Raw genomic sequence first — 41,753 nt, 5'->3', positions numbered from 1 at the left:
CGAAGCTGAGGCAAACTATTACAAGCAGTTGAGCAGTCAGGCTATCCCGGCCTGACTCACACTAACCGGCCTCCACGAAAGCCGGGGCGGTTCAAACTGTATCTACCAACCCTCTTGCTCGTTGAATCCTCTACTGAAGGGCTGAACAATCCCCGGCACTCTCGATAACAAAGTCTCGCGTGTACGAAATATCCGATCTTCATTCACGGTCTGTACTTTCGAGTTGGGCAAAGGCCGAAACGTCGGCTTCTGCCCCCAAAGCGGACGCTGCCACTATCAATAAGTTGCCACAGATGATATATCGCGCGAAGCCATTGCGCCAGTAACGGCGGATCGTGTCAGCGCGAAGAAAGGGGCTCCGCCTCGGGTGGGCGTACCCTCCTCTCCGGCTCCATGCACTGCGCCCGCCGCATGAGCTTCCATCACGCGTTACATTGCAGGCGACATGGTCACCTGGCTGGATAAGACGCGATCGAAGGAGCGCTTGCTCGGCACTGGCAAAGGCGCTGTGCCCATTGATGACCCCGAATGCGATGCGCAGCAATTGCTCCACAGATGGTACCCGCCGCCATCGAGCGCCCAATGCCAGCCCAGGTAGTTGGGTAGCCGGCGCGACGCCACGCCATGGAATCGCGCCAGCCATTCCTTAAAGACTTCATGGTGTCTCGGCAGGCGACGTGTATCGAAATGCCATCTTTAGAGAAACTTGACAAAATTCCATCGTGGCATAAACACGACGCAAGCAATTTCCATAAGGAACTTTTACGCAGTCACTCGTGTACACTCGTCTCCCACGGCATTGACCGGCACGGCAGACTCTGGCTTCGGTCACCTTTCCTTTTGCCCGCTCAATTCTTCCAGCAATCGACTATCAACACCGGCATCTGTCTCCTGCCAGGGGTGCCGACGTAGGAATTCACATGAACCGGTCATCTTTGTATCTCGCCAGTAGCTATCGACAAGCAGACCGCCTTATGCTGGGCATCGTATGGGCGTTGTTTGTCATGAGTCTAGCCCTGTCGGGCATCCACGATACCTTGCGCTGGTCCCTCACGGTGGGTCTACCTGCAGCTGTCATACCGAGCCTCCTGGTTGTGCTGATGCCTGGGGCGCTCCAAACCCGATTGGCCATGGCAGTATCCCTGATGGTCTTTACCGCTTTGCACATTCATCAAGCAGACGGAGCATCTGAAACGCATTTCGGCGTTTTCGTGCTCCTGGCATTCTTGCTTTGCTATCGCGACTATATGGTGATCTTGGCCGCCGCAGCGGTGATTGCCTTGCATCACTTTAGCTTCAATTACTTGCAGGAGCTTGGGTACGGTGTTCGTTGCCTCACGCAGCCAAATGTACTTACTATTTTTGTCCATGCCGGCTATGTGGTTGCCGAGTCTGCCGTGCTATGTTACCTGTGCAGGATTTTGCGCACTGAAGCATTGCGGGGGTTTGAGTTGCAGGCCACGGTTGACACGCTGGCTGATCCGACTACCGGCAAGTTCGATCTGCGTCCTTCCAAGGTCTCGGTACATAGCGCGACCGGGCAGGCTTTGCAACGGGCCATCGGTACGATGCACACAACCATTGGTAACGTTGCGCAAGGTATTGTCACGGTCGAGACAGCGGCGTCCGAGATTGCAGCAGGCAATGGCGATCTGTTAACGCGCTCGGCAGAACAGGCCGACGTATTATTTGACACCGTCGAGGCAATGAACAATCTGGCATTGACGGTCAAGCAGAATACCGATCATGCCCGTCGTGCGAATGAGATGGCCATCGCCGCATCCCAGGTAGCGGTGCACGGAGGCGAAGTTGTTGCAGGAGTCGTCGAAACGATGGACTCCATCAACGATTCTTCTAAAAAAGTTTCTGACATTATCGGTGTGATCGACAGCATCGCATTCCAGACCAATATCCTTGCGCTGAACGCAGCCGTCGAAGCAGCGCGTGCGGGCGAACAAGGACGAGGATTCGCAGTCGTTGCTGCCGAAGTGCGCGGTCTTGCGCAACGCTCGGCAACCGCCGCCCAGGAAATCAAGAAGCTCATTGGCGATTCTGTCGCACGGGTCAGCGTCGGAACGGTTCAGGTTAGCAAGGCCGGCGAGACAATGAAGCAGATTGTTGCAAGCGTCGAGCAGGTGGCCACAATTATTTCGGAGATCAGTAGCTCGAGCGCGGGCCAGGAAGACCACATCGCGAAAACCTTGGTGGCGCTAACCGGCATGGCTGACGTCACCGAGCAGAATGCTGCGTTGGTACACCAGATCAGCACGGCGTCGCATACACTGCGCGACCAAGCAGACAACCTGGGGCTGGCAATTGCTACGTTCACGCTCGACACTGCCGGCAACGGGCGGCCTGCCAATCCATCATCGATGTCTTCCAAACCGAACCGCTCCATGCCGCGCTTGGCGTGAGCGGGAGCAAGCGTTGGTGATTTCTGCCGCTCGGTCGCGTGCCACAACAGCGCCGCATTATTTCTTATAAGGTCCACATAATGGAAACATCGCCCGTCGTAAAGCGCTACAACTTGGCGCTGCCGACCGAACACGATTTATTGGTGTCCCTGAGCCGGTTCATGGGTCCAGAAGAATCTCGGCAGTTATGGGTGGAGGTTTGCCGTACCGTCGGGGTAACGTCGCCGTTGTCGCTCGATCAGTTTGAGCGCGCCTTGCTAAAACTGAGAGAAGACAAAGGGATACCCTCGATAACGGCCAGTTCGATGCTCGTGCGCCTCAAGTCCTACCGTACGCTCTCTCTAATAAATCTTAAGTAACCAAGGATTCTCCATGATCGATCCTCACGCCCCAAGTCCAGAACATGACCCGGTGCTCGACATTGCCAGACTTAAAGAAATCTCCGAACTGGACTTGTTCGCGCCAGAAGTGAGCGACATCTTGTCCGACTTGACGCGTGAAGCGAGCATCCAGCTCGAGATCCCCGTTGGCATGGTCAATATTGTGCTCGATGAAGCGCAATATATCGCGGCGCATCACGGCCTTGAGGGGTGGATTGCTAGCGCTCAAGGCACACCTGTAGAATGGGCGTTTTGTCGGTTCCCGGTGCGCGATCGCGCGGAGTTCGTAGTGCAGGACACACATACCCACGAACGTGTCAAAAACAATCCGCTCGTCACCGAAGACGGCTTGCGTTGCTATGCCGGTGTGCCACTGATGACGTCGCGCGGCCACGTCTTGGGAGCCTTTTGCGTTCTTGGTACAGAGCCGCGTAGCTTCACTGAGAATGATATGCAAACTTTACGCACTCTGGCCACCGAGGCAGTGCGCCGCATCGAAAGTAGACGGGTGACGACCGACTGAGAACCTGAGCATGGAGTTCTTCAAGCGTCCGCCTCCGACCTGCGGAAGCAGTCTCAATAGCTCGAAAGTGCCACGCTAACATCGCGCACATCGTCTCCAACAGCAGGGACTGCCTTTTCCAGCCCTTCCAAAGACGCATTGATCGGATCGTTGATCACCTTGAATCCGTGGCCGATCAGGATCGTTGCCGATGCCGCGGTAAAGAACCGCCATGGTTGGACGTGGGACTTCGCGTTGCCGGCAACGTATGGCGTCAGCGAAAAGCAAACGACAATCGACATCACGCCAAAGAACTGGCCAAAGAACGTTGGCATACTCTCAGCTGTGAATGAGATAGCTAATCGCGCGCGGTGCGCCACACCTGCTGTTTGGGCGGCTCTTCGTCGCTGGGGCAGCTGGTAAAGCGCTGCCGGCCGTGCATCTCGATCATCTCGACATTGGTGGTCGGCGCCCGGTTGGTGATGCAATAGGTGCGCCTGCCGGTGATCACGCGCGTGCGGCGCGCGCCGTCGCCGGTGTTGTTCACCAGTTCCTCGACCTTGGGCGCTTCCCACAGGCGCGGCGCCGCCATGGCGCGCGCGTGTTCCATCCCTTCGCGCATGCGGATCTGCGGGCTATCCGGCGGCAAGACGATCAGGGGCTTGTTTTCCTTGCGCAGGGCGCGGTCGATCTCGCCGACGCTGCGCCGCGCATTGGCGAGGATGTCCGCGGCGCCTGGCGGGGCGGCGGGCCGCTCATCCACCACCATCGGCGCTGGCGCGGCCGCTGGCGCGGCCTGCAGCGGCGAGGCCGGCGCTGGAGTGGCACGAGCTGCCGGCGCTGGAGCCGCAACCGATGCGGGCCGCGTTTCCTTCACCGGCCCGGACGCAGCCGGCTCAGCGCGCGGCGCCGGCGTGGGCAGCGTCAGCCACTGCATCGCCTCCTCGCTCCCTTCCTGCGGCGTCAAAGGCAGCTTGCCCGCCATCTGCCAGGCCAGGATCAGGGCCAGGTGGAACACCAGCGTGACGCCAATGCCGGCAAGACGATCATTGCGCGTGCCGGCGGCTGGCGGGAACGATAAGTAAGTGCTGGTCATCGACCAGCAGTATAGCGAGCGAGCCAGTGGGCAAGCTCACCAATTCTATCGGGCGCCGGCGATGACCTGCACCGCGGCCAGGTGCACGGGAACCGACATCACCTCGAACAGCAGTTCGCGCAGGCCGTCCCAGACGATCTGCACGCCGAGGCACAGCAGGATGAAGGCTGTCAGGCGCAGGAACACCGCGGTGCCGGCCTCGCCGATCAGCCGCAGCAAATGTTCGCCGTAGCGGAACGCGAGATACAGCAGCACGCCGATGACCCCCAGCGCCACCAAGGCGCCGCCCATGCGCGCCAGCGAAAACACGATCTGCACGTCGTGCAGCGTCACGCCCACCGTGATCGCCACCGCAATCGACGCCGGGCCGCAGCTGATCGGAAAGGTCAACGGATAAAAGGCCTGGCGGTGCGCGTGGTCCGGGGTGTAGGCGTCGGCCAGCGCGGTGCGGCTGTCCAGCGAGGAAGGCGTCGCTCCCAGCAGGCGCCAGGCCACCGAAGCGAGGATCAACCCGCCGCCGACCCGCACGATGGGAAGCGAGATGCCGAAGAAGTCGAGCACATACGAGCCGATCAGCATCGACCCCGTCATCAGCCAGAACATATTGCGCGCGATGCGGCGCGCCAGCAGCGCGCGGGTCGCGGGCGACGCGCCCTCGGTCATGCTCAGGAAAATCGGTGCGGTGGCGGCCGGATTCAGGATTGGCAGCATCGTCACCAGGACGAACAGAAAACTCCTGGCCGCGGCCAGTATCAACTCGATGGTCATGAAATAGCGTGTTCAAGCCCGGCCGGCAGTCGAAAAATGCCGCAGGCGGGCCGGGCCCCGGGCCCGGACCGCCACTGTACAGCATGCCATGGCGTCGCGGACACACCTTTGGCGCCACTTCCCGGCGGTGAACCGGGCCGGCGATCAACGCTGGACGCCGTCCGCCCACCCCAGCCGCATCGGATTGAAGTACAGGCCCTTGACGCACTGGGTCGGCGCTACCCGCACGAAGCCGAACGCCTCGTACGCCGGCACCGCGTAATTCGACGAATTGACCGTGAAGTTGCCGTCGCCGCCGCGCGCGATGGCCGCCGCCCGCGCCATGTTCCACAAGCGCCGCGCCAGTCCCCGCCCCTGCCAGCGCTTGCCGACGAACAGGTGGAACAAGTGGTTGTTGTCGCGGATCGCGATGAAGCCCGCGAGCTGTCCATCGTCCAGCGCCACGTGGTACACATGGCCCAGCGCCAGGAATGTGCGCACGCCCATTTCGTCGTTCTCGGCCAGGAAGGTCGCGGCGCCCTCGCGCGTCGATTCGTGCACGATGAATTCCAGCGCCAGCTCGCGCAACTGGGCTGCGATCGCCGGCACGAGCAACGCGATATCGGTGTCAACCAGCGGCTTGACGTCCATGGCGTGTCTTGACAGTGTTGCGTTGAACGTAAACATAACACAGCATTGATTTTCTCTAATGCAATTGTATTGACGAGCAGACCGGGCGCGTCCTACCATGGTTCGACCATGCCGAAAGCCAGCTTCCTCGCCTTGTTCTCTCCCGCCGCCGGCACGGCCCCCAGGCGTCGCAAGGTGCCGCTGACGCAGCCGCTGCGCCACGCCCGCTACCGCCGCATCTGGCTCGCCAACCTGGTGTCGAACCTCGGCACCTGGATCCAGACCTTCGCCGCGGCATGGCTGGTGGCCTCGCTGTCGCAGTCGGCCTCGATCACGTCGCTGGTGCAGACCGCCACCTACGTGCCGGTATTCCTGTTCGCGCTGCTGGCCGGGGTGCTGGCCGACGCCGTGCACCGGCCCAAGTTCCTGTTCTTCTGCAATCTGTTCAATGCCGTGTGCGCGGGCGCGATGGCCCTGCTGGTCTGGCGCGGCAATGTATCCAGCGGCCCGGTGCTGGTGATTACCTTTTGCCTGGGCATCGGCACCGCCTTCATCTGGCCGGCCTGGCAGGCGGCGCTGTCCAGTCTGGTCGAGCCCGACGAGGTCGAAGCCGCGGCCACACTCAACAACCTGTCCTATAACCTGTCCGCCATCCTCGGCCCGGCGCTGGGCGGCCTGCTGTTCGGCTGGATCGGGCCGGGCGCCCTGTTCCTGGCCAACGCCGTGTCGTTCATCGGCCTGCTGGCGGTCTACTGGCACTGGTGGCGCGAGGGCGCACCCCAGCCAGCCGCGCGCGAAGGGTTCGGCGCGCGCCTGCGCCTGGGCTTCGCCACGGCCTTCGGCTGCCCGCGCTATCGCCGCATCCTGGGCAATGTGTGTTCGGTCTTCTTCGCTACCATCGCCTTCGCCAGCCTGCTGCCGGTCTTCGTGCGCGACGTGCTGCACATGCGCGCCGGCATGTATGGCACCCTGATGGGCTGCCTGGGCGGCGGCGCCGTGGCCGCGGCCTTCTTCCTGCCGCAGGTGCGGGCCCGGGTCGACCGCACGGGCCTGCTGGCCGGCGCGCTGCTGGTCTACGGCGCCATGCTGCTGATCATGCCGCACACCCGCTCGCTGGCCCTGCTGGCGCCCCTGATCGTGTGCGGCGGCATGGCGTGGTCCACTACCGTTTCCACGCTCAACGCGGCGGCCCAGCTGTCCTTTCCGGCCGAGGTGCGGGCGCGCACCCTGTCGATCTACCTGTTCGTGATGTCCGGCGGCTATGCGGCCGGCAGCGTGGTGTGGGGACTGGTCGCCGACGCCTGGGGCGTGCGCGCCGCGTTCGCCGCCGCCGGCGCCTGCGTGGTGCTCAACGCCCTGGTTCTGCTAACGGGCGGCAAGAAACACCCGATCTAATCGTGTCCTTCATCGCTCCCGCAAACGTGTAAAGTGACGGTTCCATCTCGACCATTGCGCCAATGCCCGTCACGCTCGCCGATTTCCGTTTCGCTCCCTGCTTCGACGTCGCGGTCGCGAGCCGGGTCGGTTGCGGCCCGTCGACCCGCGCCGAAAACCAGGACAATTTCGTCGTGATCGATTTCGACGGCCGCGCCTGCCGCCTGCAAGACCAGCAGCCCTGCCGTCTTACCGTGGATGGCTGGCCGGCCGGGCATGGCCGGCTGGCGGTGCTGGACGGCATGGGCGGCCATGGCCATGGCCGCGAGGCGGCCGAGGCGCTGGCGGCGGCCCTGCTGGCGATGCCGGCCTGCGCTACGCCGCAAGAACTGGGCGACCGGCTGGACGCCATCCACGCCAGCCTGCAGGCGCGCTTTGCGCAGGGCGCCAGCGGCGCCGGGCGGCCCGGCACCACGCTCACCCTGCTCGAACTGCGCGCGGGCGGCGCGCCGCTGCTGTACCACGTGGGCGACTCGCGCCTGTACGAACTCGATGCGATGCTCGCCACGCCCCTCACCGTCGACCACGTGCCGGCCACCGCGGCCGCCCTCGCCGGCCGCCTCGGCGAAGCCGACTGGTGGCGCCAGGTGCATGGCCGCCACGCGCCGCAGATCGCCCAGGCTGTCATCCTCGGCAATGCCTTCGCCGACCCGACGCGCCTGTCCGATCCATTGTTCGCGCTGACCCCGGATAACCTGCCCTGCTGGCTCGCCCACCTGGCCGACCGCCGCGCGCTGCCGCTGCGGCCCGGCGCCGCCTACCTGCTGGCCACCGACGGGTTCTGGTCGTGCGCGCAGCCGGACGGTTTCGTCGCCGGCTGGACCGGCTTGATGCATGGTGAGCCGGATGCGGTGACCCTGGTCGAGCGCCTGTTCGGCATGCTGGAAAACGATCCGCCGGCCGGACTGCAGCCCGACAACCTGACCGCGCTGGTCGTGCGGCCGCTGGCCCGCCATGCGGACGAAACCGTCTTGCCGGTGGACGCGGATCGCACTTGACATTCGCGCAATCTGAACCCGACAGTTGAAATAATGCTTCTAGAAAATAACGCTTCTAGAAAATAATGCTATTAGTCAATGAGCTCGGTGCGCCATGCGGTTCAAAAACAGCGTAAGCTTGCAATATTGATTTCGACCATTTAACTTGTCGCCCTGACATGAACCGCTGCCGCAATCCCGCGCATCCGCACTGCACCGTCTGGGTCCTGCCCGGCGACGCCACGTGTGCGCACGGGCATGCACAGCCCGAGGTCGAAGCACAGCCCGCCCCCGTGCCGGCAACCGTTGCGCCAGCGGCCGGCCTGCCGTCCAGTTTCGACGCCATCACCGCCCTGCGTAGCCGTGGGCCTGGCGACATCGGGTCGGCGCCGACGCCGCGCCGGACCGATCTGCAACGCCCGCAGCTGCACATCAGCGGTTTCGACCCGCGCGCCGCCGGCGGCCGCCAGGCGATCCGCCTCGAGCTGCGCGGCATGCCGATGGATTGCGCGCCCGAGGTGCGCATGCTGGTGCGCTCGGCCCTGCGCCTGCACGGCGGCGCAAGCGATGCGTTCCAGCGCACGTCGCGCGGCGACTGGCGCCCCCTGTTCCTCGAATTTTCCTCGCGCGGCCTGGAGCACGGCCAGTACCGCATCGAGATCGAGCTGCACAGCCATCATCGCCAGGCGCCGGAATCGAATCGCACCTGGACCTGCTCGCCCGTCATCCTGGTGCCGCGCCAGGACGCCAGCCTGGGCGAGATCCACCAGACCTTCCTCGCCACCCACAAGAACGTGCGCGTGACCGCCGACGACGCCGGCATCGCCCGCGTGCATGCGCCGGGCGGCGGACGGATCGACATCGACGTCAGCGCGCGCAATGCCTCGATCGCCCAGCTCAGCCTGGACGGCGGCGGCGGCAAGATCGACCTCGGCATGTCGACCATCGCCTGGGACGAAGACCTGATCGAGATCGACATGCCGCTCGAGGCGGCGCTGCATCCCTGCCCCGGCGCCAGGGCCTGCCTGGTGCACGCCGAAGCCGACTCGGCCACTCAGCGCCACGTGCGCCTGTTCGCGCTCGACGAGTGCGTGCTGGGCCGCTTCGAGCGCAGCGATCCCGAGGCAGACCTGCTGCTGGCCCACCACGGCGACACCGCTGCGCAACTTGACGGCCTGACGCGCCGCCTGTCGGGACGGCACGCCGTCATCCGCCGCAGCCGCCATGGCTTCGAGATCGAGGACGTGTCGCGCTACGGCCTGCTGCTGGACGGCGTCTGGCCCGGCAAGCACATGCCGGTGCAACTGCGGCCCGGCATGCGGATCGAACTGACGGCCAGCATCAAGGGCATCGTCACGCTCGAGGTGACGGCCCTGATGGCGCACGCGGTGGTGCTGCACCGGCTGGACCTTGGTGCACGCGCCGAATGCTTTTACCTGATGGCGCCGGACTGCCTGCCGCTGTCGAGCCAGGGTCAGGGAGCGGCCAGCATGCCGCGCGCCGCCGCGCTGCCGCTGCTGTTCCACCGCGATGGCGGCTTCTGGCAGCGCGACCGCGACAGCGGCCGCGACACCCCGCTGACGGCGCTGGCGCGGCTGGGCCGCCCCCAGGGGACCGGCCCGGGTGTCGCGGCGCGCTTCGTGGCGCAGGCCTATCCCGAGACGCACGGCGCCCAGCGCGGCGGCGACGAACGTCGCAGCCACGCGCTCGCCGCCGCACTCGGCGTCTGAACCGGCCCTCGCGGGCGCGGGCTCAACCGTGCGGCGGTATCAGGATCAGGAAGACCAGCGCCGTGCCGGCCAGCAGCGCCGCCTGCAGGGCGAACACGATCGCCGGCGCCCGCAGGTGTTCGGGTATCTTCATGGCGTCACCTCCACAACAAGCCCACGTCGATGACGCCAGCTTACGCCTGCCCGCGGCGCTCCCGCGCGCGTTTGCGGCGCAGGCGCCGCGCGCGAGGTCAGTCGCGGCGCCAGGCCGGCGGCAGCGGCGGCAGCGGTATGCGTTCCGTTTCTCCCGGCACCGCCACGAAGCGCCCCGCCTCCCAGTCGTGCGCCGCCTGCTCGATGCGCTCGCGGCTGGTCGAGACGAAATTCCAGAAGATGAAGCGCTTGCCGTCGAGCGGCGCGCCGCCGATCACGACGAAGCGCGCGCCCTCGGCCGAGCTCACCCGCACCGCCGCGCCCGGCTCGAGCATGGCCATCGCGTCGGCGACCACCGGTTGGCCGTCGACCTCGATCACGCCGAACGGAGCGTACAGCGCGGCTTCGTCCGGCAGCCGGTCGAGCTCGATGGCGGCGCCCGCCTCGAGGTGCACGTCGAGGTAGAGCGTGTCGGCGAAGGTCGGCACCGGCGAGGTCTGGCCGAGCGCCGTGCCGACCAGTATCCGCACCCTGACCCCGTTCAGTTGGACCTCGGGGATCCGGTCGGCCGGCGTATGGCTGAAGGCGGCCGGCGCTTCCTCGTGCTCGCGCGGCAGCGCGGCCCAGAGTTGCAGGCCGTGCGTGCGGCGCTTGCGTTCGAGCAGGTCTTCGGGCGTGCGCTCGGAGTGCACGATGCCGCTGCCGGCCGTCATCCAGTTGATCGCGCCCGGCTCGATGCGCTGCTCGGTGCCCAGGCTGTCGCGGTGCATGATCGCGCCCTCGAACAGATAGGTCACCGTGGCCAGGCCAATGTGCGGATGCGGGCGCACGTCATGGCGCGTGCCGGGCTCGGCCTCCACCGGCCCCATGTGGTCGAAGAACAGGAACGGCCCCACCGACTGCCGCGCCGCGGCCGGCAGGATGCGGCGCACGGTGAAGCCGCCGCCCAGGTCCTTGTCGTGCGATTTGAAGAGGTGTGCGATGCTCATGGCGGACTCCCGGTCGAGAAGGCGATGCTCGACTGTACACCCAGGCTACAATTCGCGCACCACCCGCAAACCCACGATATCGTTCGACAGCACGGCCGAAAAACCGTTGCGCAGCGCCGAGCGCAGGTAGCGCGGGTTATACAGCCAGGAACCGCCGCGCAGGATGCGCCGCACCTGGTCGCCGCCCAGTTCCCAGGCGCTGCCGTCGACCGGGGCGCCTTCGTAGCTGTCGTGCACCACGTCCTGCACCCACTCCCAGACGTTGCCGTGCATGTCGTGCAGGCCCCAGGCGTTCGGCGCGAACAGGTCCGCCGGCGTGGTGCCGTGCCGGAACTCGCCGCGCGGGCCGCCGTTGTAGGTGAAGCTGCCGTCGAAATTGGCTTGCAGGGTCGAGATCGTGTCGCCGACGTTGAACGCGGTCTTGGTGCCGGCGCGGCAGGCGTACTCCCACTCGGCTTCGCTCGGCAGGCGGTAGCGCTTGCCGGTGGCTTCGCTCAGCCAGGCCACGTACTGCTGCGCGTCGAACCAGGTGACGCCGACCACCGGATGCATGTCGGTTTGCGCGAAACCGGGCGATTCCCAGTTCACCTCGCCGTGCTGCGCCCAGCCGCTGGCGCGCACGAAGGCGCGCCACTCGCCGACGGTGACCGGATAGCGGCCCATGGCGAACGGGCGCTCGATGCCGACCCAGTGCTGCGGCGTCTCGCGCGCGATCCAGTTCTTTTGCGAGCCGGCCGCCATCGCGATGCGGCGTTCGTGCTCGGGCGAGCCCATTTCGAAACGGCCGGCCTCGATCAGGACCATGGCCGGGCCGTTGCCGCCGCTGCCGTCAATGAACGGGTCGCGCAGGATGGCGCCAGTGTCCAGCGCCGGCATCGATGGCGCCGGCGCGACCGGGACGCCCGCCTGGCCAACACCTGCCTGCCCTGCGGCGCGCGCCGATTCTTCCTCGCGCGCTTTGTTCTGCTGCGCGATATTGACGGCGGCGGCCCTGGCCTGGGCCGCCTTGCGGGCGGCTTCTTCCCTGGCCGCCTGCGCCTTCGCCACTTCTTCGTCGCGCCTGGCCAGCAACTGCTGGCGCAGCGATTCCTTGCGCGCCAGGCGCGCCTCTTCGGCCGCCGCCCGATCGCGCCGCTGCTGCTCGCGTAGCTCCATGCGGCGCTGCTCGTCCAGCCGGGCCTGGGCCACCGCCGCGGCTTCGGCCTCTGCCTTGCGGAGCGCCGCCAGTGCGCGCGTTTCCTTCTCTTGTTCGGCCCGGCGCGCCGCCTCCTGCGCCGCCAGCTCCTCGGCCGACGGACCGGCCGCGGCGCGGATCGCGTCCAGCAGCGCATGCACGGTGGCGGGACGCTGCGCCGGGTCGGCGGCAAAGCCCGCGCGCAGCACCTCCCACTGGCGCGCGCCGAGCGTCTCGGGCACCTGTCCGCCCGGCGCGCCGGGCAGTACGCCGGTCAGGAGCTGGTGGATCATCACCGCCACCGCGTACACGTCGAGCGTCTGCTCCGGCGCCCGGCCCTCGAGCGCCGCCTCGGGCGCGCGGTAGCCGGCGGTGCCGGACGTCGCCGGCGCATCGAGCGGCGACATGGCGCCGCTGGCGCGCGCGCGCGCGGCGATGCCGAAGTCGAGCAGCTTCACCTCGCCCTTGCGCGTGACGAACACATTGCCCGGCTTGATGTCGCGGTGGACCAGGCGGTGCTTGTCCCAGGCATGGTCGAGGGCGTCGGCCACGGGGCCCAGCAGCGCCAGCACATGGTCGAGCGGGAGGCGCCGCCCTTGCTGCGCCTCGCGCGCCAGCACGGCGTCCAGGTCCTCGCCCTCCAGGTATTCCATGATGATGAAGTAACTGGAGGTGGCCGGGTCCTGCGCCCATTCGTAGACGCGCACGATGTGCTCGTGCGCCAGGCGCCGCGCGCGCGTGGCTTCCTGGATCAGGAGCTTGGCGTGGCTCGCGGCCTGGGTCAGGTGCGGGGGCAGGATCTTGAGCGCGACCTGGGCGCTGTGGCCCAGTTCGGCGTGGGTGGCGAGGTCGGTCGCCTGCCACACCTGGCCCATGCCGCCCTGGGCGATCAGGCGTTCGAGCCGGTAGCGGCGGGTTTGCGGGCCGATTTCCTGGCCCGCCATCAGGCCGATCTCGGTGCCGGGGCGCGCTGGCGGCGCGTCGGGTTCCGGCCCGGGCTGCGTGGCCGGCTTCTGCCTGCCGGCGGGCCGGGCGGCGCGTTCGGCCGGAGTGTGGGCCGGAGTGTGGGCCGGGATATGGACCGGGGTATGGGGCGGGGTATAGGCCGCATCAAGAATCGCGTTCTTGCGCAGGTCGAACTCGTGACGGCTCAACAGGCCGTCTTCGTGCAGCGCGCGTAGTTCGCGGATCTTGTCGATGGCAGTCTGCATTGCTATTGCATCACGCGGGTAGCGTCGCTCCGCAAGCGGCGCAGAAGCGGTCGTCACGCCCGGCCGGATGGCCGTGCACGCACTGGCGCACCGCCGCCGCCTGGGCCGCCATGCCGGAGGCGAGCGTTGCCTGGGCGGCCAGCGCCGCCTTGTTCACGTCGTTCTGCATGGCCAGCAGGTCGAGCTGGTGGCGCCGGTCCTTGTCGACCTCGAGCTCGCGCCGCGCCTGTTCGGCCGCCACCCGGGCGTCGGCCAGCGCCGCGTCGACCTTGCCGGCGCCGGCCACGCCGGCCAGCGCCGTCAGCTGCTCGCCCTCCATCGACGCATGCACGCGCGTCTTGAGGTAGTCGGCCAGTACGGTCGCATTCGGCGCCTCGGCCAGGGCCAGCTTGGCGGTATCGTCCATCGCGCCCAGCGCTTCGGCCCGCGCCATCGACAGCCGCGCCAGTGCGAGCTCGTGGGTGCGGTCCGCCGCGCGCGCGTTTTCCACGATGCCGGCGCGCCGTTCGTCGGCCTCCAGGGTGACGTCCTGCATCCGGCGCGCGTGGGTGGCGTCGGCCTCGATCGTGCGCAGCAGCTTGTCGTGCTGGGCCTGGGCGTCGGCCCGGCCGGCGCCGCGGCGCACGCTCCCGATGCGCTGGCGCGCCTGTTCGTCTTCCCATTCCTGCGCCCGTTCGGCCTCGCGCCGGCGCGCCTCGTTGGCCAGCTTCAAAGACTGGAAGGCGGCTTCGTGCCCGGCCTCGTCGATGTCGCGCAGGCGCCGCGCGGCGTCCTGTTCGCTCTCGCGCAGCCGCACCAGCTCGGCGCGCTGGCGCGCGGCATCCTCGATCTGGCGCGCCTGCTCGATCTTGTTGCGGATCTGCTGCTGCAGCAGTTGCTGGGAAAAGCGCTGCTGGGCCAGCTGGCGCGCCTGGGTGGCCTCTTGCTGGGCGCCCGCGATCTCGGCGCGCATGCGCACGCCGGCCAGCGCCCGCAGGTGCCGCCATTCGGCCGCCTCGTCGGCGCGCTGGGCGTGCTTGTGCGCCATCTCGTGGTCGAGTTCGGCCAACACCTCGGCCGCGCCATTGGCCAGCGCCTGCTGGCGCGACTCTGCTTCGAGGATGCGGCCATACAGCTCGATCTGGCGCGCCCGCACGCCATGCGCGCGGTCGGCGCCCTGCAGGGAGAGTTCGGCGCGCGCGATGGCGTCATCCTGGCGCAGCTCGGCGCGCCGCAGCCGCAGCCGCCCTTCTTCTTCGCTGCGCTTGATGCGCTGCCATTCCTCGGCCGTGTACAGCTCGTTTAGGTGGCGGCTGTGCGCCAGCTGCACGTGTCGTTCGTCGGCCGCCAGCCACAGGCTGCCGATGCGGGCCCGGTTGGCGTCGTACTTGTCGTGGCGCAGCTCGAAGGTCTCGACCGCCGTCACCGCCAGCCCGTAGCCGGCCAGGAGCGTCGCAAGGCCGCCCTGCAGGCGCTGGTCGAGCTGTTCGCGCAGTTGCCCGTTGGCCGCCAGCTCGCGAATCGAGCGCGCACCGATGAATTCGAGCGCGAGCTGGCGCACCGGATGCGCCAGCAGTTCACGCAATTCGCCGGCGCCGATCGTGCCCGGCATGGTCATGAAGTGGCGGGCGAAGGCCGGCACGTTCTCGATCCTGACGCTGACCGAAAAACGCAGGGCGACGTCGAGATGTTCGCAGGTCGGGATGGCGTCGAACTCGAACGGCACCGCCAGCGCGCCGGTGCGGGTGACGAGGATCTCGGCGTGCTGGTCGCGCAGCAGGTGGTTCAGGCGGGTGAAGAAGCCTTCGATCTCGTATTCGCCCTGCGGCACTTCGGTGGCCTTATCGCCTTGCAGGATGAAGCCGCGCGCCGTGGCCGGCACGCGCAGCGTCTTGACGAACAGGCCCGACAGCTCGCGCACGCCGAAGAACACGGCCAGTTCGTCGGGACCGGGGGTCCAGCGGTTCTCGAGCAGCACCGGCTTGTTGCGCGGCGCGCCCAGGATCACGCCGCAGCCGGCGCAATAGCGCGCGTCCGGCGCGTTTTTGCACTCGCAGCGCGGGCAAGCGGCGCTTTTTACTGCGAACATCTGCAACATATCCGACTCCGTTCTGTCCTGTACCTGTCGTCACTGCCAACCACGAACCTGCCGTTAAGCCACTGGATTCTAGCAGGGCCAAGCCTGCGGCACGGGTCGCTCCCGTACGCAGGGCGCGATCCGGTCAAATCACTCTCTTGCCCCTTCGTTGCCTTTTCAGATGATGCCGATTCGCTCGACGCAGGCCAGGCTGGCGCCGCGCGCACGCAAGGCGTCGCGCAACCCCTGCGGGAGCGCCGCCTCCCACTCCTTCGGCAGCAGGATGCGGTCGCCCGGGCCGGCTTCGCGCGCGATCAGCGCGCATTTCGGCGCCAGCGCCTCGACCGCCTCGACCCGTCCCGCATGCCAGGCGCTCGAACTGCCCGTCGCGATCACCCGGCCACGCGCCAGGAATTCACGGCCGCGCGCCATGCGGTCGGCCATCACCAGCGCCAGCTGGTAAGAGTCGCCCGAGAAGCGCGGCTCGCCGAAACGCACCGTGGTGCGCCACTGGCCCTGGCCGCGGCCATCGAAGTGGCGCGACCCGGCCAGCACCGCCGCCACCTGCGCCTGGCGCACCGCATCCACGTCCGGCACGCTGACAGGATCGTCTTCTTCGCGGCCGGCCATGGCCAGCGGCCGCACGCTGACCTCGACCCAGCCCAGGCCATCGTGTTCGCCGCCGCTGTGCATCGGGAACCAGGCGCGCGCGCTCGAGATCCCGGCGGCGGGGTCGGGCTGGCCGTTCAGGGCGCCCAGGTGCGCCAGGGCGTCAGCGCCGCCCAGCAGCACGCCTTCCGGGGCGCCGGCCAGCCGGCGGCCGTCGATCCGGCCCAGGTGCCAGGCGTCGGACCAGCCGTTGGCCACCACCTCGCGCCTCGGGGCAAAGACCCCGCGCACGATGCGGTCGGCCAGCACCGCCGCCAGTTCCCAGTCGCGGTCCCCTTCATCCGGCGCCCGGTCCAGGCTCAGCACCACCTGGTCGCGGTCGTCGAAGCGCGGCTCGGTGTGGCGCGCCAGGCGCACCACCTGCTGCATGCGTCCGGCCACCTCCGGCGCGCCCGGCACGCCGCACTTGACGTCGGCGCGCCCGACGCGCGGGCGGCGCGTGGCGGTGATCGTCAGCATGGCGCCGCCGGCGGCGACGCTGCGGCACTGGATCGTGCTGGTGCCGGCGTTCGCGCCCGCGTTCGTGTCGTTCGTTGTGCCCTTGCCGTCTGTGCCGATGCTCATGCCTCCTCCAGCTCCGCTTCGCGCGCCGTGAGCGCGCGCCGCGCGCCGGCCTCGGTCTCGAGATTGGCCACGATGCGGTCGGCTTCGTCGAACAAGGCGTCGAGCGGGCCCTCGCCGGCCACCTTCAGGCGCGCCAGCAGCGCCCATGCCTCGTCCAGCGCGGCGGCGGCGCGGCGGCTGTGGCGCGCGCGCCGCAGCTGCTCTTCCTGCGCCAGCGGCTGGCCGGGGGCCGCCAGTGCGAGCGCCGGCATGGTGCCGACCGACAGGCTGACCAGGTCGAGCCGGCGCAGCAATTCCTGGTGCTGGCGGAAGCGTCCCTGGTCGGCCGGCATCACCGCCATGCGCACCGCGCACATCAGGCAGGGCAGCTCGAGGAACAGGCGGCGCAGCGCGCGCGCATCCTCGCAGGCGGGAACGAAGGCTTCCTGCGGCGCCACAGGGGCCGACGCCTCGTCCCGGGCCGCGGCGGACGGATGGACGGCATCGAGCCGCGCGGCCAGGCGCGCGTCGAGCGTGGCCGCGTAGTCACTGGCGGCACGCACCGCGCCCAGGTCGACCGGCACGCAATCGTCGACCGTCACGCCGAAACGCGTATACATCAATTGGTTGAAACCGCTGCGGAAGGCGTTCCACTCTTCCAGGGTCGTGCACGGAGGCAGCTCCAGGTTGCCCTGGGCCAGCTCGCGCTGCAGCGCGTTCTGCGCCAGCGCGACGAATCCGCTCAGCTCGACCATGGAGCCGGCCTCGCTGGCCAGGAACAGGTCGAAGCGCTGGTGCGTGGCGCGCGGGTCGCTGGCGTCGATCGCGAAGTGCACCCGCAGGCCGATCTCGGGCGCGCCCGCGAACGGCGTCAGCTCGCACGTGTATGGCCCGGAATGGACGCACCATGCGATTTCGCCGTCGATGGCGGCGATGCGGCTGCCGGCCGCCTGGCGCCGGCTGCGCCCGCCCCGGTCGACCAGCACCGCGGCGCAGCCCGGCGGGACGGTGAGGCCATTCGGCGCCGGCAGCGCGATCGCCACGCTGCCCAGGCGCGTCGCGTCGAATTCAGGTTGCCGCAGCGGCCGCAGCGTGTTCTGCAATGTACTCTTGAACAGCGAACCTAGCATCATCGTCCTTCCGGGTGTGTCGGAACACCACTACGTGATCGGCGTCGCCCGAGGAATGACCTCGAAGCGCGCTCCATGTTGCTGAAAATGCGCCGCGGGCGCAACCGCGAACGGCCACGGCCCTTCGCACTCGCCGTCGGCATCGAGTTGTCCTTCCAGTACCAGCGCGCCGCTGCCATCGCGCACCTGGATCGCCGGCCGCGCCGCCATGATCCCGGCCGCATCCGGCGCTTCCGGGTCGAGCTGGACGACCACGGCCAGCCTGCCTGCGGCGTCGACGAAGTGCAGGCGCCACATGCCGTCGTCGGTGCGCAGCAGGTCCAGGCCATCGCCGCTGTCGGCGGCGCGCAACAGGCCCTCGCTGCCGCGCCAGCCGCCGCGCGACGCCTGCACCTGCGCGCGCCGGCTCTGCGCCAGGTGGCGCAGGCGGCGCAAGGTCAGCGGCGAGGCCTGCAGCGCGGCGCGTTCGCCCGCCGTCAAGGGACGGCTGCCATCGAGCGCCTGCGCCAGCACCGCGTCGGCCAGCACCAGGCGGTCGCCCTCGACCCGGCGCGCCAGCCATGCGCCGGCCTGCAGCTTGCGATCCAGTTCCGTCATGCCCATCGTCTTTCCTCCTCCATTCCCGCCATCTCGTTCAGGCGCGCAATCGCGGCGTCGCGCCGCTTGCGCAGGGTCGGCAGCGAGATCCCGTCCAGTCCGGCCAGCTGCTGCATCGTCGGCAGCTCGCCGCTGTGCGGATCCAGCCATTCGGACGGATAGCTGTCGTCGAATGGGCCGAGCAGCTTGAGATACACCGCCAGCCGCACCGGCAGCGTGTCCTGCGCCATCCGGCGCGCCGCCCAGCTGGCGCGGTCCTCGGCCAGCGCCGCCAGTACAAGATAGTTGGGGGGGAGTGAAACCTGCTCGGCGACCAGGGCCAGGCGCGCGGTCTCCTGCGCCTCGACCGGGTCGTCATCGATTGCCGCCTCGGGTTCGGCGCCGTCGATGACGTCCAGCGCGTCCTGGCGCGCTTCGAGGATCAGGTCGGGACCGGGCGTGGCGCCCTGTTCCGATTCATCCAGCACGCGCCAGTAGTCGTCCAGCCAGGCGTCGGCCTCGCGCGCGTCGTGCAGCCAGTCCTGGTCGCGGTTGGCTGACAGCAGTTCGTATTCGCCGATCTCGCGCAGCATGGCGCCGATCTTCCCGGGATTGTTCTTGAGGGCGGCGAAGCGCTTGGACCTGGTGTGCAGCGGGCCCGGCGCGCCAGTATGCAGCTCCAGGCTTTCGCTCCAGCGCATGATCCATTCGGGCTTGCAGTCGCCGCCCGTGCGCAGCTGGCGCGCCTCGATCGGCATCGCCGCCACCTCGCGGCCCAGGATGGCGCCGACTTGCGGCGCATGCTCGCGCCAGGCCGCGAACAGGCGCGCGACCTCATGCCAGGCGGTGTCCAACATGCGGTAGGCGTACATGCGGTTGGGACTGCACGGGCGGCCGCACGCGATCTGGTAGTTGTCGCTGTCGACCTTGTCGCGCAAGACCGCGTACAGGTCGTTGAATTTCTTGCGTAACTGCGCCTCGCCGCCGGCCAGGTTCCAGAACGCGCCGCTACGCGCATGCTCGGCGGCCACCGCCGTGCACAGGGTCACCCAGTCCGACGGGCGCGCCTGCAGTTCGTAGACCAGGATCAGCGCGAGTTCGCCGCAGGTGTCGCCATAGCTGTTGCCATCGCTGTTGCCGTACATGTCGGCGCGCGCGCCGGCCGCATGGAGGGCGCTGGCGACCGCGTCGACATAGGCGGCAAGCGACTGTTCCGGATCGGGGTCAAGCAAGGAGGCCGGCCCCGAGCCGGGCGCACGCCTGCAGGGAACAATGTCCCAGCAGCTTGCGGACCTGCTCCCAACCGTGTTCCTGATACCGGGTTCCCGGCAAACGCATACCTTGCCCATCCTCTGTTTCACCCCGCAATTGTTGCGGATTGAAATAGATGATGCCATACAACCACGGTCTTGAGGCGCGCAGGAGAGCCTTATTTGTACCTCTTTTCCAACGACTGCCCTGTCACCGACGCTTGCATCGATTGCAACAAGGCTGCCACGACCGGGGCCGCGTGGCCGCCGCCGGTGGCCGCCGAATGGCTCACGAAAGCGGCGAAGGCGAGCCGCCCGGTCTGGCCCGGCAGGCTGCCCGGCTCGAGCCAGCCCATGAACCAGACCGTCGCCAGGCCGTCCTGCCCGGCCGGCGCCGTGCCGGTCTTGCCATACAGGCCGGGACGGAGCAGGTCGAGGCCGGCGGCGCGAAACGCCCCGGCCGCGGTGCCGCCGTCGATCACACCCTTCATCCCGGCGCGCACGCGGTCCAGGCGTACGCCCAGCGGCTCGCCCGGCGCCACCCGCGCCGCGCGGCCGTCGAGCGACATCAGCAGGCGCGGCGCCACCGTGCGGCCCTCCCCGACCGCCGCCGCCACCAGCGCCATCTGCAGCGGCGTGGTCTGCATGCGCAGCCCGATCGCCATCTGGCGCAGTTCATGGCGGCTCTGGACCGGGTCGAGGCGGGAGGCGCTGGCCTGCAGCGCATCCCACTCGCTCCAGCGGTAGTCCAGCGGCAACAGGCCGCCGTCGAGCCGCAGCGGCCGGCCGAAGCCGAGCCGCGCCGCCATCGCCGCCACCGGCCGCACCGCATCCAGCGCGCCCGGCTCCAGCTCGCGCGCCCCCGGCATGCCGCCGTCTGGCTGTCCCATCAGCGTGCGGTCGCTCAGTTCGGCGCCCCAGGCGAACCAGGTATTGACGCTGTGCGCCATCGCCTGCGCCAGGCCCAGGCGACCGTCCTGGGCGCGCGTGCTGGTGACCTGGTCGCGGAAATTGGTGATGCGGGCGCGGTTGCCATCGAACGGGTAGCTGGGCGCCTGGGTGCGAAAGCCGTAGCCGCCCTCGTGCGCCAGCCGGTCCACCTCCGCCAGGGGCAAGCCCTGCAGCAAGCCGTCCAGGCGGGCGTCGCCGCGCGCCGCATCCTCCAGGCCGAGGGCGGTGATCACCTTGAAGGTCGAGCCGGGCGCGCGGTGCGCGCCGCCGTCGTGCTGGAAGGCGGCACTGCGCAGCGGACTGCGCGCCGGATCGGCGCGGTCGAAGTCGCGCAGCTCGCCCCAGCGGCCGGGATCGGCCTGGCCGGCGCCGCTGGAGGCCGCGGCCAGGATGTCGCCGCTGCCGGCGTCCAGCAGGACCAGGCCGGCGCGCCGTTCCGGCTGGGCGTCAATGCCGCCGACGCAGGCTTGGCCGTCCCAGCGGCCACCGCGCTGGCCGATGCAGTCGAGGAGCTGCTGGGCCCTGGCCTGCAGACCCAGGTCGAGGCTCAGCTGCGCCTCGTGGCTGGCGCCGCCAAGGCGCGCCAGCATGCCGGCCACGCTGCCGTCGTGCTGGCGGTGCACGCCCAAGAGCGGCGCCAGGCCGGCCTGCAGCGCCGCTTCGGACGGCGCGCCGTCGGCCCACAACGATTCGCCATGGCGGTCGCGCAGGCGTACCGGCACGGCGGCAGGCCGTGCGCCCCCGGCGCTGCCGCCGGCCGGCAGCGCCTGCCAGGCCAGGCGGCCATCGACCATGGCCAGGTGCCGATAGGCGGCGTCGGCGCCGCCCGACATCGCCGCCAGGTCGAGCGGCTCGACCCGCACCGCGATCGCGGCCGCCCCGGCCAGCGGCGCCAGCACCAGATGCTGCACCGCCTCGCGATCAGGGCAGGCACGCCCGTCGCAGGCCCCCTGGACCAGCACCCGCGCGCCGGTCACGCTGCGCACCCGGCCCGCCACCAGCAGCTCGACCGGCTGGCCGGCGGCCGGCGTGTGCAAGGTCACCAGCGCTCCCTCATGGCCACCCTCACGGCCGCCCTCACGGCCGCCCTCCCAGCCGCCGACCCGTTGCCACGGCTCCCAGCCTTCCGGCAGGCGCGCGAACAGGCGCATCGCGGCCACCGGCAGGCCGGCCACGCGCGGCGCCGGCGCGCCGCCGACCAGCGCATGCCAGACCGCGTCGGCGCCCGGACGGGTGCGCCAGGCCACCAGCCGCCGCTCGCTGTTAAAGATGCGCACCTGTTCGCGCACGTAGGCGCCGTCGGCGCGGTGGTGCAGGCGCTCCAGCAGGCGCCCGTCGCCGGCGTCCAGCACCTGCCCTTCCCAACCCGGCAACGGCGCGCGCGCCTCCTGGCCGGCCTCGCGCCAGGCCGCCAGGTCGCGCGGCGCCAGCTCGACCAGGCCGTCGGCCCCCACGCGCAGCAGGCCGCGCGCGCGCAGCGCCTCGAACAGCGCCTGGTCTTCCATGCCGGGCCCGGGGCGCAGCGGCACCTGCCACGCGCCCGGCGCCAGGCGCAGCTGCACGGGCGCACCCTGGGCCGGGAAGGCCTGGACCAGGGCCGCGCCGCCGGTGGCGCCTTGCTGGTAATGATGCAGCACCAGCTCGCCCGCCTGCGGGCAGGCGGCGCTGGCTTGGCGCGTGAAGCGCAGCGCCTCGCTTTCCGGCCCGGCGCCCCACAGCAGCCAGCCGCTCGTTCCCAGCAAGGCCTCGCCCTGGCGCGCGCGCGTGACGTTGCCGCCGCTGGCGTCGCCGGTCCAGGCCGCCGTGGCGGTGGCGGCGTTCCAGGCGACCGCCAGCCCGGCGCCGGCGGCGCCGGCATTGCCCGTCACGTCGATGCGCGGCATGCCGGAACCGGGCCGCGCCAGCAGCACGCTGCGCGGCGGCGCGCTGCCGGCGCTCGCGATTTGCGCCGCCTCGTCGAAGGGGTAGCCGATGCGCAGCGGCAGCATGCGCGGCCGCCCCGGGTCGAGCATCTGCGTGCACAGGTCGACCCGCAGCGCCGGGCCGGCGCGCATGCCGCTCGCCACCAGCAGGGCCAGGCCGCCGTGCTGGGTGAGCGAGACGCCGCTCGCGCGCGGGACCACGAAGTCGAGCCCCGGCGCGATCGGCTGCAGGGCGCCCAGCGCCACCGCGCCGGGCGTCTCGGCCGCGCCGTCCGGCAGCGCGCGCGCATGCAGCGCCAGCGCCACGGCCCCGCCAAGGACGACGAACAGCACCGCCCACAGCCAGGCCGGGCCGAACGAAAGGGACCAGCCGCCGCTGGCGCTGGAGGCACGTGCGCCGGCGCGCAGGTTGCGGGAGCGGCGCCGCGCCGTGCGCGCGGCCGCCAGCTGGCCGATGAGCGAAATGAACATGCCTGTCATCCGGTGGTTGCGGCGCCCCTGCGCCCCTCGCGCTGTGCTAGCTGGGGGAGCATGAAAACGCCGGGCGGCGGCAACGTTCATGCGCGCTCGAACGCAGCTCACGCCCCGTTTCTTGCGGCTCGTCGCATCCCGCTGGAGACGGCGCGGCGCCTGGCCTACAGTGGACACATCGACACACCAACCACCCTCGAAGGAGCCGCAAAATGAACGTCCTCAAGCACATGGAAGCCATCTTCATCGCCGCCGCCCTGGTCGCCGTCCCGGCGGGCTACCTGGCCAAGGTTCCCGATGCCCATGCCAACGGCTACAGCATCGGCGACGCCGCCATCGCCAGCGGCGACAAGATGGCGGTCGTCACGGTCAGCGCAAAGCGCCTGGACGCCGTCGAGAAAGCGCAACTGCTGGCCGCGGACACCGTCACCGTCGGGAGCCGCATGTGATCCGTCTGCGTCGCCGGCGTGCCGCCATGACGCGGCGCGCGGCGACCGGGCGCCGCTTGTCGCGCATTTTTTTCCGTGCGCTTTCGGCCGATCTGTTTCAGTTGTAAGAACTTGCTTCAAACGCCACGTTTCGTTTTCCGGATTGCTATATTCCATCGCATCCGCTCAAGGATCTGGAGACGAACATGAAATCCCCTCTGTTGATTGCAGCCCTGATCGCCATCGGCGCCGCAGCCTTCACCCCATTGGCCTCGCACGCCCAGCCCCATATCTCGATCGTGATCGGCTCCGCGCCGCCCGCGCCCATCTATGAAGTCGTTCCCGCCCCGCGCCGCGGCTACGTCTGGGCGCCCGGCTTCTGGGAATGGCGATCGCATCGCCACCACTGGGTGCCGGGCCACTACATTTCGGCGCGTCCCGGCTATGTGTACGCTCCACCGAGCTGGCACCATCGGAGCGGACGCTGGGTGATGGAGCCGTCGCGCTGGGACCGCGGCCCCTCGCGCCATTACGGTCCACCGAAACACCATGTGCGCGGCCATGACCGCTGGGACCGCGACCACGACCGCCACTACCACAAGCATGAGCGCCGCCACGGACGCGACCGCGATCGCGACGGCATCCGCGACCGCCATGACCGCGACCGCGATGGCGACGGGGTGCGCAACCGCCACGATCGCCGCCCGAACGATCCTTACCGCTACTGAACCGCGGCGCGGCCGGGATAGCACTCAGGACTCAGGACTTCAGGTGCTTGTCCAGGAAGGCGAGGATCTTCGCGTTCGCCACGGCTGCATTCTTTTTCTTGGAGAAGCCGTGGCCCTCGTCGTCGAACACGACGTACTCGACTTCCACCTGGTTCTTGCGCACCGCCTCGACGATTTCGTCGCTCTCGGCCTTGATCACACGCGGATCGTTGGCGCCCTGGATCACCATCAGCGGCTTGCGGATGTGATGGGCGTGAAATAGCGGCGAGGTCGCGACCAGGAACGCCTTGTCCTTGACCGGGTCGCCGATCTCGTCGTACAGCGCCTTGCGCTGCGCTTCCCAGTACGGCGGAATGCTTTCCAGCGTGCGCACCCAGTTGCTGACGCCGAAGATGTCGATGCCGACCTTGAACGCCTCGGGCCGGAAGGCCAGCGCCGCCAGGGTCATGTAGCCGCCGTAGCTGCCGCCCATGATGCCGATGCGCTCCGGATCGATATCGCCCTGGCTGGCCAGCCAGGTCTTGGCCTCGACGCAGTCCCACAGCGGCTCCATGCCGTGCTTGCGGTCGTCGGCGCGGAAGAAGGTCTTGCCGTAGCCCGAGCTGCCGCGGTTGTTGATGCCCAGGACCGCATAGCCGTGGTTGACCAGGTACTGGATCTGGGCGCTGTAGCCGCGCATGGTCTGGCCGCCCGGCCCGCCGTGCACGAGCACCACTGCCGGCACTTTCGCGCCCGGCGACGCGCCCTTCGGCCGGTAGTAGATCGACGGGATCACCATGCCGTCGAAGGACTTGAAGCGCACCACCCGGGCCTCGACCAGGTCGTTCGGGTCGATTTCCGGGTTCAGGCTGCGCGTCAGCTGTGACGTCTTGCCGTTCCTGAAATCGTGCACGTACAGGTTGCTGGGCGAGCGGTCGCCGTTGAGGTAGAACGCCATCAGGTTGCCGCTGTCGGAAAAGGTCACCTGGCGCATCTCGCCGCCCGGCAGCCTGGGCAAGACCACCGGGTTGCCTGCATCGTCGTACAGGCGCACTTCGATGCTGCCGTCGCGGTTGACCATGCTCACGCGGTGGCGGCCGTTGCGCGAATAGCCGGTGCCCAGCAGATCCCAGTCGGCTTTCTCGACATCGCTTGTCGCGCCGCTGGCCAGGTCATAGGCCTTGATGCGCGCGAACTCGCCCTGGGCATTGGTGGTGAACAGCAGGCGCTTCGATGCCGGGTCGAAGGTCTCGGCCGCGTGACTGGCCGGCTCCGTGTGCGGCGTGACGTGCTTCATCGCGCGCGTCTGCAGGTTGTAAACGTAGACATCGCTGTCGGACGTGGTGGCGGGCTTGTTGAACGCCAGCCAGTTGCCGTCGCGGCTGATGCTTGACACGTTCATGCCACTGTCGTTCTTGTACACCATCGTGCGCGCATAGGTGGCGGCGTCATACAGGTACAGATCGAAGAACTTCGGATCGCGCTCGTTGGTGACCACATAAAAGCCGCTGCCGTCCGGCTTCCAGCCGGCGAACGATGCTTTCAGCTTGTCGCCGGGCGTGAGGTCGCGCTCTTTGCCGTCGAGTTCGCGCACGTACAGGTGGTTCTGCTCGTCGCCGCCGCCGTCGCGCGTGAACAGGATGCGGTCGTCGTTGTAGAAGTAGCCGACCGCGTAGGTGGTGTCGGTCTTCGACGCGGTCAGCGCGCGCGGCTTGCCGCCGCCGACCGGCACCGTGTAGGCGTTGAAGATGCCGGATTCGTTACTGCTGAACAGGATCTGCTTCTCGTCCTTGCTGAACGAGGCGCCGGTGAGCGAGGTGGTCGCCATGAACTGCTCGATCGTGTAGCGTTTGACACCCTGAGCGCGCTTGGCGGATGCCTTGTCGACGCCCGCGGCCCGGGTGGCTTGAGTGGCTTGCGCGATGGCCTGCAGCGGCGCCAGGCCGGCGCCGGCGAGCACGGCGAACAGGGACAGACTGACAGTACGGCGATTCTGACGCATACCTTCTCCTGTGGTTGAGTTCAACAGGATGAGTGTTTCAAAAGTCTTAACACCTGTCAACAATCGCGAATCGGTTATGCTCTCGCCATGATCGATCCCGCCACCCTGCAAGCCGCCGCCTTCAAGGCCGAGCTGTCCGCCGCCCGGCGCCTGGCGGCGCACACCGGCATGCCGGAGGCTGACGCGCTGGAACGGATCCTGCTGCTCAGCGCCGGCAGCGCCGGCCTGGCCAGCCTGCTGTCCGCGCGCCAGGCCCAGCGCCGGCACGCCGAATTGCAGGCCGCGCGGCGCCAGGCCAGCGTCGTCGCCGCGCGCACCCGCGGCGCCGGGCTCGACGCCAGCGCCTGGCGCGCCTGGTTCGACGGCTCGGCGCGGCCGAACCCGGGCCGCTGCGGCCTGGGCGCCGTGCTCGAAGGACCGGCCGGCCAGCGCTGCGAACTGTCCGTCGACGGCGGCCATGGCAACAGCAGCGAAGCCGAATACCGCGCCCTGAACGCCGTGCTGCGCGCGGCCATCGACCATGGCGCGACCGACCTGCTGGTGCTGGGCGACAGCCAGGTCGTGATCGACGACGTGCACGCCCCCGATGGCGCCAACGCGGCGGCCCTGGGCCTGCTGCGCAGCGAGGCGCTGGCCCTGCTGGCCCGGCTGCCGCAGGCGCGGCTGCGCTGGATTCCGCGCCACAAGAATGCCCGAGCCGACGCGCTGTCGCAGCGCGCCGTGCCGCCTATCACACTGGAACCTAGCCACATGACCGCAACGAGCAATACCGATCTCGCCGGCTGGCGCACCAGGCTGGCCGCGATGGCCGCCAGCAGCGCCGACACCGACGGCGCCCACGACGGCGCCCATCTCGACCGCGTGTGGCGCACCGCGCAGGCGCTACTGGAACACCATCCCGATGCCGACCGCCTGGTGGTGCTGGCCGCCTCCTACCTGCACGACCTGGTCAACCTGCCGAAGAACGACCCCGAACGCGACCAGGCGTCCCGCCGCTCGGCGCGGCTGGCGCGCCACCAGCTGGCCCAGCTCGGCTTCCCGCCCGAAAAACTGGATGCCGTGGCGCACGCGATCGAGGCCCACAGCTTTTCGGCGGCGATTCCCGCCGAGACCATCGAAGCGAAGATCGTGCAAGATGCCGACCGCATGGACGGCCTCGGCCTGGTGGGTCTGGCCCGGATGTTCTATATCGCCGGACGCATGGAAAGCGGATTGGCCCATCCCAGCGATCCGCTGGGCGTAGAGCGCGACTACGATGACCGCCGTTACGCGCTGGACCACATCATGGTCAAGCTGTGCAAGCTGCCGGACATGATGCAGACCACGGCAGGGCGCGATTTAGGGCGCCAGAGGCTCGCTAAAATACTCGCATTTAGAAAGGATTTTTCAGCCGAATGGAACGCATCGGCGTGAATTATCTCGCTTAGGGGCACGTCGAAAAACCTGCTGCGCGTTGCATTTTCGGTCTGCGATGCTCGCTGTACTCTAGTACAGCTGCGCTTCGCGACCGAAACTGCTGCCGCTCGCGACGGTTTTTCGAAGGGCCCTTAAGGGAAGCCGTCGGCCGCTTTCGCCGCTCAATCGCTTGGTGACTTATACCCAGTCAGCGGCAATTAACCTCGTTGGTTTCAAGTCCGAGTGAAGTCCGAGGCCCGACGAATTCCACGGTGCTGGTCAGTTGAGAAGTCCATAAGTGCGGAGTCACATATCTACCGCATTTGTCGCTGACGTCCAGTCCATGCATCTGCATCCATGAACACACAGAATGCCTTGAAGCATAATCTTCCAGCACCAATGCATCCGCAGCCTTGTGCAATGCCGAGCGCAGAAAGTCGGCTGAACATTTTTTGGGGCCTTCCAAGCGAAAACTCGTACCGATTTGAGAAACCAGGGCATCGTGCAGACCACGCTGAAATGCCAGCGTATCATCCGGCTTTATTCTCTTCGGCAATTCTTCCGCGGTAATGGGCTGTTCGAACACTGGTAGTGCCTCAAGCCCTCCCAGGTTGATATGCCACACCGCGCAGCGCATTTGGTATCTAGGGATCTCTTCCGCTGCCGCAATTTTGGATGGGAGATCAACGGCATAGTAATTTGGGTGAATCGCGGCCTGCGGCTGAACTCGACGTGCGGCTTGAATTTTCTGACTTAGGACCGGAGCATCGAAATAGACAAACTGGTTCCCCCTGAGCCCAAATGATCCGCCGTCGTCCAGACCAAGATAGCCGAGCAAGTCATTCCGCCGCACTCCGAGCATGGCATTGATTGCATCGAAGAAATTCAGATCTACTAAGTGTCCGGTGACCCCGCGCAAATCTGATTTACTCAAATAGCGGGTTGGCACTCCTCGTGCGTAAGCGTCGACCACGATTAGCAAGCAGTCACCCTGGCGTTCGATTTTTTCGTCTCTGTTCAAATCACTCGCTCGGAACGCCCTATGTGTTCCCGCTAGTTTGAGCAGGGATTCAATTCCGAGGTTGTCGGTAGGTCCTCCATCGATCAGGTGTGTGTAGCGCACACCGCCCTCGAGCTGAAATCCAGGTGCGACCGAACTGGAAAAGTAGTTTTTTAATGCAAGAGTATTAAATACTCCTGGGAATGCAGCCGAAGTCATTACTGCTCGTGAAATTGGAACCTTCTTAAGATCGGAGTTAATCTGATTAAAGTCAGCCACTCCAAAAGTAAAACGCTTTGAAAATCCAAGTTCCGTCGCGTTTGCGAGCCAAATTGGTGCGCTGCCAGGGATGAACGTACCAAGATCCCCATAGGTACGGCCGCCAAAAACGTGTGTATCAAATACCTCTGCCATAACATCACTACGATTCTTGTTGGTTACCGATGTTGAAACCAAGCTACCAAAGCCAATGTTACGCTTGAGCCACGGGGCTAAATAATCAGCAGCCATCAAATCATGTGCATGACTCCAATTTATGTCGCTCCCTTTCAAGGCATAATATGCGCCGGCTAGCCCCCCGCCCGACGTCGTAGAAATAGCAGAAACATGTTTCAGAATTCCCAGCTGATCAAGCCGTTCCAGGACTGCCATCCCGAACACCGCTGCACGACTGCCTCCGCCCGAAATTGATACCCCTACAAACGTGGCAGGAATGTCTGAATCCTCAGAAGAAAACACTTGGCGTGCCCGAGGCACATTCTGGTTCGGAAAAGGAAGATCGACTCCAGTGCCATCAATCTTGTCGCGGCACGCTTTCTGAATATTTCCAGGCGCCAGAATGAGCACGACGGGCTTTGTACCCGATTGACATAACGGTTCATTACGAACAAACGATTCAGACTTGCTTGCACAGCCAGCAAGTACCACGAGCGTAAAGATGGGAAGAAAGATAGAGCTCTTCATAATGTCTCTCCGAACAGCCACCAAGGACGGATTGGCACAGGTCTGCTCTGGCTGAAAGTACTGATTTGTGAGCTTGCTAACTTCACACGATGGTAACGAATTGATGAGAATAAAGTCAAGCGAGATTTTTTTAACATGAACACCACGATCCGAGAATTCGAGTTGCGTGTCGAATTAGATGTGGTGCTAATCAAAAAAAAGGCCGGGATTGACTATAGGAAATTTCTAGAATAAGGCGCCAAGGTTTTCCTCTTGAAGGCCGGTTGACGAGTTACGCTGCCAGCTCGGACGCAGGCTTTCTATTTCGACGCGATAGATGGGCCAAGCCAGGCTACCTACTCAACCACTTTATTGCAATGTTAAGATAAGCCACCCGTATTGACCGAGGTGTCTATGACCAGTTCGACCGCCTTACCGCAACCCGTCGCTCGGCTCAATTTCGTCCTCGTCTGCATCTTCATCGACATGCTCGGCATCGGCCTGATCGTCCCGGTCCTGCCGCTGCTGCTCGACCAGTTCGTCGATGGGCCGGACAAGCGGGCCTTGTGGTACGGGGTGCTGGCGGCGACCTTCGGGATCGTGCAATTCCTGTTCATGCCGGCGCTCGGCGCGCTCAGCGACCGCATCGGCCGCCGTCCGGTGCTGCTGTACTCGATGGCCGGCATGTGCCTGAACTTCCTGATCACCGCCTGGGCGCCCAGCCTGGCCTGGCTGTTCGTGGGCCGCATCATCGGCGGCATGTCCTCGGCCAGCATGTCGGTCGCCGCGGCCTACGCGTCCGACATCTCGACCCGCGAGAACCGCGCCAAGGCGTTCGGCAAGATCGGCGCGGCATTCGGCCTGGGTTTCATCTGCGGCCCGATGCTGGGCGGCGTCCTCGGCGACGCCGACCTGCACCTGCCGTTCTACGTCGCGGCCGCGCTGTCGGCCGCCAATTTCGTCTACGGTTTCTTCCTGGTGCCCGAGTCGCTCCCGGCCGAGCGCCGCGAGCCGTTCAAGCTGGCGCGCCTGAATCCCCTCACGGCCCTGCTGCGCCTGGCGCGGCGCGAGGACATCCGCGGCCTGGTGGTCGTCATCACCTTGTCGACCTTCGCCCAGATGATGCTGCAGTCGACCTGGGTGCTGTACACCACCTTCCGCTTCGACTGGACCCCGCGCGACAACGGCGTCGCCCTGTTCTGCGTCGGCCTCGGTTCGGTCGTGGTCCAGGCCGGGCTGCTCGGCATCCTGATCCGGCGCTTCGGCGAGGTGCGACTGGCGCTGCTGGCCCTCGCCTCCGGCATGCTGACCTTCCTCGCCTACGGCCTGGCCACCCAGGGCTGGATGTTGTACGTCTTCATCCTGGCCAACGTGCTGGCCTACGCCACCAATCCGGCGCTGCAGGGCATCGTATCGAAATCGTCGCCGCCCGAGCAGCAGGGCGAGCTGATGGGCTCCCTGCAGTCGATCGGCAGCCTGGGGGTGATCTTCACGCCGCTGCTCGGCACCGCCATCCTGGGCGCGGTCAGTCACCTGCCCCCTGGCGACTGGCGCGTCGGCAGCAGCTTCTTCGTGTGCGCGGCGATGCAGGCGGTGGCCTTGTTCGTGGCTTGGCGCTACTTCCGCAGCCATCAATATGCCGGCGTGAAGGCCTGAGCCGTGCCGGCATGGCGCTGTGGGCGATGACCCGGGCCCCCGTCGCGGTGGTCGCCGCCCTGCGCGAAACCTCGATCGTGTTCGCCACCGCGATCGCGGTGTTCGTGCTGCGCGAGCGCGCCACCCGCGCCCGGATCTGCGGCGCCGCCCTGGCGGCGCTGGGCGCGGTGGCGGTGCGGCTGGTCTGAGTCGGGTTCGACAGTTCAACCGCAGTCAGAATTTCAGCTCATAGTTCGCCTGGATGCGCACCGCGCCCGGATAATGGAAGCGGCGCTTCTCGACGCCGGCGACCGGATCGGCGTAGGTCACTTCGAAGCCCGAGTCCTCGTGCGCGAGGTTCGATATCGACAACCGAACCTGCCGTTTCGGGTCGAAGCGCCACGCCGCATAGGCTTCGAGGTCGGTGCGCGCTTCCGAGTAGTAACCGCGGTTGGCCGTCACCGTCACCTGCCCGTTACGCGTGAAGGCGGCGCTGCCGCCCAGCGCCAACGCTCCCGCCTTGTAGTCCAGACCGACGTTGGCCGACAACGGCGTCTGCCGCTCCAGCCGGTTGTCGGGGCCCGGGACTGATTTCACGCGCGCCCAATGACGGCTCACGCCAGCGCGCACATCGATCGCCGGCGCTTGCGCGAACAGCGACGCAAGGGGGAACCTGGTTTCCAGTTCAAGCGTGCGGACCTCGGCGCGGCCGTCGTTCACCGGCGTAAAGATCCAGCGGTAGCCGTCGAAGTAGATGCGGTTGCTGGTGTAGTCCTCGATGCGGCGCAGCGATGTGCGCAGCGTGACCATCGCGTTCTCGGCCCAATAGTGTTCGTAACCGGCATCCACGCCCCAGGCCAGTTCGGGCTTGAGCGCCGGATTGCCCTGGAAATCGGCCTCGGTAGCGCTGTTGTTTTCCCAAACCTGGCGGCGCGGCAGCAGGTTCCACAGGTCCGGCGCCTTGTAGGTGCGGGTCACCGCAAAGCGCAGCTGATCGCCTTTGCGTTCCGGGATCTTCCACAAGGTCTGCAGGATCGGGCTCCAGACGTTGGAGCTGCTGCGGGTCGATGCGAAGGAGTCGCCCGAGGCGCGGATACGGATGCCCTCCCAACGCATGCCCAGGTACATCGACCACTGCGGCGTGATGTTCCACTCATCCTGGACGTACACCGCCATGCGCGCCACGCGCGCCTCGAACGTTTCGTCGAGCGGCAGGTCGGGCGGAAAGACGCGGATCGCGTCGCGCTCGCGCCGCATCTCGTCGCGCCAGCCGATCCCGCCGTCCCAGCCAGCCGCGATGGCGTGGCCATTCTCCAGCTTGCGCATGTACTTGCCGGTCGAATTGGCGCCGCGATCGCGCCAGCCGGAATCGACCCGGCCGTCGGTCACGGGCACGCCAAGGCGATCGGCGCCCTGGCGCAAGATCGTGTTGTCGGCATTCTCGCCGCTGAACCCCAGTTTGGTTTCCAGGGTCGCGCCGGAATCGAGTTCGGTGGTCCATTTCAGGTCGGTGCGCAGGTCTTCGGCGTCGGCCCGCATCCGCGTGTGCTGGTCGGGGACCGGGGGAGGCAGGCCGATATCGGTCGCGATCGACAAATGGGTGCGATTGCGGAAGCGATTGACGTTGATGAAGGTCTCGACACTGATCGTGTCGCCATCCGCCAGCGTCCACTCGAAACGCGGGGTCAGGTTCATCCTGCGCATGCGGCCCTCTTCCGGCGCGCTCGTCATGCGCATCAGGTCGACCGCGCCGCCTGGCGCGACCGTCTCTTCGAAGATGCTCCAGGCGCGGTCGTAGCGTTCCGCTGTCGCGTCGCCGGCGAGCGACCACGCGAAACCCTCGCCGCGTTCGCTCAGCTGCAACGCCGCATTCGGGCCCCTGAACTGCGACGACTGCAGCATCCCCAGCTTGAGCTGGCGCTCGCGTTCCTTCGCCACGCGACGCAGCACGATGTTGACGGTGCCGGCCACCGACTGGGTCGACAGGTCGGCGGTGGCGGCGCGCAGCACCTCGATGCGTTCGATGACGTCGGGCGACAGGGAATCGAAGTCGAAACCGCCCGGTGGGCGCTCGCCGTTGATCAGGATTTGCGTGTAACCCGCTCCTAGTCCGCGCATCCGGATCGTGCCGCCCCGTGCCTGGTTGGTGTCGACCGTCACGCCCGGCACCCGCTTGAGGACGTCGAGCACCGAGCGGTCGCCATACCGGCCCAGTTCCTCGCGCCCGATCACGGTGCGGGTCGCCGTGTCGTCGCGGCGCGGGTCGTAGCTGGCGCTGCTGCCCTTGACTTCCACTCGAGAGACCGGTACGGCGGGTTCTTCCTGCTGTGCGCACGTGGGGCCGGCAAAGGCCGCCAGCATCAGGAGGGAAGCGGGACGGCGGGATCGGCTCGGCGTTCTCACAGGGATATCTCCTCGTTATTGGGTATGTATGGAGGAAATATATGCCCTTCATTGGCAATATGTAAACATGTAAATGGTAGTTTATTCTTCTAACATAAAGAACTGTGAATTTCCTTATCCTAGCAACCTTGAGTTCCATTTAAAAGCATGTCACCCAGCGTTCGCCACTGCGCTACCACCTGGAGTACACTCGGGCATGCCTTGACATGGAAATGTCGTTTCCATTCGGCACTTTCGCTGTAGCACGCCCGCTGTGGTAAGGCCGCTATAATGCGCACTTTTCGAAGAAAGGCGATCGCCCGTGTCCCGCATAAAAGTCTTGCCGCAATACGTCATGCCGAAGCAGGCGATGACCAACTTAGCCGGCCGCGTCGCCGGCCACAAGGGCGGGTCGATGACGACCGGCCTGATCCGTTGGTTCGTGGGCAAGTACGGCGTCGACATGAGCGAAGCGGCCAACCCGGACATCGCCAGCTACCCCAGCTTCAACGAATTCTTCACCCGTCCGCTGCGCGACGGCGTGCGTCCGCTGGCGGACAGCGACTATGTATGCCCGGTGGACGGCGCCATCAGCCAGCTCGGCGACATCGACGACCACCAGATCTTCCAGGCCAAGGGCCACAAGTTCACCACGAGCGAACTGGTCGGCGGCGACGCGGCGCTGGCCGCGCATTTCCAGCACGGCCACTTCGCCAACCTGTACCTGAGCCCCAAGGACTACCACCGCATCCACATGCCGTGCGATGGACGGCTGACGCGCATGATCTATGTGCCGGGCAAGCTGTTCTCGGTGAATCCGACCACGGCGCGCGGCGTGCCGGGCCTGTTCGCGCGCAACGAGCGCGTGGTGTGCGTGTTCGAGCACGACGAATTCGGGCCGTTCGTGATGACCCTGGTCGGGGCGACCATCGTCGGCAGCATGGCCACCGTCTGGCATGGCGTGGTCAATCCGCCGCGCATGCCGCGCATCTGCGAGTGGCACTACGAGCCGGGCCAGGTGACCCTGAAAAAAGGCGAGGAAATGGGCCGCTTCCTGCTCGGCTCGACCGTGGTGATGCTGTTCCAGCGCGGCGCCATCGCCTTCAACCCGGCCTGGGCGCCCGAGGGCAAGGTGCGCCTGGGCGAACCGATGGGCGAACACCCGGTCAGCCAGCCTCGCTAACGCCATCCTTCAGCGCGGCGCGCGCCTTGAACGCGGCCACCGCGGCATGCGGGCTGTGGCCCTTCTCGGTGCACGCCGATTCGATCATCTCCAGAAAGGCCCGGGTCTTGGCCGGCATGAGCTTACGGCTCGGGAATACCGCCCAGCCGTTCGCGCCGGGCATATCCCACTCCGGCAGCACCCGCACCAGCTCGCCCGTCTGCATATAGGGCTGGGCGAACATCGAGGAACTGAGCGCGATGCCCGCGCCGCGCGAGGCGATGCGCGCCAGCAGGTCGGGCGAATTGGCCGTCAGCCGCGCGTTCAGCGCACGCTCCCAGCGCACCTTCCCGCGCATCAAGGTCCACGGCGCGGCGCCGCCCGTGCGGCTCAGGATGCACAACACGTCGTGCGCGTCGAGATCGTCGGGATGCTCGGGAATGCCGCGCCGCGCCAGATAGCTGGGCGAAGCGTACAGGCCGGGCTGCTCGAGGGTGATCGGACGCGCGCTCAGGGTCGCATCGTCCGGAAGATCCCCCATGCGGATCGCGATGTCGAAGTTCTCCGCCACCAGGTCGACCCGGCGTGGCGTCAGGTCCATCTCGAGCCGGACCGCGGGATAGCGCTCCAGGAAGCGCGCGATCACTTCATAGAGGCCGCTGTTGGCGAAGTCGCCCGGCGCCGAGATGCGCAGCTTGCCGCTTGGTTCGCCCTGGCGGTGCTGGGCCAGCGCGCCGGCGGCGTCGACTTCGTCGGCCAGGCGGCGCGCATGCTCGTACAGGCTGGCGCCGAATTCGGTGACCACCAGCTTGCGGGTCGTGCGCTGCAGCAGGCGTTCGCCCAGCGTCGTCTCGAGGAGCGCCAGGCGCCGCGAGACGGTCGACTTGGGCAGGTGGACGCGCTCGGCGGCGCGGGTAAAGCTGCCCGACTCGACGATCCGCGCGAACAGCAGCAAGTCATTCGGTTCCACGTCCATGATTGTCCCATCAGCAGAATAATGTTATCCATTCTACTGGCTTCCAGATTGATTTTGGAATTGCTAAAGTGTCCCCATCGAAACTCTCCACCAACACGAAGGGGCTTACCATGAACATCCTGCACATCACCACCAGCGTTCGCGGCGACGCATCGGAATCGACCCGCGTCACCCAGCAGATCGTCGACAGGCTGACCGCCGCCAACCCGGGCGCGACCGTCGTGCGGCGCGACTTCGGCGCCCAGCCGCATCCGCTGCTGGACGGCGCCGCCGTTGGCGCCCTCTTCACCCCGCCTGAGCAGCGCAGCCCGGAACAGGCGGCGCGCGTGGCGCAGGACGATGCGCTGATCCTGGAAGCGCAGGCGGCCGACGTGATCGTGCTCGGCGCCCCGATGTACAACTTCGCGATGCCGGTGCAACTGAAAAGCTGGTTCGACGCGATCGCCCGCGCCGGCGTGACCTTCCGCTATACCGAGACCGGTCCGGAAGGCCTGCTCAAGAACAAGAAGGTGTACGTGGCCGCGGCCCGCGGCGGCGTGTACGACGAAAGCGCCGACCCGCAGGTGCCGCAGATGCGCGCGCTGCTGAACTTCCTCGGCCTGAACGACCACACCTTCATCTATTCGTCGGGCATGGCAATGGGACCGGAGGCCGTGGCCCAGGGCCAGGCCGCGGCCAACGCGGCCATCGAAGTGGCTTTGGCGTAATCTGTCGCCCGCCAGGCGGCGCAACCCACAGGAGAACAGCATGAACACCGCAGTTGCCACCACCCCCATCCAGAAAACGCGCGGCGTCGAGCGCATCATCAACGGCCAGTTCGTGATGGACGGCGCGGGCGTGAAGATCAACCGCGTGCTGACCGGTCCCCTGCAGCGCCGCCTCGACCCGTTCCTGATGCTCGACGCCTTCGGCAGCGACAAGCCGGGCGACTATATCGCCGGCTTCCCGGAACACCCGCACCGCGGCTTCGAGACCATCACCTACATGCTGGCCGGGCGCATGCGCCACCGCGACAGCGCCGGCAATGAAGGCATGATCACCGATGGGGGCGTGCAGTGGATGACGGCCGGCCGCGGCGTGATCCACTCCGAGATGCCGGAGCAGAACGAGGGCCTGATGGAAGGCTTCCAGCTGTGGCTGAACCTGCCGGCCAGCGACAAGATGGTCGAACCCTGGTACCGCGACATCCCGCTCGAGGAGGTGCCGCGCTTGTCGCTGGACGACGGCGTGACGGTGCAGGTGATCGCCGGCGCCACCCACGGCGTGACCGGGGCCGTGCAGCGTGCGCATACCGAGCCGCTGTACCTCGACCTGGAGATCCCGGCCGGCGTGACGTTCGAGCAGCCGATTCCGGCCGGGCACAACGCCTTCGTCTACGTGTTCCGCGGCGAGGCGGTGATCGAGGGCAAAGGGGTCGGCCAGGCGCGCATGGCGATCCTCGACAATGCGCCCGGCGCCGACGGCGTGCGCATCAAGGCGGCTGCAAAGACCCGCCTGCTGGTGCTGGCCGGACGGCCGCTGAACGAACCGATCGCGCAGTATGGTCCGTTCGTGATGAATACCCAGGCCGAGCTGCAGCAGGCGGTGGAGGATTTCAGGGCCGGCAGGTTTGCCTGAACGAACGGCGGCAGGGCGCCCCCAACCGCCCTGCTGCCCCCCCTATGCGAGGTTCCCGGCCATGCGCTACACTCGCGGGATGACACAAGCGCAAGACATCTCGTAATGGCACTGCTGGACACCCTCGGCGACCTGTGGTCGCGCGCAAGCCGGGCCATGGGCCTGGAAAACGCCGACCGCTTCCCGCCCGGCCACGCCTATCCGCACACCCGCTGGAACAAGGCGTATTTCGACATCCCGTCCGACTACAAGGCCGACCGGATGGAAAGCATCGTCTGCGCCGCGATCGCCAACACGCCCTATGTGTTCGGCGAGATCCGCAATCCCACCCCGCGCATGCAGCGCGCGCTGCTGTCCATCATCGAATCGCGCCTGCGCCGCGCCGATGCGCCCGCCGACCTGGTACACCTGTTGATCAAGGCTTACCGCCAGCCGCATACGCCGGACATCGTGCCGGGGCTGCGCGCCGCCATCGCCGCCAACGCCCAGTACGACGCCAATATCCAGGCGCATGCGGTGCTGGCCTACCTGGGCGACGCGCCGGCAGGGTTCGGGGTCATCGAGGCGCAGGGCTGAGTCTTGCCGACCGCTGGACAACTGTCGCACCAATGATTTGGAAGAGGCGCAGGTAGAAGTAAGGGATATTGCGACCCCACGTTCAGAAATATGGCTTGAAAGCGACGGCCAGTTCGGGAGTCAATCGATCGGACGTGACGCGTTGTTTCTTGAACTCGGCCCGCAAGCGACTCTCGCCTCCAATCGCGCAAACAAGCCTGGCCTTTGCATCACGAGCAAGCCGTTCCAGTACCGGCTTGGGAATCTGCTCGAAATCCCTGACTTCGAACACCTCGCGCGCCGGATCGCCGCCACAATCCTTTCCTTTTACGACATAGATGCCGCCTTGATCCGGTTGATGATATCGCAGCTCGCCAGGGCCTGGATGCCGTCGCTCGAAGTAGCCGCTAACCAGATAATAAGTCGCCTCACCGCTCTTGACGGCGCCGAATATCCACTGGCGTCCGGTCCAGGTCTCGTTGTCCGCCATCTGCACGCACGCGGCGCGGATCTGTTCCGGTAATGGCTCCAATTTTCCATCTGCAAATTCTACTTTCAGACCGAACACTGGCTCGACAAGATATTTCGGTGGATGAGCATACTCGGCTGCGCTGGCGGTGAGGCTCGCCACCGCGACAGCGATGGCTGCAAAAAGTTTTTTAGTAGCGATACACGGCATATGCAGGCCTTTGCTTTCTGTATCCGGGACCAGCCCAGAAATCTCTTTGGATATGGTCTGATATCCAGTTTCGACCGTCGAATCCAGCGATATGCCCAAATGGTCGCCAGCCAACGCACGGCTGCATGACCATGATGTCGCCACGCCTGAAACCGAAACCGTCAGGATTTGTCACCGCGACAGGATGGAACCCCAACCGGAGCAACACCGGGCCGTAATCCTTAGCCGAACCAACGTACGGAGGTTTGATGTCTGCCCCGGCTGCCTGAAGAGCACGTCGGACATATTCTCCACATTTTCCTTGTCCGAATGGTGGCAAAGCGTGAAGGCGAAGATGGTGACAAAAGCTTTCGAGATCGACTGACATAACCCGCTCTGACGTAGACGCCCTATGAAATTCCTGCCTAGCCGATGGTGAACCGGGACCTTTCCGAGCGAACGCAGGAGCAAGATGTCATTGTGGCGAACGACCGATAAGGAGACTTGGCAAAAGTCAATTTAAGGCCATCAAGGGACTGGGCTGTCGACGTCTGTCTGGTTTCGCCCGCCGTTCGGGCAAGGCGAGCGGCAGGAACGGAGAGCCTGTGCCCCGCCGGCAGCCTCGCCATTCTCACCGTGCCCACGTTTACCGATAGAATACCGCCACCTTTTCTTTCCCAGCCACGCTACCTATGACTTCCGCCCGCAACTTTCAATTCAAATCCATCAACTACACCGGCCTCGCAGCCGGCCCACGCGTCATCATCATGGGCGCGACCCATGGCAACGAAGTGTGCGGCACCAAGGCGATCCAGCGGGTCATGGAAGAAATCGACAGCGGCGTCCTGCACATCGCGGCGGGCAGCGTCACCTTCGTCCCGATCGTCAATCCGCTGGCCTATGCCCAGAACACCCGCAACGGCGAGCGCAACCTGAACCGCGACCTGTTCCCGAAAGAGACGCCGCTGGACTTCGAGGACCAGGTGGCCAACTGGCTGTGCCCCCTGCTCGGCCAGCACGACGTGCTGCTCGACCTGCATTCCTTCGCCGCCACCGGCGAGCCGTTCGTGATGGTCGGGCCGCTCGACAACGACGGCGCGCTGCAGCCGTTCCGCCACGCCGCCAAGGAGCGCGCCTGGGCGCGCCGCCTGGGCGTGCGCCGCTTCGTCGACGGCTGGCTGGCCACCTATGGCGATGGCGTGCAGCGGCGCAGCCGCAGCGCCGACGAGCTGGAAACCGTGCTGCGCTACGGCGTCGGCACCACCGAGTACATGCGCAGTACCGGCGGCTACGCGCTGACCCTCGAATGCGGCCAGCACGACGATCCGGCCGCGCCCGACGTCGCCTACCGCGCCATCATGAATACCTTGGCCCACCTGGGGCTGATCGCCGCGCCCGATCCGGAGCCGGTCGCCTTCGAGGAAATGGAAGCGCTGTCGATGGTCGTGGTGCACGACAAGCTGCACGCCGACGACCGCTTCGTGCGCCCTTGGAAGAGCTTCGACCCGGTGAGCGAAGGTGAACTGATCGGCCACCGCGCCGACGGCACGCCGGTGGTGGCCGAGTTCGGCGGCCGCATCCTGTTCCCGGCCGCGAACGCCGCCGCCAATACCGAGTGGTACTACCTCACCCGCCCGAACACGACCTTCGGCCGCGAGTAAGCCACCGCGGCCGCCCTGGACTGGACGATTCGGAACAGCGCCAGCAAACATTTCTTGAATATCGTAAGATGACGATATTCGGATCGAAAAAATCCGATAAAAGGAAAGCCCATGGACATCGACGCGATCCACAAGGCCCTGGCCAACCCGGTGCGGCGCCAGATCCTGCAGTGGCTCAAGGAGCCGCGGCAGCACTTCATCGAGCAGGAACACCCGCTCGAGATGGGAGTGTGCTGCAAGCTGATCGACAAGAAAGCCGGCCTGTCGCAATCGACGGTGTCGGCCCACCTGGCCACGCTGCAGCGCGCCGGCCTCGTGAGCACGCGTCGCGTCGGCCAATGGATTTTCATCCAACGGAACGAGGAGGCGATCCAGGCCTTTCTCGCACAACTGAACGACGGACTTTAGGACTACCCGATGACTACAATGTTTGACCCGATCAAAGTGGGCGCCCTCGAATGGCCGAACCGCATCGTCATGGCGCCGCTGACCCGCTCGCGCGCCGATGGCGGCGCACGCGTGCCGAACGCGCTGATGGCCGAATACTATGTGCAGCGCGCTTCGGCCGGGCTGATCCTGTCCGAAGCGACGTCGGTGACCCCGATGGGCGTGGGCTATGCCGATACGCCCGGCATCTGGTCCGACGAACAGGTCGAAGGCTGGAAGATCGTCACCGAGGCCGTGCACAAGGCCGGTGGCCGCATCTTCTTGCAGTTGTGGCACGTCGGCCGCATCTCCGATCCGTCCTTCCTGGATGGCGAACTGCCGGTCGCGCCGTCGGCGATCCAGCCGGATGGCCACGTGAGCCTGCTGCGTCCGAAGCGCCCCTACGCCACCCCGCGCGCGCTCGAACTCGATGAAATCGCCGGCATCGTCGCCGCCTACCGCAAGGGCGCCGAAAACGCCAAGAAGGCCGGCTTCGACGGCGTCGAAGTCCATGGCGCCAACGGCTACCTGCTCGACCAGTTCCTGCAGGATTCCACCAACAAGCGTACCGACGCCTATGGCGGCCCGATCGAGAACCGCGCGCGCCTGATGCTGGAAGTGACCGACGCCTGCATCGAGGTCTGGGGCGCCGACCGCGTCGGCATGCACCTGGCCCCGGCGCGCGATTCGCACGACATGGGCGATTCGACGCCGGCGGAGACCTTCGGCTACGTGGCGCGCGAGCTGGGCAAGCGCAAGATCGCCTTCATCTTCACCCGCGAAGGGCAAGGACCGGACGCGCTGGGCCCGATGATCAAGAAGCAGTTCGGCGGCGTCTGGATCGCCAACCAGCAGCTCACCCGCGAAAAGGCCGAGGAACTGGTCGCCAGCGGCACCGCCGACGCGGTGGCGTGGGGCCAGCTGTTCATCGCCAACCCGGACCTGCCCAAGCGCCTGCAACTGAAGGCGCCGCTCAACGAACCGAATACCGAGACCTTCTACCATCCGGGCGCGGTCGGCTATACCGACTACCCGGCGCTGAACAAGGCCGCCTGATTTTTCGTTTTCGCCGCCGCTTCGCTGCCCTGTCGCCGGCGAAGCGCGGCGCCTCTTTCGACGGGACCGCAATGAACTGACCCCGTAAAGTTGGACGGTTGGTCTCAGTGAAGTGCCGAGGGCTGGGTTCTGTATTGAACAGGACTCAGCCCTTTTAGCTTCATCTT

At 66.8% G+C, this 41,753-nt stretch carries 34 protein-coding genes and 2 pseudogenes; 18 read left to right on the top strand and 18 right to left on the bottom strand.

Translation table 11 applies throughout. The features are described 5' to 3' along the window. Positions 1–514: 514 nt before the first annotated feature. A pseudogene (locus tag ACZ9AQ_RS22765) lies at positions 515–663 on the bottom strand (IS1595 family transposase); the annotation flags it as partial. Between the two features lie 311 nt (positions 664–974). Here ACZ9AQ_RS22765 and ACZ9AQ_RS22760 point away from each other — a divergent pair. Further along, on the top strand, positions 975–2,414 hold the full coding sequence (locus ACZ9AQ_RS22760; protein WP_429206912.1) for a methyl-accepting chemotaxis protein: 1,440 nt from the start codon (positions 975–977) through the stop codon (positions 2,412–2,414). 372 nt (positions 2,415–2,786) lie between these two features. Continuing rightward, positions 2,787–3,317 (top strand): GAF domain-containing protein, encoded by a 531-nt coding sequence (locus tag ACZ9AQ_RS22755; protein ID WP_429206913.1) that lies wholly within the window; start codon positions 2,787–2,789, stop codon positions 3,315–3,317. A 53-nt stretch (positions 3,318–3,370) separates the two neighbouring features. Here the strand turns inward: ACZ9AQ_RS22755 and ACZ9AQ_RS22750 are convergent, their stop codons facing one another. The 4 genes from ACZ9AQ_RS22750 to ACZ9AQ_RS22735 form a co-directional block, all read right to left on the bottom strand. Next, positions 3,371–3,631, bottom strand: coding sequence for a hypothetical protein (locus ACZ9AQ_RS22750; RefSeq protein ID WP_429206914.1), 261 nt, complete (start codon positions 3,629–3,631; stop codon positions 3,371–3,373). Positions 3,632–3,654: 23 nt separating this feature from the next. Further along, on the bottom strand, positions 3,655–4,392 hold the full coding sequence (locus ACZ9AQ_RS22745) for a hypothetical protein (protein ID WP_429206915.1): 738 nt from the start codon (positions 4,390–4,392) through the stop codon (positions 3,655–3,657). A gap of 45 nt (positions 4,393–4,437) precedes the next feature. Next, the gene (locus ACZ9AQ_RS22740; RefSeq protein WP_429206916.1) at positions 4,438–5,160 is read right to left on the bottom strand and encodes a MarC family protein; all 723 of its coding nucleotides are present in this window, start codon (positions 5,158–5,160) and stop codon (positions 4,438–4,440) included. Between the two features lie 144 nt (positions 5,161–5,304). After that, a complete protein-coding gene (locus ACZ9AQ_RS22735; protein ID WP_429206917.1) occupies positions 5,305–5,790 on the bottom strand; it encodes a GNAT family N-acetyltransferase in 486 nt (161 codons plus the stop codon). 69 nt (positions 5,791–5,859) lie between these two features. Between ACZ9AQ_RS22735 and ACZ9AQ_RS22730 the strand changes: the two genes are divergently transcribed. From ACZ9AQ_RS22730 to ACZ9AQ_RS22720, 3 genes are all read left to right on the top strand, one after another. Beyond that, a complete protein-coding gene (locus tag ACZ9AQ_RS22730) occupies positions 5,860–7,164 on the top strand; it encodes an MFS transporter (protein ID WP_429206918.1) in 1,305 nt (434 codons plus the stop codon). 62 nt (positions 7,165–7,226) lie between these two features. Further along, positions 7,227–8,201: a PP2C family protein-serine/threonine phosphatase gene (locus ACZ9AQ_RS22725; protein ID WP_429206919.1), complete on the top strand. Its 975-nt coding sequence runs from the start codon at positions 7,227–7,229 to the stop codon at positions 8,199–8,201. A 158-nt stretch (positions 8,202–8,359) separates the two neighbouring features. Further along, positions 8,360–9,910, top strand: a complete 1,551-nt coding sequence (locus tag ACZ9AQ_RS22720; RefSeq protein ID WP_429206920.1) for an FHA domain-containing protein — start codon at positions 8,360–8,362, stop codon at positions 9,908–9,910. Positions 9,911–10,140: 230 nt separating this feature from the next. Here ACZ9AQ_RS22720 and ACZ9AQ_RS22715 read toward each other — a convergent pair whose 3' ends face one another. From ACZ9AQ_RS22715 to ACZ9AQ_RS22680, 8 genes are all read right to left on the bottom strand, one after another. Then, positions 10,141–11,031: a pirin family protein gene (locus tag ACZ9AQ_RS22715; protein WP_429206921.1), complete on the bottom strand. Its 891-nt coding sequence runs from the start codon at positions 11,029–11,031 to the stop codon at positions 10,141–10,143. 45 nt (positions 11,032–11,076) lie between these two features. Beyond that, positions 11,077–13,416 carry a bifunctional serine/threonine-protein kinase/formylglycine-generating enzyme family protein gene (locus ACZ9AQ_RS22710; RefSeq protein ID WP_429206922.1) on the bottom strand — a complete coding sequence of 780 codons (2,340 nt, stop codon included), beginning with the start codon at positions 13,414–13,416 and terminating at the stop codon, positions 11,077–11,079. 10 nt (positions 13,417–13,426) lie between these two features. Continuing rightward, positions 13,427–15,484: a coiled-coil domain-containing protein gene (locus tag ACZ9AQ_RS22705; RefSeq protein WP_429206923.1), complete on the bottom strand. Its 2,058-nt coding sequence runs from the start codon at positions 15,482–15,484 to the stop codon at positions 13,427–13,429. Positions 15,485–15,649: 165 nt separating this feature from the next. Further along, complete coding sequence (locus tag ACZ9AQ_RS22700) at positions 15,650–16,705, bottom strand: hypothetical protein (protein WP_429206924.1); 1,056 nt, start codon at positions 16,703–16,705, stop codon at positions 15,650–15,652. Then, positions 16,702–17,817 (bottom strand): hypothetical protein, encoded by a 1,116-nt coding sequence (locus ACZ9AQ_RS22695; protein WP_429206925.1) that lies wholly within the window; start codon positions 17,815–17,817, stop codon positions 16,702–16,704. The genes ACZ9AQ_RS22700 and ACZ9AQ_RS22695 overlap by 4 nt, the downstream gene beginning before the upstream one ends. 27 nt (positions 17,818–17,844) lie before the next feature. Continuing rightward, positions 17,845–18,411, bottom strand: a complete 567-nt coding sequence (locus ACZ9AQ_RS22690) for a hypothetical protein (protein WP_429206926.1) — start codon at positions 18,409–18,411, stop codon at positions 17,845–17,847. Then, positions 18,408–19,622: a hypothetical protein gene (locus tag ACZ9AQ_RS22685; RefSeq protein ID WP_476108409.1), complete on the bottom strand. Its 1,215-nt coding sequence runs from the start codon at positions 19,620–19,622 to the stop codon at positions 18,408–18,410. Before ACZ9AQ_RS22685 ends, ACZ9AQ_RS22690 begins: the two co-directional genes overlap by 4 nt. Before the next feature lie 197 nt (positions 19,623–19,819). After that, complete coding sequence (locus ACZ9AQ_RS22680) at positions 19,820–22,984, bottom strand: penicillin-binding transpeptidase domain-containing protein (RefSeq protein WP_429206928.1); 3,165 nt, start codon at positions 22,982–22,984, stop codon at positions 19,820–19,822. Positions 22,985–23,196: 212 nt separating this feature from the next. Here ACZ9AQ_RS22680 and ACZ9AQ_RS22675 point away from each other — a divergent pair, with 212 nt between their 5' ends. Beyond that, complete coding sequence (locus ACZ9AQ_RS22675; RefSeq protein ID WP_429206929.1) at positions 23,197–23,433, top strand: hypothetical protein; 237 nt, start codon at positions 23,197–23,199, stop codon at positions 23,431–23,433. Between the two features lie 185 nt (positions 23,434–23,618). Then, the gene (locus ACZ9AQ_RS22670; RefSeq protein ID WP_429206930.1) at positions 23,619–24,140 is read left to right on the top strand and encodes a YXWGXW repeat-containing protein; all 522 of its coding nucleotides are present in this window, start codon (positions 23,619–23,621) and stop codon (positions 24,138–24,140) included. A gap of 31 nt (positions 24,141–24,171) precedes the next feature. On the opposite strand, the gene ACZ9AQ_RS22665 is transcribed toward ACZ9AQ_RS22670, so the two are convergent. Then, entirely contained in the window at positions 24,172–26,121 is a 1,950-nt protein-coding gene (locus ACZ9AQ_RS22665) for a S9 family peptidase (protein WP_429206931.1), read from the bottom strand. A gap of 87 nt (positions 26,122–26,208) precedes the next feature. On the opposite strand from ACZ9AQ_RS22665, the pseudogene ACZ9AQ_RS22660 reads away from it, so the two are divergent. Together ACZ9AQ_RS22660 and ACZ9AQ_RS22655 are read left to right on the top strand one after the other, a co-directional pair. After that, positions 26,209–26,829 (top strand): annotated as a pseudogene (locus ACZ9AQ_RS22660) (ribonuclease HI family protein); the annotation flags it as partial. Between the two features lie 42 nt (positions 26,830–26,871). Continuing rightward, positions 26,872–27,534, top strand: a complete 663-nt coding sequence (locus ACZ9AQ_RS22655) for an HD domain-containing protein (protein WP_429206944.1) — start codon at positions 26,872–26,874, stop codon at positions 27,532–27,534. Positions 27,535–27,724: 190 nt separating this feature from the next. On the opposite strand, the gene ACZ9AQ_RS22650 is transcribed toward ACZ9AQ_RS22655, so the two are convergent. Further along, positions 27,725–29,479, bottom strand: coding sequence for a patatin-like phospholipase family protein (locus tag ACZ9AQ_RS22650; protein WP_429206932.1), 1,755 nt, complete (start codon positions 29,477–29,479; stop codon positions 27,725–27,727). 393 nt (positions 29,480–29,872) lie between these two features. Between ACZ9AQ_RS22650 and ACZ9AQ_RS22645 the strand changes: the two genes are divergently transcribed. Then, entirely contained in the window at positions 29,873–31,114 is a 1,242-nt protein-coding gene (locus ACZ9AQ_RS22645; protein ID WP_429206933.1) for an MFS transporter, read from the top strand. Positions 31,115–31,140: 26 nt separating this feature from the next. Next, positions 31,141–31,302, top strand: coding sequence for an EamA family transporter (locus ACZ9AQ_RS22640; protein ID WP_429206934.1), 162 nt, complete (start codon positions 31,141–31,143; stop codon positions 31,300–31,302). A gap of 25 nt (positions 31,303–31,327) precedes the next feature. Here the strand turns inward: ACZ9AQ_RS22640 and ACZ9AQ_RS22635 are convergent, their stop codons facing one another. Further along, entirely contained in the window at positions 31,328–33,496 is a 2,169-nt protein-coding gene (locus tag ACZ9AQ_RS22635) for a TonB-dependent receptor plug domain-containing protein (RefSeq protein WP_429206935.1), read from the bottom strand. 349 nt (positions 33,497–33,845) lie between these two features. Here ACZ9AQ_RS22635 and asd point away from each other — a divergent pair, with 349 nt between their 5' ends. Next, on the top strand, positions 33,846–34,658 hold the full coding sequence (gene asd, locus ACZ9AQ_RS22630) for an archaetidylserine decarboxylase (RefSeq protein ID WP_429206936.1): 813 nt from the start codon (positions 33,846–33,848) through the stop codon (positions 34,656–34,658). Here the strand turns inward: asd and ACZ9AQ_RS22625 are convergent. Then, positions 34,642–35,613 carry a LysR family transcriptional regulator gene (locus ACZ9AQ_RS22625; protein WP_429206937.1) on the bottom strand — a complete coding sequence of 324 codons (972 nt, stop codon included), beginning with the start codon at positions 35,611–35,613 and terminating at the stop codon, positions 34,642–34,644. The two genes, asd and ACZ9AQ_RS22625, sit on opposite strands and share 17 nt — an antisense overlap. 110 nt (positions 35,614–35,723) lie before the next feature. Here ACZ9AQ_RS22625 and ACZ9AQ_RS22620 point away from each other — a divergent pair, with 110 nt between their 5' ends. From ACZ9AQ_RS22620 to ACZ9AQ_RS22610, 3 genes are all read left to right on the top strand, one after another. Next, entirely contained in the window at positions 35,724–36,320 is a 597-nt protein-coding gene (locus tag ACZ9AQ_RS22620; RefSeq protein ID WP_429206938.1) for an FMN-dependent NADH-azoreductase, read from the top strand. Between the two features lie 40 nt (positions 36,321–36,360). Next, a complete protein-coding gene (locus ACZ9AQ_RS22615; protein WP_429206939.1) occupies positions 36,361–37,230 on the top strand; it encodes a pirin family protein in 870 nt (289 codons plus the stop codon). A gap of 105 nt (positions 37,231–37,335) precedes the next feature. Then, on the top strand, positions 37,336–37,806 hold the full coding sequence (locus ACZ9AQ_RS22610) for a hypothetical protein (protein ID WP_005670010.1): 471 nt from the start codon (positions 37,336–37,338) through the stop codon (positions 37,804–37,806). 82 nt (positions 37,807–37,888) lie between these two features. On the opposite strand, the gene ACZ9AQ_RS22605 is transcribed toward ACZ9AQ_RS22610, so the two are convergent. Beyond that, positions 37,889–38,563, bottom strand: a complete 675-nt coding sequence (locus tag ACZ9AQ_RS22605; RefSeq protein WP_429206940.1) for a hypothetical protein — start codon at positions 38,561–38,563, stop codon at positions 37,889–37,891. A 572-nt stretch (positions 38,564–39,135) separates the two neighbouring features. Here ACZ9AQ_RS22605 and ACZ9AQ_RS22600 point away from each other — a divergent pair. The 3 genes from ACZ9AQ_RS22600 (at position 39,136) to ACZ9AQ_RS22590 (ending at position 41,586) form a co-directional block, all read left to right on the top strand. After that, the gene (locus ACZ9AQ_RS22600; protein ID WP_429206941.1) at positions 39,136–40,104 is read left to right on the top strand and encodes a succinylglutamate desuccinylase/aspartoacylase family protein; all 969 of its coding nucleotides are present in this window, start codon (positions 39,136–39,138) and stop codon (positions 40,102–40,104) included. 111 nt (positions 40,105–40,215) lie between these two features. Continuing rightward, the gene (locus ACZ9AQ_RS22595) at positions 40,216–40,512 is read left to right on the top strand and encodes an ArsR/SmtB family transcription factor (RefSeq protein ID WP_429206942.1); all 297 of its coding nucleotides are present in this window, start codon (positions 40,216–40,218) and stop codon (positions 40,510–40,512) included. Between the two features lie 9 nt (positions 40,513–40,521). Further along, positions 40,522–41,586: an alkene reductase gene (locus ACZ9AQ_RS22590; RefSeq protein ID WP_429206943.1), complete on the top strand. Its 1,065-nt coding sequence runs from the start codon at positions 40,522–40,524 to the stop codon at positions 41,584–41,586. Positions 41,587–41,753 lie beyond the last annotated feature (167 nt).

It is taken from the genome of Massilia sp. UYP34, assembly GCF_056279385.1.
The sequence above is the reverse complement of the archived record's forward strand: the minus strand, read 5'-3'. Positions and strand labels throughout refer to the sequence as shown.

Coding starts and splice junctions, on each gene's coding strand:
- ACZ9AQ_RS22760 (WP_429206912.1), top strand. CDS start 975: ATGCTGGGCATCGTATGGGCGTTGTTTGTCATGAGTCTAGCCCTGTCG.
- ACZ9AQ_RS22755 (WP_429206913.1), top strand. CDS start 2,787: ATGATCGATCCTCACGCCCCAAGTCCAGAACATGACCCGGTGCTCGAC.
- ACZ9AQ_RS22750 (WP_429206914.1), bottom strand. CDS start 3,631: ATGCCAACGTTCTTTGGCCAGTTCTTTGGCGTGATGTCGATTGTCGTT.
- ACZ9AQ_RS22745 (WP_429206915.1), bottom strand. CDS start 4,392: ATGACCAGCACTTACTTATCGTTCCCGCCAGCCGCCGGCACGCGCAAT.
- ACZ9AQ_RS22740 (WP_429206916.1), bottom strand. CDS start 5,160: ATGACCATCGAGTTGATACTGGCCGCGGCCAGGAGTTTTCTGTTCGTC.
- ACZ9AQ_RS22735 (WP_429206917.1), bottom strand. CDS start 5,790: ATGGACGTCAAGCCGCTGGTTGACACCGATATCGCGTTGCTCGTGCCG.
- ACZ9AQ_RS22725 (WP_429206919.1), top strand. CDS start 7,227: ATGCCCGTCACGCTCGCCGATTTCCGTTTCGCTCCCTGCTTCGACGTC.
- ACZ9AQ_RS22720 (WP_429206920.1), top strand. CDS start 8,360: ATGAACCGCTGCCGCAATCCCGCGCATCCGCACTGCACCGTCTGGGTC.
- ACZ9AQ_RS22715 (WP_429206921.1), bottom strand. CDS start 11,031: ATGAGCATCGCACACCTCTTCAAATCGCACGACAAGGACCTGGGCGGC.
- ACZ9AQ_RS22710 (WP_429206922.1), bottom strand. CDS start 13,416: ATGCAGACTGCCATCGACAAGATCCGCGAACTACGCGCGCTGCACGAA.
- ACZ9AQ_RS22705 (WP_429206923.1), bottom strand. CDS start 15,484: ATGTTCGCAGTAAAAAGCGCCGCTTGCCCGCGCTGCGAGTGCAAAAAC.
- ACZ9AQ_RS22700 (WP_429206924.1), bottom strand. CDS start 16,705: ATGAGCATCGGCACAGACGGCAAGGGCACAACGAACGACACGAACGCG.
- ACZ9AQ_RS22695 (WP_429206925.1), bottom strand. CDS start 17,817: ATGATGCTAGGTTCGCTGTTCAAGAGTACATTGCAGAACACGCTGCGG.
- ACZ9AQ_RS22690 (WP_429206926.1), bottom strand. CDS start 18,411: ATGACGGAACTGGATCGCAAGCTGCAGGCCGGCGCATGGCTGGCGCGC.
- ACZ9AQ_RS22680 (WP_429206928.1), bottom strand. CDS start 22,984: ATGTTCATTTCGCTCATCGGCCAGCTGGCGGCCGCGCGCACGGCGCGG.
- ACZ9AQ_RS22675 (WP_429206929.1), top strand. CDS start 23,197: ATGAACGTCCTCAAGCACATGGAAGCCATCTTCATCGCCGCCGCCCTG.
- ACZ9AQ_RS22670 (WP_429206930.1), top strand. CDS start 23,619: ATGAAATCCCCTCTGTTGATTGCAGCCCTGATCGCCATCGGCGCCGCA.
- ACZ9AQ_RS22665 (WP_429206931.1), bottom strand. CDS start 26,121: ATGCGTCAGAATCGCCGTACTGTCAGTCTGTCCCTGTTCGCCGTGCTC.
- ACZ9AQ_RS22655 (WP_429206944.1), top strand. CDS start 26,872: ATGACCGCAACGAGCAATACCGATCTCGCCGGCTGGCGCACCAGGCTG.
- ACZ9AQ_RS22650 (WP_429206932.1), bottom strand. CDS start 29,479: ATGAAGAGCTCTATCTTTCTTCCCATCTTTACGCTCGTGGTACTTGCT.
- ACZ9AQ_RS22645 (WP_429206933.1), top strand. CDS start 29,873: ATGACCAGTTCGACCGCCTTACCGCAACCCGTCGCTCGGCTCAATTTC.
- ACZ9AQ_RS22640 (WP_429206934.1), top strand. CDS start 31,141: ATGACCCGGGCCCCCGTCGCGGTGGTCGCCGCCCTGCGCGAAACCTCG.
- asd (WP_429206936.1), top strand. CDS start 33,846: ATGACCAACTTAGCCGGCCGCGTCGCCGGCCACAAGGGCGGGTCGATG.
- ACZ9AQ_RS22625 (WP_429206937.1), bottom strand. CDS start 35,613: ATGGACGTGGAACCGAATGACTTGCTGCTGTTCGCGCGGATCGTCGAG.
- ACZ9AQ_RS22620 (WP_429206938.1), top strand. CDS start 35,724: ATGAACATCCTGCACATCACCACCAGCGTTCGCGGCGACGCATCGGAA.
- ACZ9AQ_RS22615 (WP_429206939.1), top strand. CDS start 36,361: ATGAACACCGCAGTTGCCACCACCCCCATCCAGAAAACGCGCGGCGTC.
- ACZ9AQ_RS22610 (WP_005670010.1), top strand. CDS start 37,336: ATGGCACTGCTGGACACCCTCGGCGACCTGTGGTCGCGCGCAAGCCGG.
- ACZ9AQ_RS22600 (WP_429206941.1), top strand. CDS start 39,136: ATGACTTCCGCCCGCAACTTTCAATTCAAATCCATCAACTACACCGGC.
- ACZ9AQ_RS22595 (WP_429206942.1), top strand. CDS start 40,216: ATGGACATCGACGCGATCCACAAGGCCCTGGCCAACCCGGTGCGGCGC.
- ACZ9AQ_RS22590 (WP_429206943.1), top strand. CDS start 40,522: ATGACTACAATGTTTGACCCGATCAAAGTGGGCGCCCTCGAATGGCCG.